This is a genomic window from Streptomyces sp. NPDC057963 (assembly GCF_042887155.1).
Taxonomy (GTDB): domain Bacteria; phylum Actinomycetota; class Actinomycetes; order Streptomycetales; family Streptomycetaceae; genus Streptomyces.
The window spans coordinates 583,001-640,671 of record NZ_JBHVPX010000001.1; the positions used below are offsets into that span (position 1 = coordinate 583,001).

The 57,671-nt window shown below is 71.2% G+C and carries 46 protein-coding genes and 1 riboswitch (2 of these 47 running past the window's edge); of the genes, 29 read left to right on the forward strand and 17 right to left on the reverse strand.

Annotated features, from left to right (window positions below; all coding sequences use genetic code 11):
• Positions 1-30: the 3' portion of a ferredoxin gene (locus ACFVT1_RS02750; RefSeq protein WP_389791871.1), read on the forward strand. 189 nt of this gene lie to the left of the window's left edge; only the last 30 of its 219 coding nucleotides appear in the window; its start codon lies beyond the left edge, outside the window; its stop codon occupies positions 28-30.
• Positions 31-108: 78 nt separating this feature from the next.
• Here the strand turns inward: ACFVT1_RS02750 and ACFVT1_RS02755 are convergent, their stop codons facing one another.
• On the reverse strand, positions 109-579 hold the full coding sequence (locus ACFVT1_RS02755) for a hypothetical protein (RefSeq protein WP_389791873.1): 471 nt from the start codon (positions 577-579) through the stop codon (positions 109-111).
• Between the two features lie 490 nt (positions 580-1,069).
• On the opposite strand from ACFVT1_RS02755, the gene ACFVT1_RS02760 reads away from it, so the two are divergent.
• On the forward strand, positions 1,070-1,912 hold the full coding sequence (locus ACFVT1_RS02760) for a hypothetical protein (RefSeq protein WP_389791875.1): 843 nt from the start codon (positions 1,070-1,072) through the stop codon (positions 1,910-1,912).
• A 123-nt stretch (positions 1,913-2,035) separates the two neighbouring features.
• Positions 2,036-3,277 carry an esterase/lipase family protein gene (locus ACFVT1_RS02765; protein ID WP_389791877.1) on the forward strand — a complete coding sequence of 414 codons (1,242 nt, stop codon included), beginning with the start codon at positions 2,036-2,038 and terminating at the stop codon, positions 3,275-3,277.
• 307 nt (positions 3,278-3,584) lie between these two features.
• On the opposite strand, the gene groL is transcribed toward ACFVT1_RS02765, so the two are convergent.
• From groL to thrC, 4 genes are all read right to left on the reverse strand, one after another.
• Entirely contained in the window at positions 3,585-5,207 is a 1,623-nt protein-coding gene (gene groL, locus ACFVT1_RS02770) for a chaperonin GroEL (RefSeq protein WP_072487928.1), read from the reverse strand.
• 321 nt (positions 5,208-5,528) lie between these two features.
• Positions 5,529-5,735 (reverse strand): cold-shock protein, encoded by a 207-nt coding sequence (locus ACFVT1_RS02775; protein ID WP_003967346.1) that lies wholly within the window; start codon positions 5,733-5,735, stop codon positions 5,529-5,531.
• A gap of 422 nt (positions 5,736-6,157) precedes the next feature.
• Complete coding sequence (locus tag ACFVT1_RS02780) at positions 6,158-6,436, reverse strand: MoaD/ThiS family protein (protein ID WP_389791880.1); 279 nt, start codon at positions 6,434-6,436, stop codon at positions 6,158-6,160.
• 29 nt (positions 6,437-6,465) lie between these two features.
• The gene (thrC, locus tag ACFVT1_RS02785; protein ID WP_389791882.1) at positions 6,466-7,785 is read right to left on the reverse strand and encodes a threonine synthase; all 1,320 of its coding nucleotides are present in this window, start codon (positions 7,783-7,785) and stop codon (positions 6,466-6,468) included.
• Positions 7,786-7,802: 17 nt separating this feature from the next.
• A riboswitch (SAM riboswitch) is annotated at positions 7,803-7,929 on the reverse strand.
• 153 nt (positions 7,930-8,082) lie between these two features.
• Between thrC and ACFVT1_RS02790 the strand changes: the two genes are divergently transcribed.
• Both ACFVT1_RS02790 and ACFVT1_RS02795 read left to right on the forward strand, forming a co-directional pair.
• Positions 8,083-9,027, forward strand: coding sequence for a glucosyl-3-phosphoglycerate synthase (locus ACFVT1_RS02790; RefSeq protein ID WP_389791883.1), 945 nt, complete (start codon positions 8,083-8,085; stop codon positions 9,025-9,027).
• Between the two features lie 54 nt (positions 9,028-9,081).
• Positions 9,082-10,473: a trehalose-6-phosphate synthase gene (locus ACFVT1_RS02795; RefSeq protein WP_389791884.1), complete on the forward strand. Its 1,392-nt coding sequence runs from the start codon at positions 9,082-9,084 to the stop codon at positions 10,471-10,473.
• 4 nt (positions 10,474-10,477) lie between these two features.
• Here ACFVT1_RS02795 and otsB read toward each other — a convergent pair whose 3' ends face one another.
• The 3 genes from otsB to ACFVT1_RS02810 form a co-directional block, all read right to left on the reverse strand.
• A complete protein-coding gene (otsB, locus tag ACFVT1_RS02800; RefSeq protein WP_389791886.1) occupies positions 10,478-11,356 on the reverse strand; it encodes a trehalose-phosphatase in 879 nt (292 codons plus the stop codon).
• A gap of 190 nt (positions 11,357-11,546) precedes the next feature.
• Positions 11,547-11,813 (reverse strand): DUF3263 domain-containing protein, encoded by a 267-nt coding sequence (locus tag ACFVT1_RS02805; RefSeq protein ID WP_389791888.1) that lies wholly within the window; start codon positions 11,811-11,813, stop codon positions 11,547-11,549.
• 104 nt (positions 11,814-11,917) lie between these two features.
• Positions 11,918-13,216 (reverse strand): ABC transporter substrate-binding protein, encoded by a 1,299-nt coding sequence (locus ACFVT1_RS02810; RefSeq protein WP_389791889.1) that lies wholly within the window; start codon positions 13,214-13,216, stop codon positions 11,918-11,920.
• Positions 13,217-13,489: 273 nt separating this feature from the next.
• Between ACFVT1_RS02810 and ACFVT1_RS02815 the strand changes: the two genes are divergently transcribed.
• From ACFVT1_RS02815 to ACFVT1_RS02835, 5 genes are all read left to right on the forward strand, one after another.
• Positions 13,490-14,398 carry an SIS domain-containing protein gene (locus ACFVT1_RS02815; protein ID WP_389791891.1) on the forward strand — a complete coding sequence of 303 codons (909 nt, stop codon included), beginning with the start codon at positions 13,490-13,492 and terminating at the stop codon, positions 14,396-14,398.
• 113 nt (positions 14,399-14,511) lie between these two features.
• On the forward strand, positions 14,512-15,444 hold the full coding sequence (locus ACFVT1_RS02820; protein WP_389791893.1) for an ROK family protein: 933 nt from the start codon (positions 14,512-14,514) through the stop codon (positions 15,442-15,444).
• Positions 15,444-16,598: an N-acetylglucosamine-6-phosphate deacetylase gene (gene nagA, locus ACFVT1_RS02825; RefSeq protein WP_389791894.1), complete on the forward strand. Its 1,155-nt coding sequence runs from the start codon at positions 15,444-15,446 to the stop codon at positions 16,596-16,598. Before ACFVT1_RS02820 ends, nagA begins: the two co-directional genes overlap by 1 nt.
• Positions 16,599-16,768: 170 nt before the next feature.
• Positions 16,769-17,749, forward strand: coding sequence for a 1-phosphofructokinase family hexose kinase (locus ACFVT1_RS02830; protein WP_362195102.1), 981 nt, complete (start codon positions 16,769-16,771; stop codon positions 17,747-17,749).
• 76 nt (positions 17,750-17,825) lie between these two features.
• Positions 17,826-18,677, forward strand: a complete 852-nt coding sequence (locus ACFVT1_RS02835) for a ketose-bisphosphate aldolase (protein ID WP_389791896.1) — start codon at positions 17,826-17,828, stop codon at positions 18,675-18,677.
• A 271-nt stretch (positions 18,678-18,948) separates the two neighbouring features.
• On the opposite strand, the gene ACFVT1_RS02840 is transcribed toward ACFVT1_RS02835, so the two are convergent.
• The gene (locus ACFVT1_RS02840) at positions 18,949-19,896 is read right to left on the reverse strand and encodes a CBM35 domain-containing protein (RefSeq protein ID WP_389791898.1); all 948 of its coding nucleotides are present in this window, start codon (positions 19,894-19,896) and stop codon (positions 18,949-18,951) included.
• Between the two features lie 152 nt (positions 19,897-20,048).
• On the reverse strand, positions 20,049-21,692 hold the full coding sequence (gene cdgB / locus ACFVT1_RS02845; protein ID WP_389791900.1) for a diguanylate cyclase CdgB: 1,644 nt from the start codon (positions 21,690-21,692) through the stop codon (positions 20,049-20,051).
• Positions 21,693-22,062: 370 nt separating this feature from the next.
• Between cdgB and ACFVT1_RS02850 the strand changes: the two genes are divergently transcribed.
• Complete coding sequence (locus ACFVT1_RS02850) at positions 22,063-22,569, forward strand: flavin reductase family protein (RefSeq protein ID WP_389791902.1); 507 nt, start codon at positions 22,063-22,065, stop codon at positions 22,567-22,569.
• Positions 22,570-22,727: 158 nt separating this feature from the next.
• Here ACFVT1_RS02850 and arfB read toward each other — a convergent pair whose 3' ends face one another.
• A complete protein-coding gene (gene arfB / locus ACFVT1_RS02855; protein ID WP_389791904.1) occupies positions 22,728-23,153 on the reverse strand; it encodes an alternative ribosome rescue aminoacyl-tRNA hydrolase ArfB in 426 nt (141 codons plus the stop codon).
• A gap of 278 nt (positions 23,154-23,431) precedes the next feature.
• Here arfB and ACFVT1_RS02860 point away from each other — a divergent pair, with 278 nt between their 5' ends.
• Both ACFVT1_RS02860 and ACFVT1_RS02865 read left to right on the forward strand, forming a co-directional pair.
• A complete protein-coding gene (locus tag ACFVT1_RS02860; protein ID WP_389791906.1) occupies positions 23,432-24,007 on the forward strand; it encodes a TerD family protein in 576 nt (191 codons plus the stop codon).
• 278 nt (positions 24,008-24,285) lie between these two features.
• Entirely contained in the window at positions 24,286-25,866 is a 1,581-nt protein-coding gene (locus tag ACFVT1_RS02865) for a M4 family metallopeptidase (RefSeq protein WP_389791908.1), read from the forward strand.
• 28 nt (positions 25,867-25,894) lie between these two features.
• Here the strand turns inward: ACFVT1_RS02865 and ACFVT1_RS02870 are convergent, their stop codons facing one another.
• A complete protein-coding gene (locus tag ACFVT1_RS02870; protein ID WP_389791910.1) occupies positions 25,895-27,304 on the reverse strand; it encodes a M1 family metallopeptidase in 1,410 nt (469 codons plus the stop codon).
• A gap of 67 nt (positions 27,305-27,371) precedes the next feature.
• Positions 27,372-27,929 (reverse strand): heme-binding protein, encoded by a 558-nt coding sequence (locus ACFVT1_RS02875; protein ID WP_389791912.1) that lies wholly within the window; start codon positions 27,927-27,929, stop codon positions 27,372-27,374.
• 211 nt (positions 27,930-28,140) lie between these two features.
• Between ACFVT1_RS02875 and ACFVT1_RS02880 the strand changes: the two genes are divergently transcribed.
• The 3 genes from ACFVT1_RS02880 (at position 28,141) to ACFVT1_RS02890 (ending at position 30,772) form a co-directional block, all read left to right on the forward strand.
• A complete protein-coding gene (locus ACFVT1_RS02880) occupies positions 28,141-29,520 on the forward strand; it encodes a sensor histidine kinase (RefSeq protein ID WP_389791914.1) in 1,380 nt (459 codons plus the stop codon).
• The gene (locus ACFVT1_RS02885) at positions 29,517-30,146 is read left to right on the forward strand and encodes a response regulator (RefSeq protein WP_389791916.1); all 630 of its coding nucleotides are present in this window, start codon (positions 29,517-29,519) and stop codon (positions 30,144-30,146) included. The genes ACFVT1_RS02880 and ACFVT1_RS02885 overlap by 4 nt, the downstream gene beginning before the upstream one ends.
• Positions 30,147-30,274: 128 nt before the next feature.
• Positions 30,275-30,772 (forward strand): hypothetical protein, encoded by a 498-nt coding sequence (locus tag ACFVT1_RS02890; RefSeq protein ID WP_362195068.1) that lies wholly within the window; start codon positions 30,275-30,277, stop codon positions 30,770-30,772.
• Positions 30,773-30,838: 66 nt separating this feature from the next.
• On the opposite strand, the gene ACFVT1_RS02895 is transcribed toward ACFVT1_RS02890, so the two are convergent.
• The gene (locus ACFVT1_RS02895; RefSeq protein WP_389791918.1) at positions 30,839-31,516 is read right to left on the reverse strand and encodes a pentapeptide repeat-containing protein; all 678 of its coding nucleotides are present in this window, start codon (positions 31,514-31,516) and stop codon (positions 30,839-30,841) included.
• A gap of 73 nt (positions 31,517-31,589) precedes the next feature.
• The gene (locus ACFVT1_RS02900; protein WP_389791920.1) at positions 31,590-32,066 is read right to left on the reverse strand and encodes a GNAT family N-acetyltransferase; all 477 of its coding nucleotides are present in this window, start codon (positions 32,064-32,066) and stop codon (positions 31,590-31,592) included.
• A 150-nt stretch (positions 32,067-32,216) separates the two neighbouring features.
• Here ACFVT1_RS02900 and ACFVT1_RS02905 point away from each other — a divergent pair, with 150 nt between their 5' ends.
• Positions 32,217-32,897 (forward strand): rhomboid-like protein, encoded by a 681-nt coding sequence (locus ACFVT1_RS02905; protein WP_389791922.1) that lies wholly within the window; start codon positions 32,217-32,219, stop codon positions 32,895-32,897.
• Positions 32,898-32,958: 61 nt separating this feature from the next.
• Entirely contained in the window at positions 32,959-34,359 is a 1,401-nt protein-coding gene (locus tag ACFVT1_RS02910; protein WP_389791924.1) for an NAD(P)/FAD-dependent oxidoreductase, read from the forward strand.
• Positions 34,360-34,443: 84 nt separating this feature from the next.
• Here ACFVT1_RS02910 and ACFVT1_RS02915 read toward each other — a convergent pair whose 3' ends face one another.
• Positions 34,444-35,352, reverse strand: a complete 909-nt coding sequence (locus ACFVT1_RS02915; RefSeq protein ID WP_389791926.1) for an aminoglycoside phosphotransferase family protein — start codon at positions 35,350-35,352, stop codon at positions 34,444-34,446.
• A 379-nt stretch (positions 35,353-35,731) separates the two neighbouring features.
• Here ACFVT1_RS02915 and ACFVT1_RS02920 point away from each other — a divergent pair, with 379 nt between their 5' ends.
• Both ACFVT1_RS02920 and ACFVT1_RS02925 read left to right on the forward strand, forming a co-directional pair.
• Positions 35,732-39,034: a right-handed parallel beta-helix repeat-containing protein gene (locus tag ACFVT1_RS02920; RefSeq protein WP_389791928.1), complete on the forward strand. Its 3,303-nt coding sequence runs from the start codon at positions 35,732-35,734 to the stop codon at positions 39,032-39,034.
• Between the two features lie 74 nt (positions 39,035-39,108).
• On the forward strand, positions 39,109-40,299 hold the full coding sequence (locus ACFVT1_RS02925) for a S8 family serine peptidase (RefSeq protein ID WP_389791930.1): 1,191 nt from the start codon (positions 39,109-39,111) through the stop codon (positions 40,297-40,299).
• 88 nt (positions 40,300-40,387) lie between these two features.
• Here ACFVT1_RS02925 and eccCa read toward each other — a convergent pair whose 3' ends face one another.
• On the reverse strand, positions 40,388-44,362 hold the full coding sequence (gene eccCa / locus ACFVT1_RS02930) for a type VII secretion protein EccCa (protein ID WP_389791931.1): 3,975 nt from the start codon (positions 44,360-44,362) through the stop codon (positions 40,388-40,390).
• A gap of 201 nt (positions 44,363-44,563) precedes the next feature.
• Between eccCa and eccD the strand changes: the two genes are divergently transcribed.
• From eccD to ACFVT1_RS02975, 9 genes are all read left to right on the forward strand, one after another.
• Positions 44,564-45,970, forward strand: coding sequence for a type VII secretion integral membrane protein EccD (gene eccD, locus ACFVT1_RS02935; RefSeq protein WP_389791933.1), 1,407 nt, complete (start codon positions 44,564-44,566; stop codon positions 45,968-45,970).
• 12 nt (positions 45,971-45,982) lie between these two features.
• On the forward strand, positions 45,983-47,464 hold the full coding sequence (gene eccB / locus ACFVT1_RS02940; RefSeq protein WP_389791935.1) for a type VII secretion protein EccB: 1,482 nt from the start codon (positions 45,983-45,985) through the stop codon (positions 47,462-47,464).
• 198 nt (positions 47,465-47,662) lie between these two features.
• The gene (locus ACFVT1_RS02945; protein WP_389791937.1) at positions 47,663-48,022 is read left to right on the forward strand and encodes a WXG100 family type VII secretion target; all 360 of its coding nucleotides are present in this window, start codon (positions 47,663-47,665) and stop codon (positions 48,020-48,022) included.
• Positions 48,023-48,199: 177 nt separating this feature from the next.
• Positions 48,200-48,526 (forward strand): WXG100 family type VII secretion target, encoded by a 327-nt coding sequence (locus ACFVT1_RS02950; protein WP_362195029.1) that lies wholly within the window; start codon positions 48,200-48,202, stop codon positions 48,524-48,526.
• A gap of 135 nt (positions 48,527-48,661) precedes the next feature.
• Positions 48,662-49,159, forward strand: a complete 498-nt coding sequence (locus tag ACFVT1_RS02955) for a type VII secretion system-associated protein (protein WP_389791939.1) — start codon at positions 48,662-48,664, stop codon at positions 49,157-49,159.
• Positions 49,160-49,204: 45 nt separating this feature from the next.
• The gene (locus ACFVT1_RS02960) at positions 49,205-52,135 is read left to right on the forward strand and encodes an AAWKG family protein (RefSeq protein ID WP_389791941.1); all 2,931 of its coding nucleotides are present in this window, start codon (positions 49,205-49,207) and stop codon (positions 52,133-52,135) included.
• Between the two features lie 148 nt (positions 52,136-52,283).
• The gene (locus ACFVT1_RS02965) at positions 52,284-52,781 is read left to right on the forward strand and encodes a YbaB/EbfC family nucleoid-associated protein (RefSeq protein WP_389791943.1); all 498 of its coding nucleotides are present in this window, start codon (positions 52,284-52,286) and stop codon (positions 52,779-52,781) included.
• A complete protein-coding gene (locus ACFVT1_RS02970) occupies positions 52,778-53,101 on the forward strand; it encodes a hypothetical protein (RefSeq protein WP_389791945.1) in 324 nt (107 codons plus the stop codon). The genes ACFVT1_RS02965 and ACFVT1_RS02970 overlap by 4 nt, the downstream gene beginning before the upstream one ends.
• Positions 53,102-53,107: 6 nt before the next feature.
• On the forward strand, positions 53,108-57,671 hold the 5' portion of the coding sequence (locus ACFVT1_RS02975) for a hypothetical protein (protein ID WP_389791947.1). 8,294 nt of this gene lie beyond the right edge of the window; the window shows 4,564 of its 12,858 coding nt (coding positions 1-4,564); the start codon lies at positions 53,108-53,110; its stop codon lies off the right edge, out of view.

Sequence of the window (57,671 nt, forward strand, 5' to 3'; positions counted from 1 at the left end):
ACGTCGGTCATCGGTCCCCGCCGCGATTGAGCCCCCCGCGGAGAGACCGCCCCGTGCCGGGAAGGACGATCTCGGCACGGGGCGGTCGGGGTGGAAGTGACGGGGGGTCTAGCCGAGCCGCTCCAGGATCCACTGGGGACGGCCCTCGGGGCTGAGGATCACGCGGCTGCCCTCCGTGGCCAGATGGCCCAGCTCACCGCGGCCGAGGGAGATGACGACCGGCGCCTCGCCGTCCCGGCCCTGGATCGTCCACTGGTCGGGCTGGCGGCCGCACTCGTCCACCCACACCGCGGGCGGGTAGATCCGGACCGGCGAGAGTGCCAGGCAGCGGTTCTCCCCGCGCGCCTCGCGGATCTGGGCCAGACCGTTGCCCTGGTTGCGGATCTCCCACACGGTGCCCGGGTTGCAGGGCTCGATGTGGCCGCCCAGCGGACCTTCACCGCCCGCCAGACACTCGTTGGTGCGCACATCGCGGATGAAGTACACCCCGTTGGCGGCGTCGGCGGCCTGGGCGGGGGTGGCCAGCGCCGTGGCGGCGACGGCGGACACGGCGAGAGAGAGGATCGAACGCATACGCATGGGGCTCCTCGTACGAGAGAGGGAAACGCCGGAAGACAGGCCGCGTCGGCGGCGGCCCGGAGTCCCCAAGATCACAAATGTGTGCGACCGTTCGCACGCTGCCACGGGCGTGCGGACCGATTTTCCACTCCAACAGCAGCGGCGCACGCGCATCACGCACGGCGCACGCCCACCGCTCCCGCGCCCCCTGTGACCAGGGGTGATCCCCCCGGGGCTCAAGCCGCGAAGTCCGAGCGCTCTTTCCGAGGAAAGGGAGGCGGGCCAGTTCCCACCCACCCTCCCTGCCCGGTGAGTTGACTTCCCGTGACCGGCTTGCCACGGATGGTGGCCAAGCCTTAGCGTTCCGAATAACGAACAACCCCCGCCGAGTGCACGAACACCTGACGGGGGTCTAACCACCTCGATCGTTAGGCCCGATCTCATGGCTGCCAGCCAGCATAGTCCCGCTCCGTGTGCCCCGCACGCACCCCCGTCCGCACTGCCGCACCCGATGGCCAATCCGGGCTACGGCAAGCGTTCCGCACCCTCGCAACTCCCCCGTAGCGAGCGCGATTTCGCGCATCTGCCACCTCGCGAGGCGTCCATCGCCGCATACCTCGACCACCTGCCCGACGGCGCCGACATCTCCGTGAAGACGCTGGCCAAGGTCCTGCCGTACGGGCAGTGCGCGCTGCGGACCGCCCTCAACCGGCTCCAGGGCGCCGGGCATCTGCGGCGCGGCAGCGAATGCGTGGCCAACGACGAGGTCCTGCTCTGGGTGACCCGTACGTTCTTCTCCCGCACGGCGCGGGACGACACCTGGTGGGCGGCGTTCACCCGGGGCGACGTGCCGCCGGAACAGCACCAACGCCCCACCCGCTCACGGGCGTTCGTCCTGCTGGCCGCACTGGGCCGCGCCGCACCCGCGCTCACCCTGTCGGCGGCGGACTGCGCGGCGCTGGAACCGCGGGTCGCCGACTGGTTCTCGCGCGGCGCCACGGAGGCGGAAGTGCTCCACGCCCTCACCGAGGGCCTGCCCACCCCCGTCCACCACGCGGCGGCCCTCGTCCGCAGGCGACTGGCCGACAAGATGCCACCCGAACGGGTCGCTCCGGCACAACGGCGGACGCTGTTGCGCACCCTCGAATGCGGCGAGTGCCACGCACCCGGCAGCCCGGAAGCCCTGATCGGCGGCCGCTGCGGACCGTGCCGGGGCACTCCCGTCGACGCTCCCGCAGGCCCGGCCGGAACCGTCCCGGCCACCGGCGTGCGCAGCCGCATGAGCGAGGTCCGGGCGGCGATGACCCCGCGCTCCGAGCGAACCGGCCGCCCGACCCGCTCCCGCCTCCCGTGATCGCCGGGTGTCCGAAACCGGCTCCCACCTGGGAGTGGTTTGATCCGCTTCCCCTCCCCGGTCGCTACTTTGCGTGTTCCTCTTGGGCGCCTCGTAACGAACCGACCCAAAGGGGAACGAACCATGTCCGAACCGACCCACGAGCAGATCGTCTCGGAGCTTCGCAGGAGGCCCGCCATCGCCCTGGCCCCCGGCCCCCGTCTGGACGCCGAGCCGCACAGCGCCCTGCCGCTGCCGCCCAGCTCCGTGTGGGACCTGCCGGGCGGCACCGCCTGGGTCTACTACGGCGAGGGGAACCGGGGCCTCGTGCGGCCCGTGATCTTCGCCGACGGGTTCAACACCGGGCCCAGCAGCCTGGACTTCTCCTGGGAGATCATGGAGTTCGGCGACTACGCGCTCATCAGCGAGCTGCGCCGCCGGGGACACGACGTCATCCTTCTCGGCTTCCATGAGCGCAGTGCGTCGATTCTGGACAACTCCAAGACCGCGCAGGCCGCGATCATGCAGGCCGTCGCGGAACGGCAGGGCGACACACCGCTGGCCGTCGGCGGGTTGAGCATGGGCGGGCTCGTCACCCGGCACGCGCTGGCCAAGATGGAGAGCCAGGACATCGACCACCAGACCGCTCTGTACTTCTCGTACGACAGCCCCCACCGCGGTGCCTGGATCCCGATCGCGCTCCAGGCGTTCGCGCACTACATCAAGGATCTCGACAGCCGGTTCTCGGACCAGATCAACAGCCCGGCCGCGCGCCAGCTGCTGTGGCGGCACATCGGGAAGTGGGACGGGACGCCGGACCGGAGCGACGAGCGCGCCGCGTTCCTCGCCGAGATGCGGAGCATCGGCGAATGGCCGCGCCGGCCGCGGCGGATCGCCGTCGCCAACGGCACGGGCGACGGCGTCGGCACCGACGTCCGTCCGGGCGAACTGGCCCTGGAGGGCAAGGGGCTCTCGGTCCTGGGCACCAAGCTCTACACCCAGGCGCCGGGCGACAGCGAACTCGTCGCGAAACTGCGGGTGGTGACGCTGAAGGCCAACGAGGTGCGCAGGTCCGGACTTCCGTCCATCGACGGCGCGCCCGGCGGCTCGCTGGAAGGCTTCGGCATCCTCGCCGACGCCTTCAACGCCCTCAGCCCCGTCCTCGGGTTCAAGACCGACGTACGGATCCGCTCGCACTGCTTCGTGCCGGCCGTCAGCGCGGTCGACATCCGCGATCTGGACACGGACGAGGAGCTGTACGCGAACATCTCCGCACTCCCGCAGGAGGACAGCGGGCTGGACGAGTTCAGGCTCGCGTCCCGCAACGAGGGGCACACCCTCGTGACGCAGGAGCTCTGCACCTGGCTCCTCGATCGGCTCCCGTAGGGCCTTCCGCACGGTGCCCGGCGCGCGGCGCCCCACCGGACCGGGGAGCCGGGAGATCGGGAAGCAGGAGAGCCGGGAAGCCGGGCGCGCGTACGAAGGCGGGCCGCGGTATCACGCGCCCACGGTGCTCCGGCGGGCACCGTGGGCGCGCCGTGCCGCGGCCCTCCGGGGAGCCCCGTCCGAGGACGCCGTCCGGGAGTGTCGGCCCGAAGCGCCGACCGGGACGGAAACGACATCGCCCCCCGGGACCTGATGGTCCCGGGGGGCGATGCGGCAAAGCTGTACAGGAACTACCGATCCGTCAGGATCAGAAGTCCATGTCACCGCCCGGCATGCCGCCCGGAGCGGCCGCGGCGGCCTTCTCCGGCTTGTCGGCGATGACGGCCTCGGTGGTGAGGAACAGCGCGGCGATGGACGCGGCGTTCTGCAGGGCGGAACGCGTGACCTTCGCCGGGTCGAGGATGCCCTCGGCGATCATGTCGACGTACTCGCCGGTCGCGGCGTTCAGACCGTGGCCGACGGCCAGGTTGCGCACCTTCTCGACGACGACGCCGCCTTCGAGACCACCGTTGACGGCGATCTGCTTGAGCGGGGCCTCCAGCGCCAGCTTGACGGCGTTGGCGCCGGTCGCCTCGTCACCCGAGAGCTCCAGCTTCTCGAAGACGGCCGAGGCCTGGAGCAGAGCCACGCCACCACCGGCGACGATGCCCTCCTCGACGGCGGCCTTGGCGTTGCGCACCGCGTCCTCGATGCGGTGCTTGCGCTCCTTGAGCTCGACCTCGGTCGCGGCACCGGCCTTGATGACGGCCACGCCGCCGGCCAGCTTCGCGAGGCGCTCCTGAAGCTTCTCGCGGTCGTAGTCCGAGTCGGAGTTCTCGATCTCGGCACGGATCTGGTTGACGCGACCCTGAACCTGGTCGCTGTCACCGGCACCGTCGACGATCGTGGTCTCGTCCTTGGTGATGACGACCTTGCGGGCGCGGCCGAGCAGGTCGAGACCGGCGTTCTCCAGCTTGAGGCCGACCTCCTCGGAGATGACGGTGCCACCGGTGAGGATGGCGATGTCGCCGAGCATGGCCTTGCGGCGGTCACCGAAGCCCGGGGCCTTGACGGCGACGGACTTGAAGGTGCCACGGATCTTGTTGACGACCAGGGTCGACAGGGCCTCGCCCTCGACGTCCTCGGCGATGATCAGCAGCGGCTTGCCGGACTGCATGACCTTCTCCAGCAGCGGAAGGAGGTCCTTCACGTTGCTGACCTTCGAGTTCACGATCAGGATGTACGGGTCGTCGAGGGACGACTCCATGCGCTCCATGTCCGTGGCGAAGTACGCCGAGATGTAGCCCTTGTCGAAGCGCATACCCTCGGTGAGCTCCAGCTCCAGACCGAAGGTCTGGGACTCCTCGACGGTGATGACGCCTTCCTTGCCGACCTTGTCCATGGCCTCGGCGATGAGCTCGCCGATCTGGGTGTCGGCGGCGGAGATGGAGGCGGTCGAAGCGATCTGCTCCTTGGTCTCCACGTCCTTGGCCTGCTCCAGGAGGGCGGCGGAGACGGCCTCGACGGCCTTCTCGATACCCCGCTTGAGGGCCATCGGGTTGGCACCCGCGGCGACGTTGCGAAGGCCCTCGCGGACGAGCGCCTGGGCGAGAACGGTGGCGGTGGTCGTACCGTCGCCGGCGACGTCGTCCGTCTTCTTGGCGACCTCCTTGACCAGCTCCGCACCGATCTTCTCGTACGGGTCCTCCAGCTCGATCTCCTTGGCGATGGACACACCATCGTTGGTGATCGTGGGGGCGCCCCACTTCTTCTCAAGGACGACGTTGCGACCCTTGGGGCCAAGGGTGACCTTGACGGCGTCGGCGAGCTGGTTCATGCCGCGCTCGAGACCGCGCCGGGCCTCCTCGTCGAACGCGATGATCTTGGCCATGTGAAGTGGTCCTCCCGGACAGGGGTGGATTTCTCCGGACCGAGTGGCGCCCGCGACGGACGGCCTGCGTGACCGGCGGTTCCTTGCCCCACCGGACCTGCGGGCCTCACCGGCCCGATCCAAGTTCTGTCACTCTCACCTGGAGAGTGCTAACGCCAATGATTAGCACTCGACCCCGGAGAGTGCAAGCGTCCCCCTCGGGATGTGGACAACCACGCCCCCTCCCGGGCGGCCCCGGACGCACGGACGCACGGAGGGCCCGTACCCCAGGGGTACGGGCCCTCCGTGCGTGAGTAGTGTCGTTGGCCGACCGCGTCGAGCTCAGCCGACGGCGAGCTTGACCATGTCCGCCTGCGGCCCCTTCTGGCCCTGCGAGATCTCGAATTCAACTCGCTGACCCTCTTCGAGGGTGCGGTACCCGTCCATCTGGATCGCGCTGTAGTGGACGAAAACATCCGCACCACCGTCGACCGCGATGAAGCCGTACCCCTTCTCCGCGTTGAACCACTTGACGGTGCCCTGAGCCATGCCTAACTCCCCTATTACTGGCCCTTGCACAGGACCGCACTTCGCGGACCCGGGTCAGAACTCACCCTCCGACAGGAGAGGGTGTGTGCGCCGGAACGCGTCGACCGCGGCCGAATGTATCTGCCCAACTGCCCTCTGCAACAGGTCAATCGGACGAGAATTCTGGGCAGCACCGAACGCCCGAATATGAGGGATTCATGAGATTCCAGGGCAAGTCGGGCCGGGCAAAGGCGACTTATGGCGCAAGGAGATCGAGCACTTTGGCTGCTTCTTGTCGCGACCGGGCGCATTCTCGTATGCGGGCGGCACGGGCAGCTGGGGGGACTTCCCACACTGTACCGCGCTCAACCATGCAGAATTGCCCCCTCCGCTTCTCTCGCAGAGGGGGCAATTCCGATAACGCCGTGAAACCGGACAGGGGATCAGCAGCCGCCCGCGACCGCCGGGATGATCGAGATGCCGGCGCCGTCCGGCGTCGCCGTCTCCAGGCCGCCCTCGAAGCGCACGTCGTCGTCGTTGACGTACACGTTCACGAAGCGGCGCAGCTTGCCCTGGTCGTCCAGGACGCGGGCGGCGATGCCCGGGTGGTTCTGCTCCAGGGACCCGATGACCTGCGAGAGGGTCGAGCCCTCCGCCGGGACCTCGGCCTGGCCGCCCGTGTAGGTGCGGAGGATGGTGGGGATGCGGACCTTGACGCTCATGGCGGGTGCCTCTCTTCGGTCTCGGGTGATCAGCTGGTGGCGAGGCCGGCGGCGCGGAACGCGTCCAGGCTCGGGCGGATCGTCGCGGTCGCCTGCGAGGTGGCGGCCACCGCGTCCAGGGTCTTGAGGCCGTCACCGGTGTTGAGGACGACGGTGGTCAGCGCCGGGTCGAGCAGACCGGCCTCGATGAGCTTCTTCGTCACGCCGACCGTCACCCCGCCGGCCGTCTCCGCGAAGATGCCCTCGGTGCGCGCCAGCAGCTTGATCGCATCGACGACCTGCTCGTCGTCGACGTCCTCGACCGCGCCGCCGGTGCGGCGGGCGATGTCCAGGACGTACGGGCCGTCGGCCGGGTTGCCGATCGCCAGGGACTTGGCGATGGTGTTCGGCTTCTGGGGCCGTACGACGTCGAGTCCGGCCTTGAAGGCGGTGGAGACCGGGGAGCAGCCCTCGGCCTGGGCACCGAAGATCTTGTACGGCTTGTCCTCGACCAGACCGAGCTTGATCAGCTCCTGGAGCCCCTTGTCGATCTTCGTGAGCTGCGAGCCGGACGCGATCGGGATGACGATCTGGTCGGGCAGCCGCCAGCCGAGCTGCTCGCAGATCTCGTACGCCAGGGTCTTGGAGCCCTCGCCGTAGTAGGGGCGCAGGTTGACGTTGACGAAGCCCCAGCCCTCGCCGAGCGGGTCGCCGATGAGCTCCGAGCAGAAGCGGTTGACGTCGTCGTAGTTGCCCTCGATGCCGACCAGCTCACCGCCGTACACCGCGGCCATGACGACCTTGCCCTGTTCCAGGTCGTGCGGGATGAACACGCAGGAGCGGAAACCGGCACGGGCGGCGGCGGCGCCCACCGCACCGGCGAGGTTGCCGGTGGAGGAGCAGGAGAGGGTGGTGAATCCGAAGGCGCGGGCGGCCTCGACGGCGATGGCGACGACCCGGTCCTTGAAGGAGTGCGTCGGGTTGCCGGAGTCGTCCTTGACGTACAGGCCGCCGGTGACGCCCAGCTCGCGGGCGAGGTTGTCGGCCTTGACCAGCTTGGTGAAGCCGGGGTTGATGTTGGGCTTGTCCGCGACATCGGCGGGGACCGGCAGCAGCGGCGCGTAACGCCAGATGTTGTTCGGTCCGGCCTCGATGCGCTTCTTCAGCTCGTCGGGGGAGCCGCTCGGCAGGTCGTACGCCACTTCGAGCGGCCCGAAACACGACGCGCAGGCGAAAATGGGGCCGAGCTCGAAACGCTCGCCGCACTCGCGGCAGGAAAGCGCCGCGGCGGGACCGAGGTCGACGGTGCCGGTCTCGGCGTCAGCGCCGGTGGAAGAATTGGTGCTTACTTCAACAGTCTGCGCAGCCATGGAGGCGAGGCCCTTTCTCCTCATCTTCCTCGCGGCGCATTTCGCCACGAGACGGAATTGGCACCTTCCCTACCTGACCTCGCGGTCGGCAGGAGGGTTGCCGGGACTTCAACGGGCCGTTCCCTCAGTCCCTCTGGATGAGCGCTGTGGCACCAGATCGACGATCCGGGCATTTATTGGCGGACTGACCCCGACATGCGACGGCCATCCGCGTTGTTCAAGACTGTAACCGAAGCAGCGGACAGTTGAGATAGTCGTCCGAACCGCGAGATGGATCACATACAGGGAGTATCGACCGTGCTGGAAGAGGTCGAACGCTGGCTGGCCAGGCGTTCCTGGTCGGTCGCCGACCGCCCGCTGGACCGGCTCCTCGCAGCCAAGGAACCGGGTCGCGGGAGCGTGAGCGTCGTGCTGCCCGCGCTGAACGAGGAGGCGACGGTCGGCGCGATCGTCGCGACGATCCGGCGCGAGCTGATGGAGAAGGTCCAGCTCGTCGACGAACTCGTGGTGATCGATTCCGGTTCCACGGACGCCACCGCGAAGGTGGCCCGGGAGGCCGGCGCCCGGGTGGTCCACCGGGACGACATACTGCCCCGGATACCCGCCGTGCCCGGCAAGGGCGAGGTGCTGTGGCGGTCGCTCCTGGTGACCGGCGGTGACATCGTCTGCTTCGTCGACGCCGACCTGAGGGACTTCTCGGCCGACTTCGTCTCCGGCATCGTGGGCCCGCTGCTGACCGATCCGGACGTGCGGTTCGTCAAGGCGATGTACGACCGGCCGCTCGGCGACACCGCCGGGCAGGGCGGCCGCGTCACCGAGCTGGTGGCCCGTCCGCTGCTCAATATGCACTGGCCGCAGCTGGCCGGTTTCGTCCAGCCGCTGGGCGGCGAGTACGCCGTACGCCGCTCCCTCCTCGAACAGCTGCCCTTCCCCGTCGGTTACGGGGTGGAACTGGGTCTCCTGGTCGACGCGCTGCACACGGTGGGCCTGGACGCGCTGGCCCAGGTCGACGTGGGGGTGCGCAAGCACCGCCACCAGGACGGTCAGGCGCTCGGCCGGATGGCGGCGGCGATCTACCGGACCGCCCAGCTCCGACTGTCCCGCGGGCACCTGGTGCGGCCTTCGCTCACCCAGTTCGAGCGCGGTGAGGACGGCTTCGTACCGCACACCCATGCGGTGGACACCGAGGAGCGGCCGCCCATGCGCGAGATCGAGGAGTACATTTCACGCCGCGCGGCCTGACGTGACCCGACTTCGCACGTTTGGGCGGTTCGTGATCGGGCTAGATTCCGCAACATGGTCTCCGAGCACGAAGCCCAGCCCGCCGCCCAGGTCCTCGTCGCGTCCAACCGCGGCCCGGTGTCGTACGCGCTGGGCACCGACGGATCGCTCGACGCGAAACGGGGCGGCGGCGGGCTCGTCTCCGGGCTGAGCGCCGTCAAGGACAAGCTGTGGGTGTGCGCCGCGCTCGGTGACGGGGACCGGGAGGCGGTCCGGCGCGGGGTCGGTGAGCCGGGCGTGCGGATGCTCGACATCGACGCGGCCGTGCACGCGGACGCGTACAACGGCATCGCAAACTCGGTGCTCTGGTTCATCCACCACCTGCTGTACCAGACCCCGCTGGAGCCGGTCTTCGACGCGGAGTTCCGGCGGCAGTGGGCGTCGTTCGAGACGTACAACCGGGCCTTCGCCGAGGCGCTCGCCGCGGAGGCGGGTCCCGGCGCGGCGGTGCTGGTGCAGGACTACCACCTGGCGCTGGTGCCCGGCATGCTCCGCGAGCTCCGCCCCGACCTGCGGATCGGCCACTTCACGCACACCCCGTGGGCGCCCGTCGACTACTTCCGCCTGCTTCCCGACGACATCGCCGAGCAGTTGCTGCACGGCATCCTGGGCGCGGACCGGGCGGCGTTCCTGACCCGGCGCTGGGCGGACGCCTTCGTCGGCTGCTGCACGGAGATCCTGGGCAGCACGGGGCGGACCAGGGTCGGGGTGCACGGGCTCGGCGCGGACGCGGACTTCCTGCGCCGGCGCGCGCACGAGGCGGACGTGGACGAGCGGATGGCGGCGCTCCGGGAGCAGGTCGGCCCCGGGCGGAGGACGATCGTACGAGTGGACCGGACGGAACTGTCCAAGAACATCGTGCGCGGGCTGCTCGCCTACCGCGCGCTCCTGGACGAGCGGCCCGAATGGCGCGAGCGCGTCGTCCACGTCGCCTTCGCCTACCCCTCGCGGCAGGACCTGACGGTGTACCGCGACTACACGGCCGAGGTCCGGCAGGTCGCCGACGACATCAACGCCGCGTACGGCACGGCGGGCTGGACGCCGGTCGTACTGCACGTCAAGGACGACTTCGCCCGCTCGCTCGCCGCGTACCGGCTGGCCGACGTGGCGCTCGTCAACCCGATCCGCGACGGCATGAACCTGGTCGCCAAGGAGATCCCGGTCGTCTCCGACCACGGCTGCGCGCTGGTGCTGTCGCGGGAGGCGGGGGCGTACGAGGAGCTGGGCAGCGACGCGGTCGTGGTGAACCCGTACGACGTGTCCGCGACCGCCGCGGCGCTGCACGAGGCGCTCACGATGGCGGACGACGAACGGGCCGCGCGCACCGAACGGCTGGCCGCGGCGGCGGTGGCGCTCCCGCCGCAGCAGTGGTTCCTCGACCAGCTGGACGCGTTGCGGCGGGAGTGAGCCGTCAGACGCGCTCGGCCAGCGCCGCCAGGAAGGCGATGACGGCCCCCGGGCCGTCGAGCAGCAGGTCCGCGCGTTCGGCCAGTTCGGGCACCTCCGCGCTGCCGCTGCACACCAGCAGGCCGGGGATGCCGTCGGGGCCCTCGGTGCGGAGCTTCTCCACGGCGGCGTACGCGGCGAGGTCGCCCAGGTCGTCGCCCGCGTAGAGGACGGACTCGGCGTCCATCTCCCGTACGTAGCGCGCGAGCGCCACGCCCTTGTCCGTGCCCGGCGGGCGCAACTCCAGGACCAGCCGGCCCGGTTCGACGATCAGTCCGTGGCGGGCGGCGAGCTCGCCGAGGGGTTCGCGCAGGGCCTCGAACGCGGCCTGCGGGTCGGCGGCGCGGCGGGTGTGGACGGCGAGCGCCTGGCCCTTCTCTTCGATCCAGGTGCCGCGCCATGAGCCGAACCGGTCGAGCACACCGGGGAGTTCGGCGCGGACCGCGGCCGTGCCGGGGTGCGGGGCGGGGGCGCGGACGGTGCCGGTCACGGCGTCCCAGCGTTCGGCGCCGTAGTGGCCGAGGACGACGAGGTGGTCCAGTCCCCGTACTCCGGCGAAGCCGCCGTGCCGGACCGCGACGCCGGCCGGGCGGCCGGTGATCACGGCGATGGAGGCCACTTTCGGGGCGAGCGCGACGAGCGCGTCGACGGCGCCGGGGTGGGCTCGGGCCTGCTCCGGGTCGGGGACGATGTCCGCGAGGGTGCCGTCGAAGTCGAGCGCGACGACGGCGCGGTCGGGGCGCGCGAGGATCGCGTCGAGGGCTTCTCGGCCGGGTGGGGTGGTGGGGGTGGGGAGCTCGGACGGGGTCTCGCTCGGCGCGGATGCGTGCGGGTTGCTGCCCATGGGGCGAGCCTATAGCGGCGACGCGGCGCCGGGGGCCTGTGGCGGGCTTTCCCCGGGGCGCCGCCCCCGGCCCCCCGCTCTTCGATCGCCGAGGGACCCGAGAGACCTGAGGAGCCCGAGGAGCGCGAGGAGCCCGAGGAGCCCGAGGCCGCCGGGCGAGAACCGCAGCGGCGCTCCGGACACGCTCGCCTCAGCGGCGGCCCCGCTTCGCGTCCCGTACGCGGCGCAGGCGGTTCACCGTCACGGGGTCGGCCTCCAGGGCCCGGCGGTCGTCGAGGAGGGCGTTGAGCAGTTGGTAGTAGCGCGTCGGCGAGATGCCGAGCCGTTCGCGGATCGCGCGGTCCTTCGCCCCGGGCCCGGCCCACGACTGCCGCTCGACGGCGAGCACGGCACGGTCCCGGTCGGAGAGGCCGCCGGGGCCGTCCGCGGTGCCGGGGCCGTTCGAGGGGGTGGTCACATCAGCCAACCTATCGCCCGGCCGGGGAGCCGACACCCGTTCCCCCGGCCGCTCCGCGGCCCGGTGCCCGGCGTCCTCCGTCCGCCCTCCGCTCGCGTCCTGCGCTACTCGGCGCCCTCCGCCGCCGTCGCGTCCCGTGCGATCCGTCCCAGCGTGCTCGCGGAGCTGCCGCCCGGTTCGACCGCCTTGCCGATGTTCCCCTTGATCGACTCGCTGGTGCGGGCCCAGGACGTCTTGCCGTACGGGTAGAACTCCGCGTTCGGCAGCGCGGCCAGGAACTTCCGCAGCGGCTTGTAGCGGGGGTCGGACTCCATCGCCGCGGAAGCGCTGTCGGTGACCGGCAGCAAGTCGTACTCGTCGGCGAAGTCGATGACGTTCTTGTCGGTGAACAGGTAGTTGAAGAATTTACCCATCTCCGCCCGGTGGCCGCGCTGCTTGAAGCCCATGATCCAGTCGGCGACGCCCAGCGAGCCCTTGGAGGGGCCGCCGGCACCGGGCAGCGGGACCATGCCGACCTGGACGCCCTTCTTCTCGGCCTCCTGCATCAGCGTCGGGTGGCCGTTCAGCATGCCGACCTCGCCGCGCGTGAACGCGGCGAACGCCTTGCCCCGGTCGAGCTTGCCGGGCGCGACCGGGCCCACGAGGCCCTTGTCGACCAGGTTCGTCCGCAGCCAGTCGAACGTCCTGACGTTCTCGGCCGAGTCGATCTGGTACGAACCGGCGTCGTCGACGTAGCCGCTGCCCCCGCCGAGCAGCCACATCATCGTCTCGCCCTGGGCCTCCTCCGGGCCGAACGGCAGCGCGATCGGGTAGGTCACGCCGCGCTGCTTGAGCACCCCCGCGTCCTCGCGTATGTCGTTCCAGGTCCGCGGGGCGTCGAGGCCGGCCTGAGCGAAGTACTTCTTGTTGTAGAAGAGCAGCCGGGTGCTGGCGACGAACGGCATTCCGTACTGGGTCCGGTCCACGCTGCCCGCCTCGGCGAGGTGCGGCAGGAAGTTGGCCTGGGCGGGGATGGTCAGCAACTGGTCGGCCCGGTAGAGCTTGCCGGCCTTGGCGTAGTCGGCGTACGAACCGATCTGGGCGATGTCGGGGGCCTGCCCCTTTTTCACCATCCCGGCGACCTCGCGGTCGATGTCCGTCCACGCGTAGACGCTGACATCGATTCTGATGCCGGGGTGGGACGCCTCGAAGCCCTTCACGAGCCGGGCCCAGTACTTCTCGGAGCTGTTGGCCGCGCCAGTGCCGTAGTCGGCCGCGACGAGCCTGAGGGTGACGTCCCCCGATCCCTTGCCGGTGCCCCCGCAGCCCGATGACGTTGCTGCCAGTCCCAGTGCGGCCACAGCCGCTATAAGTCCCGAGTAGCGCCGCTCCACAGCCCAGACCGTCCTTGTCCGTCGTGTCATCCGGGCCGGCCACGTCCTCGTGGGGCCTCCGGATGAGGTGCGATCCTCCCTCGGACGGTCGTCGGAGGTCTACACCAGCGCGGTATCGCTTTCGCAACGTCACCGGATCCGCGTCCGGTCGGCGCGCGAGGGCATTGCCCTTGATCGACGCCGACTGCTAAGCAGGTTGCGGCGCAAGGCACTTCAGGATCCCTGGTGGTCCGGGCCCTGTTCCGACGCTGTGCCGCACCGCCCGCATCGCCACCCGTTCCATGCCGCAAGGAGCCGTTCAGCATGTCCCGTACCGCATCAGAGATTGCCACCCAGCCCGACTGCTGGCGGCGTGCCGCGGAGGCGGGGGCGGTGTTCGACGGACTGCCGCGGCCCGGTGAGCGGGTCGCCGTCACCGGGTGCGGCACCTCCTGGTTCATGGCCATCGCGTACGCGGCGCTGCGCGAGGCGGCCGGGCAGGGCGAGACGGACGCCTACCCCGCCTCGGAGTTCCCCGCCGGGCGGTCGTACGACCGGGTGGTGGCGATCACCCGGTCCGGTACGACGACCGAGGTGCTGGAACTCCTCGGCGAGCTGCGCGGCAAGGCCACCACCGTCGCGCTGACCGCCGACCCGAGGACGCCGGTCATGGACGCCGCCGACGCGGTGGCCGTACTGGACTGGGCGGACGAGGAGTCGGTCGTCCAGACCCGGTTCGCCACCACCGCGCTGGCCTTCCTGCGGGCCGGCCTGGAGGCGTCGGGCCCGCTTCCGGCGGGGGTGAAGACGGTCGCCGCCGCGGCGGTCGACGCGGAGCTCGCGGTGACGGAGCCACTGGACGAGGCGGTGGTCTCGGCCGAGCAGTGGACGTTCCTGGGGCGCGGCTGGACGTACGGCCTGGCGCAGGAGGCGGGGCTGAAGATGCGCGAGGCGGCGGGCGCCTGGACGGAGTCGTACCCGGCCATGGAGTACCGCCACGGCCCGATCTCGATCACCGGGCCGCACCGGGTGGCCTGGGTGTTCGGCCCGCTGCCGGAGGGGCTCGCCGGTGACGTGGCGCGGGTGGGCGGCACTCTGGTCGCGCGCGCCGCCGCGGACCCGATGGCGGATCTGATCCGGGCGCAGCGGCTGGCGGTCGCGCTCGCGGAGTCGAAGGGGTACGACCCGGACCGCCCGCGCAACCTCTCGCGCAGTGTGATCCTCTCGCCTTGAACCCGCCTGCCCGGTCCACCGGGGTGGTGGGGCGGACGCGATTTTGTATGGATACGCAACAAACCCCCATAGTGGACTAGACCTTTTTGGCTCCTCGGGCGAAACTGTTTCCCGTGAAACACGTCATCGCCCTCGATGTGGGCGGCACCGGAATGAAGGCCGCACTGGTCGGGGCGGACGGCGCCCTGCTGTACGAGGCGCGGCGGGCGACCGGCAGGGAGCGCGGCCCCGACGCCGTGGTGGAGTCGATCCTCGCCTTCGCCGCGGACCTGCGGGCGTACGGCGAGGAGCACTTCGGCGAGAGCGCCGTCGCGGCCGGTGTCGCCGTGCCCGGCCTCGTCGACGCCGAGAACGGGATCGCGGTCTACGCCTCGAACCTGGGCTGGCGCGACGTACCCATGCGGCACCTGCTCGGCGAGCGGCTCGGCGGTGTCCCTGTCGCGCTCGGCCACGATGTGCGCACCGGCGGGCTCGCCGAGGGCCGGATCGGCGCGGGCAAGGGCGCCGACCGCTTCCTCTTCGTACCGCTGGGCACCGGAATAGCCGGGGCCATCGGCATCGCGGGCACCATCGAGGCCGGCGCGCACGGGTACGCGGGCGAGATCGGCCACATCGTGGTCCGGCCGGACGGCCCGGACTGCGGCTGCGGCCAGCGCGGCTGCCTGGAGACCCTGGCGTCCGCCTCCGCGGTGACCCAGGCCTGGGCCACCGCGTCCGGCGATCCGACGGCGGACGCCGCGGACTGCGCGAAGGCCGTCGAGTCGGGCGACCCGGCGGCCGTGGAGGTCTGGCGGAACGCCGTCGACGCGCTCGCCGCCGGGCTGGTCACCGCGCTGACCCTGCTCGATCCCCGCATGCTCATCATCGGTGGCGGGCTCGCCGAGGCCGGGGAAACCTTGTTCACACCACTCCGTGCGGCCGTCGAGGAGCGTGTCACGTTCCAGACGCTGCCCGACATCGCCCCGGCGGCCCTCGGGGACACCGCCGGATGCCTGGGCGCAGGGCTGCTCGCCTGGGATCTTCTCTCCACGGAGGTAACCGCCTGATGGCCGGACGCGCAGACAGCACAGTGCTCGCAGGCGCCCGCGTGGTGCTTCCCACCGGGACCGTCGAGGACGGCCGGGTGGTCGTCGAGGGCACCCGGATCGCCGGCTCGACGCCGGAGGGCGCCCGGACGGTCGATCTGAGCGGCCACTGGGTGGTCCCGGGCTTCGTCGACATGCACAACCACGGCGGCGGCGGCGCGTCCTTCACCTCCGGCACCGTGGACGAGGTCCTCACCGGCATCCGCACCCACCGCGAGCACGGCACCACCACACTGGTCGCCTCCACGGTCACCGGAGAGATGGACTTCCTCGCCCACCGGGCCGGTGTCCTGTCCGAGCTGGTCGAGCAGGGCGACCTGGCCGGCATCCACTTCGAGGGGCCGTTCATCTCGCCGTGCCGCAAGGGCGCGCACAGCGAGGACCTGCTGCGCCACCCGGACCCGGCCGAGGTCCGCAAGCTGATGGACGCGGCGCGCGGCACCGCGAAGATGTTCACCCTCGCCACCGAACTCCCGGGCGGCATCGAGTCGGTGCGGCTGCTCGCCGAGCACGGTGTCATCGCCGCGATCGGGCACACCGACGCCACGTACGAGCAGACCGTCGAGGCGATCGGCGCGGGCGCCACCGTCGCCACCCACCTGTTCAACGCGATGCCTCCGCTCGCCCACCGCGAGCCCGGCCCGATCGCCGCCCTCCTGGAGGACGAGCGGGTCACCGTCGAGCTGATCAACGACGGTACGCATCTGCACCCCGCCGCCCTGGAGCTGGCCTACCACCACGCGGGCGCCCACCGCGTCGCGCTGATCACCGACGCCATGGACGCGGCGGGCTTCGGCGACGGCCGGTACCAGCTCGGCCCGCTCGCCGTCGAGGTCAAGGACGGCGTCGCGCGGCTGGTGGAGGGCGACTCGATCGCGGGCTCCACGCTCACCCTGGACACCGCGTTCCACCGGGCCGTGACGGTCGACGGGATCCCGGTCGAGGACGTCGTGCAGTCCATCTCCGCCAACCCGGCCCGGCTGCTCGGCGTGTACGACAAGGTCGGCTCGCTGGAACCGGGCAAGGACGCGGACCTCGTGGTCCTGGACGCGGACTTCACGCTCCGGGGCGTCATGCGCAAGGGCGAATGGATCAAAGAGCCCCGGATCGGGTGATTTGCCCCCTTGCTGACGGCGAGTCGAATACGTAACGAAGAGACGGCGGTTGGTCCGGGGGTCTGGGCCGACCGCCACCTCTTTGGCATGATCGCCTGAGAAACAGGCAGAGAAAGCGCATTCCGTCCACGGATTCGCGCTCCAGAGCAGGGATCGAGGGAGCGGCCGCGGTGATCCTCACGGTCACACTGAATACGGCACTCGACCTGACGTACGGCGTCCCGGAACTCGTCCCGCACGCCAGCCACCGCGTCAGCGACATGTCCGAGCGGCCCGGCGGCAAGGGCCTCAACGTGGCCCGGGTGCTCTCCGCCCTCGGCCACGAAACGGTGGTCACCGGCTTCGCCGGAGGCTCCACCGGAGCCGTGCTGCGCGAGCTGCTGGCCGGCCTGTCGCCGCTGGAGGCCGGCACGAAGGCCGCAAACGGCGCCCTCCCCGCCGCCGCGCCGGTCACCGACGCCCTCGTCACCGTCGCCGGGAACACCCGCCGCACGATCGCCGTCGTCGACCGGGCCACCGGCGACACCACCCAGCTCAACGAACCCGGCCCGCTCATCACCGCCGACGAATGGGCCGCCCTCCTCGGCCGGTACGAGGAACTCCTCACCGGGGCCGACGCCGTCGCCCTCTGCGGCAGCCTGCCGCCGGGCATCCACGTCGGCGCCTACGGCGAACTGGTCCGCCTGGCCCGCACCGCCGGTGTCCCCGTACTCCTGGACACCAGCGGCGAACCGCTGCGCCGCGGCATAGCCGCCCGCCCCGACCTGATCAAGCCCAACGCCGACGAGCTCGCCCAGCTCACCGGCTCCCGCGAACCGCTGCGCGCCACCCGCGACGCCCGCCGCCGCGGCGCGCACGGCGTCATCGCGTCACTGGGCCCGGACGGCATGCTGGCGGTCACCCCCGACGGCATCTGGCAGGCATCGCCGCCCGCCAAGGTCCTGGGCAATCCGACCGGTGCGGGCGACTCCGCGGTGGCCGGGCTGCTGTCCGGCCTCGTCGAGGGGCTGAGCTGGCCGGACCGGCTGCGGCGGGCGGTGGCACTGTCGACGGCGACCGTGCTCTCCCCCACGGCCGGCGACTTCGACCGCGCGGCGTACGAGGAGCTACTGCCGCGCGTCGGCATCGAGGAACACACCGCGGCGGCCTGAGCCGCCACCCGTATCGGCCCGCCCGGCCCCTCCGGCCGGCCGGGCCGTTCAGCACAGAGAAGCAACAGAGGTCAGCATGCCGCTCGTCAGCACCGGTGAACTCGTCTCCGCCGCACAGGCCGAGGGACGCGGAATCGCCGCCTTCAATGTCATCACGCTGGAGCACGCGGAGGCCATCGCGGCCGGCGCCGAGCGCGCCGGAGCGCCCGCCATCCTGCAGATCTCCGAGAACGCCGTGAAGTTCCACGGGGGGCGGCTCTCCGCGATCGCCGCCGCGGCCGCCGCCGTCGCCCGCACCTCCGGCGCCCCCCTCGCACTCCACCTCGACCACGTCGAGTCCGTGGAGCTGCTGCACCAGGCGCACACCGAAGGCTTCGGCTCGGTGATGTTCGACGCCTCCAGGCTCCCGTACGAGGAGAACGTGCGGGCCACGGCCGAGGCGGTGGCCTGGGGGCACGAGCGCGGCATCTGGATCGAGGCCGAGCTCGGCAAGGTGGGCGGCAAGGAGGGCGAGGCCCTGCTCGACGCCCACGCCCCCGGCGTCCGCACCGACCCGGCCGAGGCCGCGGCCTACGTCCGCGACACCGGCGTGGACGCGCTGGCCGTGGCGGTCGGCTCCTCCCACGCCATGACCGAGCGCACCGCCGCCCTGGACCACGCCCTGATCGGCCGGCTGCGCGACGCGGTCCCCGTCCCGCTGGTGCTGCACGGCTCCAGCGGCGTCCCCGACGAGGAGATCCGGCAGGCGGTCGCCTCCTCCGGCATGGTCAAGATCAACGTCGGCACGGCGCTGAACACGGCGTTCACCGGCGCGGTACGGGCCTACCTGGCCGAGAACACCACGGGCGTGGACCCGCGGAAGTACCTCGCGCCGGGGCGCGAGGCGATGGCCGCGACGGTGGCCGGGTTCCTGGCCCTGATGGGCTGACCGCGGCACACAGCGCGTGGCGCGCGCCGGACCATGGCGTTTTCTCGCCATGGTCCGTCGCGAGGCCGGACGGTCTTGAACAGGTGAGTGGCTTCCGGGTTCGGTGTCCCGATCCCGGACCGAGGACCGGGTGCCCTCACCAAGGGCACTGCTGATGCAAGAGACGGCATGCGCGCAACGGACGCCGCATCACTCAGCGCAGGACATATAAATGCGGCCCCTCCCGGGTTCGGACACCAGGAGAGGCCGCACAGCGTTCGCCCTCAATGGGCTAACCGTTCGCAGGGGTGACTTTCAGCCAGTCCAGGATCACGTCGCACTGATTCCCGTCCTGGCACGAGATGCTGACCTCGTTCTCACCCTTGATCAGCTCGACCGGCGCCCAGGTGGTCTGCCAGTTCTTTACCCAGTTCGAGTCGGACGAGTTGATGAAGTTCTTGAGGCCGATGGGCTGCGCATTCGGCTTCCCGTTCACCGTCAGCGTCGCATTGGCGTCCTTGGCAGGAATCGCATAGCGCACCGTCAAGCGGTACTTGCCTTCCTCCTCTATCGCCGCCTTCCACGTCACGGATGACCCGACCGCGTTGAAGCCCGTGACGTATGAGCCGTTCGGGCCTTCCGCGCCCTCGACCGACTGGCTGACTACCGCCGTACCGCCGAGCTTCAGCGTCGCCGCGTCCTGCTTGGGGAGCTCGGCCGGGGCCTTGGGGCTCGCGGACTCCTCGGGCTTCGAGGACTCCTCGACCTGGTCGCCGGGGCCGGCGGAGGAGGTGGCCTCGTCCTTCTTCCGGTCCTTCTTGTCATTGCCCGTGAGCAGCGCGGCGCCGATGCCGATGAGCACGACCAGGACCACCGCGACCGCGGCGATCAGCAGACCCTTGGTGTTCGGGCCGCCCTTGCCGGGGCCGCCGCGGCCGCCCTGCTCCGGGGCATACCCGGGGGAGGCGCCGCCGGGGTACGTCTCCGGGGCGGCGTACTGCGCGTTCGGCTGGCCGTACGGCTGCTGCGGCGGCACCTGCTGCCCGTACTGGCGCTCGCCCACCGTCCGCACCTGGTTGTACGAGGTCCGGGGCACACCGGGCTGCTGGGCCGCCGGACCCGGGTAGCCGTAGCCGCCCGCTCGCGGCGGCTGGGCGCCCGCTGCCTGTCCGTCCTCGTACAGGTAGCCGAACGGATCGTCGTCCTCGGGCTTGTTTGCGCCGTTGTTCCCGGCCGTCATCCCTGGGTCACTCCTCACCATGTCGCCAGCCGTCGCCGAATATCGCCAGCCGTGGCCGACCGGCCGAGCCTACCCCGAACGGACCACACCAAGAATTGCCGTCGCATGTCCTGGAACCGCCCGGGGCGGGGAAACAAGCACCGCCGTGAACATCAGCCGGCCCTGCGGTGAACCTTCGCCCTGGACCGCTTCTCCACGTACATCCGCTGGTCGGCGGAGCGCAGCACCTCTTCGGCGGTCATGCCGCAGGCGGCCCAGCCGATGCCGAAGCTCGCCCCGACGCGCACCGCCCGGCCGTCGACCCTGATGGGCGGAATGATGGCATTGCGCAGGCGTACGGCCAGGTCCGCGGCGTCCGCCGCGCCGAGCCCGTCCGCCAGGACGACGAATTCGTCGCCCCCGAGCCGGGCGACGGTGTCGCCGTCGCGGACACAGGTGGTGAGGCGGCGGGCGACCTCGATCAGGACGACGTCTCCGGTGTGGTGGCCGAAGCGGTCGTTGATGGACTTGAAGCCGTCGAGGTCGCAGAAGAGGACCGCGAGGCCCTTCGCGCCGTCGTCGTGCTCGGTTTCGGGTGCGACGGAGTGCACATGGTGGTCGTACGGGCCGCCGGGCGCCGAGTCCACGTCGTAGCCGTGCGTCCGCCCGTCCGGGTCGTCGGCGTCGCCGTACGCCGCGTCCAGCGCCTCGACCGGGGAGGTGGCCACCGAGTGCGGGCGCTCGCAGAGCCGGGAGCTGAGCCGGGAACGCAGCTCGGCGCTGTTGGGCAGGCCGGTGAGCGCGTCGTGCGAGGCGCGGTGCGCGAGGTTCAGCTCGTGGCGCTTGCGCTCCTCTATGTCCTCGACATGGGTGAGCAGGAAGCGGGGGCCGTCCGTGGTGTCGGCGACGACGGAGTTGCGCAGCGAGACCCAGAGGTAGGTGCCGTCCCGCCGCCCCAGCCGCAGCTCGGCACGACCGCCCTCGGCGGAGGTGCGCAGCAGGGTGCCGATGTCCTCCGGGTGGACGAGGTCGGCGAAGGAGTAGCGGCGCAGGACGGACGCCGGGCGGCCCAGGAGCCGGCACAGGGCGTCGTTGGTGCGCAGCAGCCGGCCGTGCTGGTCGCCGCCCATCTCGGCGATGGCCATGCCGCTGGGGGCGTACTCGAAGGCCTGGCGGAAGGACTCCTCGCTGGCCCGCAGCGCCTGCTGTTCACGCTCCAGACGGACCAGGGCGCGCTGCATGTTTGCTCTCAGCCGGGCGTTGCTGATCGCAATGGCCGCCTGCGACGCGTACATCTGGAGGGCCTCACGGCCCCAGGCGCCGGGGCGGCGGCCGTTGCGCGGGCGGTCGACGGAGATGACGCCCAGGAGGTCGTCGCCCCCGCCGGACGCGTACATCGGGGCATAGAGCCGGTCCTCGGGGTGCCACTCGTCCTCGAAGCGGGGCTCGGGGCCCTCGGTGTGCCACTGCGGTACGTCGTCGTCGAGGAGGACCCAGCCGTCGGTATGGGGTATGAAACGGAGCTCGTCCCAGACCTCGCCCATCGACAGCCTGCGCTCCCAGGAACTGCGCGAGCCGACGCGGCCGGTGATCAGGGCTTCCGCGGCGCTGTTGCCGGCGAAGGCGGCGACGACGAGGTCTCCGTCGGGACGGACCAGGTTCACGCAGGCCAGCTCGTAGCCGAGACCGGCGACGATTCCGTCGGCCACGGTCTGCAGTGTGTCGGCCAGGCTCCGCGCCGTGTTGAGATCGGCCACGGCCTGGTGCAGCTGCCGCATCGTCGCAAGACGGACGTACGGCTCCGACTCGGCCTCCATTGCTCGCACTCCCCGAGACCTCGACAGCACTCCAGGTTTCATATCGACGTACTTACTGCAGTGTCACGGCCACTGAATCACAGTGAGCTGTGCAGCCGGTACACAGGGTCAGCAAATATTGCACTCTGTGACTCAAGTCACAACAGATGGTGAAGGGGTTACGGTGCGGCGTCCCCGCGGCCCGTCCTTTTCTTGAACGCAAATCCGGGCGTTGCAGCGCCGCTCCCCCGGCGCTCCCGGCCGGGGGTCCTAGGACCAGGCTGGTCCCCTGGCCCGATGCGAGGGCGCGCCGCCCGCCGCTAGCGTGCCGGATGTGTTGCAGACGAAGCCTCCCGCCCCGCGTTCCGAGCCCGTCCCCCATGCTGAGGGGGTGAGCAACGATGAGTTCCGGGCCGCCCTCGCCCGGCTGGCCGCCGGTGTCGTGCTGATCACCGCCGAGGAGCCGCCGCTCGACGAGAACGGGCACGGCGAGGACGTCGGGATGACGGCGACCGCCTTCATGTCGGTGTCGCTGGACCCGCCCCTCGTCATGGTCAGCCTGCGCAACGACTCACGGATGGACGACCTGCTGTCGGAGCAGCCGCTGTGGGCGGTCTCCGTGCTCACCGAGAGTCAGCGGCACATCGCCGGACGGTTCTCGATGAAGGGCCGGATCAGCGACCGGCTGCTGTTCGAGGACATCCCCTACCGGAGGGGAGAGATCACCGGCGCGCCCCTGGTCGGCGGCGCACTGGCCACGCTGGAGTGCCGCACCGAGCAGCGGGTCCTGGCGGGCGACCACACCCTGGTGATCGGCCGGGTCCTGAGCGCGGACCTGCCGAGCGGGGACGGCTCACCGCTGACGTACTTCCGGGGGCGGTACCGGCAGCTGGGCTGAGGGGGCGGTACCGGAACGCGCGGCCGTCGGCGAAGGGGCGTCACCGGAAGCCGCGGCCGGGGTGCGGGGGCGCCGGCGGAACGCGGCCGGACCGAAGGGGCGTCAGCGAGAGTCGCGCGGCCGGGGCGAGGGGCGCCGGAATCGCGAGGAGGGCGCGGTCACCAGTCACGGCCGGAGCGGCCGCGCTTCGTATCGCCGCGCTGCTTCTTCTCGCGCAGGCGGCGTTCGTTGATGCCGCGCGGAATCCTGGTCTTGCGACGCGGCCTGGGGGGCGGTGCCGTGGCCTCGGCCAGCAGGGAGGCGAGCCGTACGAGAGCCGTCTCGCGGTTGCGCCACTGGGAGCGGTGCTCGGACGCCCGTACCGCGATCACCCCGCCCACGAGCCTGCCCTCCAGACGCTGGAGCGCCCGCTCCTTCCACACCGGGGGGAGCGACTCGGTCGCCGCGAGGTCGAAGCGGAGCTCCACCTGGGAGTCACTGGTGTTGACGTGCTGCCCGCCGGGCCCGGAGGACCGCGAGAAACGCCACATGAGCTCGGCCTCCGGCAGGGAGACCGAACCGCGGATGACACAGGGCCCGGACATGGCACCCATGTTCCCCGGCCCACCGGGCGTTCGTCACCTTTTTTTGCCGGACCCGTGCCGAACTTGTGCCGCACGCGTGCCGTACGAGGGCCGTACGAGGGCTTTGCGAGCGCCGCACGCGTGCCGTACGGACCCGGCCGGCCGCCGGGCCGACCGGGGGACTTCGGTAAAGAAAGTAAAGGGAGCAGGAACCTCCCGGTCCCTTCTCCGCGTTATGACCTGTGACGGTAGCTTCGTGATGGCATGAAGCCCGCACTCGACGATGAAAGGGACTTCCCATGGCTGTAAGCCTGTCCAAGGGCGGCAACGTCTCGCTCACCAAGGAGGCCCCGGGCCTGACCGCCGTCACGGTCGGCCTCGGCTGGGACGTCCGCACCACCACCGGCACCGACTTCGACCTCGACGCCTCGGCGATCGCGGTCGACCCGGCCGGCAAGGTCGTCTCCGACGGCCACTTCGTCTTCTTCAACAACAAGTCGACGCCGGACCAGACCATCGTCCACACCGGTGACAACGTCACGGGCCAGGGCGAGGGCGACGACGAGCAGATCAACGTCAACCTGGCGGGCCTGCCGGCCGAAGTCGACAAGATCGTCTTCCCGGTCTCGATCTACGACGCCGAGACCCGCAGCCAGAACTTCGGCCAGGTGCGCAACGCGTTCATCCGCATCATCAACCAGGCAGGCGGCACCGAGATCGCCCGCTACGACCTGAGCGAGGACGCCGCCACCGAGACCGCCATGGTCTTCGGCGAGCTCTACCGCAACGGCGCGGAGTGGAAGTTCCGTGCCGTCGGCCAGGGTTACGCCTCCGGCCTGCGCGGTATCGCCCAGGACTTCGGCGTCAACCTCTGACATACGGCGCCGCTCTTCGACCCGAGAGCCCATTGCACCGAAGCCCCCGGCCGCGGCCGGGGGCTTCGGTGTGCGCCGACCGGGTCCGGTCCCCAGCCGTTCCACACAAATACCCTGCGAACATTCACAGTTGACCGAATAGCGAACGTAAGCGAACCCCATTCGGACAAGAAGTAGTCAAAAAAATGTGAGGCATTTGTTAGTGCTCCGTCAATCTTGCTCATTCGGTGGCACGCTCTCGGCTCGTAACCCCCCACGGAACGAGCAACGGAGAGCACATGACCCCCCACATGAACACCCGTCGCGCCGCAGCCCTGGCCGCCGTGGCCGCGATGGTCGTCGTCGGTGTCCAGAGCGGTGCGGCAAGCGCCGCTCCCGACAACGGCACTGACGGTTCCTCCGCCTCTCGCAGCGTCGTCCCCTTCGGCGCGAACAGTGCCTCGCAGCGCACCGCCGCCATCAAGTCGGCCCAGACCGACGTCTCCTCGACCGCCGAGTCCCTCGGTCTCGGCAGCCAGGAGAAGCTGATCGTCCGTGACGTGATCAAGGACGCGGACGGCACCGTCCACACCCGTTACGAGCGCACCTACGCCGGGCTCCCGGTGCTCGGCGGCGACCTCGTGACCCACACCGCCCGCAGTGGAAAGCTCAAGGGCGTCACCAAGGCGACCAAGGCCCGGATAGCCGTGCCGTCGACGACGGCGAAGATCAAGACGGCGGCCGCCGCCCGCAAGGTGATCTGGGCGGCCGGCTCCAAGCCCGTCCTCGCCTTCGAGACGGTGAAGACCGGGGTGCAGAAGGACGGCACGCCCAGCAGGCTGCACACCATCACCGACGCGACCACTGGCAAGAAGCTCCAGAGCTACGAGGCGGTCGAGACCGGCATCGGCAACAGCCAGTACAGCGGCCAGGTCGACCTGTCGACCACCGCGGCCGGTTCCGGTTTCGAACTGGTCGACGGCGACCGCGGCGGCCACAAGACGTACGACCTCAACCAGGGCGAGAGCGGCACCGGTGCCCTCGTCACGGACGACGACGACACCTGGGGCGACGGCACCGGCAACGACCGTCAGACCGCCGCCGTCGACGCCGCCTACGGCGCCGCGAAGACCTGGGACTTCTACAAGTCGGCGTTCGGCCGCGACGGCATCGCCGGTGACGGCAAGGCCGCGTACTCGCGGGTCCACTACGGCGACGCGTACGTCAACGCCTTCTGGGACGACAGCTGCTTCTGCATGACGTACGGCGACGGCGCCGACAACAAGAGCGCCCTCACCGCGCTCGACGTCGCGGGCCACGAGATGAGCCACGGCCTGACCGCGTCCACCGCCAACCTCGACTACTACGGCGAGTCCGGCGGCCTGAACGAGGCGACCAGCGACATCTTCGGCACCGCGGTGGAGTTCGCCGCCGACAACAGCACCGACGTCGGCGACTACCTCATCGGCGAGAAGATCGACATCAACGGCGACGGCACCCCGCTGCGCTACATGGACAAGCCGAGCAAGGACGGCGGCTCCGCGGACTACTGGGACAGCAGCGTCGGCGACCTCGACGTGCACTACTCCTCCGGCGTCGCCAACCACTTCTTCTACCTGCTGTCCGAGGGCAGCGGCGCGAAGACGATCAACGGCGTCGACTACGACTCCCCGACCAGCGACGGCTCCACGGTCACCGGCATCGGCCGGGACAAGGCCGTCCAGATCTGGTACAAGGCCCTCGCCGAGTACATGACCTCCAGCACCGACTACGCGGCCGCCCGCACGGCGACCGAGAAGGCGGCGACCGACCTGTACGGGGCCGACAGCACCGAGCTCAAGGCCGTCGACGCCGCCTGGAGCGGTGTCAACGTGAAGTAGTTCCGACCAGCGGTACGGCGGGAGCCGGTCAGCCCTTCGAGGCGGGCCGGCTCCTGCCGTACAGCCAGGTGTTCCACAGCTCCGTCAGATCCTTGCCGGTCGTCCTCTCCACGTAGGCGGTGAAGTCCGCGGTCGACGCGTTGCCGTGCCGGTGGGCCTTCGTCCAGCCCCTGACGAGCGCGAAGAAGCGCTTGTCGTCGCCCACGACCTGCCGGATCCTGTGGATGACCATGGCCCCGCGCCCGTACACCGGCGCCTGCGAGATGTCCGCTGCCGTCGGCGGATCGGCGGGCGGAAAGGCCCAGTTGTCGTCGTCGTCGAAGGCGGCGTCGAACCGCTTCTGGACCGGGTTGCCCTCCTGGTCGTCCTCCCACAGCCACTCCGCGTAGGTCGCGAAGCCCTCGTTGAGCCACATGTCCCGCCAGCTCTTGGGCGTGACGGAGTTCCCGAACCACTGGTGCGCCATCTCGTGGACGAGGAGCCCGGCGCCCGGCGGCCCGGGGAAGAAGGGCCGGTTCTGGGTCTCCAGGGCGTATCCGGCGGCCCCGGAGCGATCGACGATCGCCCCGGTGGCGGAGAAGGGGTACGGGCCGAAACGTTCCGCCTCCCATCTCACGACCTCGGGAACCCGGGCGAGAATCCGCGCGCTCTGCGCCGCCACCGTCCGCTCCGCGGCGGTGAACACCTTGATGCCGTCCGGGGTGGTCGACGTCTTCGTGTCGAAGCGGCCGATGGCGACCGTCGCGAGGTAACTCGCCATCGGTTCGGCCACGTGCCAGTGGTACGTGGCGGTGTCGCCCAAGGCCCTGCGCGACGTCAGCTCGCCGTTGGAGACGGCCGTCAGCCCCTTGGGGACGGTGACGGTGATGTCGTACGTCGCCTTGTCGCTCGGGTGGTTGTTGCCGGGGAACCAGGCCATGGCGCCCACCGGTTCACCGAGCGCCACCGATCCGTCCGCGGTCCTCAGCCAGCCCTCCTTCGACCCGTCGGGGTCGGTCAGGGTCTGCGGGGAGCCGGAGTAGTGGACGACCGTACGGAACGTCCTGCCCTTGCGGAGCCGGCTCTCGACCTCGGCGTCGGGGCGCAGCGTCAGCTCGTGGCCCGCGCGGTTGACGGCGGCCGGGCGGCCCTCGACGGTCGCGGACCCCACGGTGAGCCCGGCGAGGTCGAGATTGAAGGCGCTGAGGTCCTGGGTGGCCCGCGCGGTGATCGTGGCAGTGCCGCGCAGCCGGCCGGCGGCCGGGTCGGCGTCGAGGGCGAGGTCGTAGTGCGTGACGTCGTAGCCGCCGTTGCCGGCCCTCGGGAAGTACGGGTCGCGCAGACCGGCGGCGCCGGGGGTGCCCTCGACGCCGCCGGTGCAGCCCGTGGTGGTCATCAGAACCAGCAGGGCGAGGGTGGCGGCGCGGGCCGTGCGGCGTACTGGTGTTCGCTGATTCACGCCTGCGATCCTAGGGCGCCCGCCGACGCGCCGCCTGTGGACGCCGGTGCGCCGGCACGGCGGGAACCTACTTCGCGAGGGCGGCGACGCCGGCGTTCGCGAACTTCTCGTCGAGGTCGCCGCTGGGGGCTCCGGCCACGCCGATGCCCGCCACCGGGGCACCCTTGACCTGCACCGGGGCGCCGCCCGCGAGGAACAGGGTGCCGGGGACGTCCTTGAGGTTCGGGGCCTGCTCCAGGCGCTTGGCCAGCTCGGAGGTGGGCGCGTTCCAGGAGACGGCGGTGTACGCCTTCTTCACGGCCGACTCGTACGCCTGCGGGCCCGCGCCGTCGCCGCGCAGCGTCACGACGGTGTTGCCGTTGCGGTCGACGACGGCGACGGAGACGCGCTGGTTCTCCTTCCGCGCGGCTTCGAGGGTGGCCTGCGCGGCCCTGGTGGCGGCGGCCGCGGTCAGGTGGGTGGTCTGCTGGAGGTTCCGGTTCGCGGTGTCGGCCTCGACCGCGGCGGCGGGTGCGGCGGCCGGGGTGGAGGCGTTGGCGGACAGGGCGCCGAACGTTCCGGCGCCGAGGGCGGCGGCGACGGCGGCACCGGTCAGGACGCGGGTGCGCAGCGACGGCTTCTTCATGGTGGGCTCCTTCGGCGGCGGTGCGGTGGACGAGCGGGACGAGCCTGTTCGGCTCTGCCATCGATCCTCCGGCCGCGTCCCGCGCCGTACGGTCGACGAACCGGCTCGACGCCACGTGCGGGACGGCCGACGGCCCCATCGGCCGATCGGTTGATGCGCGGGGGGCCGTCCGGGGTGACCATGGAGGTATCCGTGCAGGTCAGGAGCGTCGATGACGGTGAGGAGCGAGGGGTACGAGGTGGAGCACCGAACCCGGTCGGCACGCGGCGCCGCCCCAGGGCCGACCGGCACCTCCGGCGCACACGGACACGGGGGCAGGGGCGGGTACGGGTACGGCGAGGGCGGGTACGGCGACGGCTCCGGGGACGGCGACCCGGATGCGCGCCGGCTCACGCTCCTGATGCACGCCGCGTTCTTCCTGCTGCTCGGCGCCTCGCTCGCCCGCTTCCTGCTGCGGCACCCCGGCGAGGCCCGCACCCCGTGGGTCATCGCGCTGTCGGTCGCCCTGGCCGTGCTGTACGTGCTCGGGCCCGTGCTCGGTTCGCGTCCGACGCCGCGCAATGTGGTGTGGCTGGGGGTGCTGGTCGCCGTATGGATGGTGCTGGTCGTCCTCGCGCCGAGCTTCGCGTGGTGCGCGGTCCCGCTCTTCTACACCGGGCTGCGGATCCTTCCGCCCCGCGCGGCGCTCGCGCTCGTCGCCCTGCTCACCGTGTTCGTCGTCGCCGCGCAACTGCGGCTGGCCCACGGTTTCGACCCGAACCTGGTGCTGGCCCCGCCCGCGGTGGCGGCCGTCGCGACAGCGGTCTTCGTCCACATGCAACGGCAGGCCGCGCGCCAGCGCGCGCTGTCCGAGCGGCAGGGCGAACTGATCGGCGACCTGCTGCGCACCCGCCGCGAACTGGCCGCCACCGAACGCCGCGAGGGAACCCTCGCCGAGCGCCAGCGGCTCTCGATGGAGATCCACGACACCCTCGCGCAGGGCCTGTCCAGCCAGCAGATGCTGCTCCAGGCCGCCGACCGCACCTGGGACGCCGACCCGGCGACCGCCCGCCGCCATGTCCGTACGGCAACCGGCATCGCGGAACGCAATCTCGCCGAGGCCCGCCGCTTCGTCCACGACCTGGCCCCGGCCGATCTCGCCGAGGGCGGCGGCCTGGAGGCGGCCCTGCACGCGCTGGCCGCCCGCGAGACGGCCCAGGCGCAGGGACGGCTCACCGTCCGCTGCCACGTGGAGGGAGAGCGGCACACCGCGCTGCCCGACCGTGTGCAGTCCGCCCTGCTGCGCATCGCACAGGGGGCGCTGGCCAATGTGAGGGAACACGCGCACGCGACGGAGGCCGCGCTGACGCTGACCCATCTCGACGACCGGATCGTCCTGGACATCGCCGACAACGGGCGGGGCTTCACCCCGGCCGGGCGCACCGGGGCCACCGGCGGCGTGCGCGGCCACGGACTGCCCGCGATGCGCGCCAGGCTGCACCAGCTCGGCGGCACGCTGACGATCGAGTCGGCACCGGGCGAGGGCACGGTCCTGTCCGCCGCCGTCCCCCTCACCCCTGCCCCTGCCCCTGCCCCGGAGGACCCCGCGTGAACGCGACGCCGCCCGTACGCATCCTGCTCTGCGACGACCACGCCGTCGTACGCGCCGGGCTGCTCGCCCTCCTCGGCAGCGAACCCGACATCGAGGTCGCCGGGGAGGCCGGCAGCGGCGAGGAGGCCGTCGCCCTGGCCGCCCGGCTCGCCCCGGACGTCGTGCTGATGGACCTCCAGCTCGGCGAGGGCATCGACGGCGTCGAGGCCACCCGCCGCATCTCCGCCACCGGCGTCCACGTGCTGGTCCTCACCACGTACGACACGGACGCCGACATCACCCGCGCCATCGAGGCGGGCGCCACCGGGTACCTGCTGAAGGCCGAGCGCCCGGAGGAACTGTTCGCCGCGATCCGCGCGGCCTCGCAGGGCCGCACGACGCTCTCCCCTCCCGTGGCCAGCCGCGTCATGGCCCACATGCGCAGGCCCCGGCCCACCCTGACCGACCGCGAACGCGACATCCTGGCCCAGCTCTCCCAGGGCCTGGGCAACCGGGACATCGCCCGCGCGCTGTTCATCAGCGAGGCCACGGTCAAGACGCACCTGGGCCGCATCTACGACAAACTCGGCGTCGACACCCGCGCGGGCGCCGTCGCCGTGGCGAAGGAGCAGCGGCTGCTGCCGTAGACCGCGCCGCCCCGCCCGCCCCACGGCGGTCCGGCGCCCGCAACGCGTCCGGCGCCCGCAGCACGCCCGGGGCCCTTCGGCCGGACGCCCCGGCACCGGTGCGCCTGCGGGCGTGACACCATCGAACCGTGCTCGACATCGGCTACTCCCTCTCCCGACGCTTCCCCGACCCCCCGCAGACCGACTACCGCCGCGCGGACGTCCACGCCCTGCGGCACGACCTGTTCTCCGGGGACGTCTACCTCGCGGACACCAAGGCGGACCGCGAGGTGTCCACAGCCTGGGGATGGGTGCCGGTGCTCGACTTCGCGTGGGCGCTGTGCGACATCGTCGAGCAGATCGACCAGGACCCGCGTGGCAACCGCTCGCACCGGCAGCAGTTCGCCGAGCTGGACTTCACCGAGTCCTCCGACCGGATGCTCTTCGAGCGCCGCTTCGGCTGGGTCGACGTCGAGGCCGACTGGATGCCCGGCGACGAGCCCCCGCTCACCTTCAGCCACGCGCTGCTGCGCCGCGAGGCCCGCGACTTCCTGCACGATCTGATCGCCGACCTCGCGGACATGCACGAAGGTCTCGCCGACAACCCCGTGATCTGGGACCTCCAGGCCCGCTTCCCCCGTATCTGACCCCGCCCCCCGGCCCGGACGGGAAGCCCTACGCCTCCACCCGCCCCCCGGTCCGGACGGGAAGCCCTACGCCTCCACCCGCACCCCGATCTGCGCCGCGAACGCCGGAGCCAGCTCCATCAGCTGCGCCGGGCTGATCACCGCGCCCGCCAGCCGCTCCACCCCGCGCGCGATGTCCAGCTCCGCGACCGTCCGCAGGTCCACCGACTCCATCCGCACGGAACTGAAGTCGGCCCGCTTCAGCACACAGTCGCGGAACTCCACCCGCACCAGCTGCGCATCCCCGAAATCGGGCTCGGACAGCACACAGCCCTCGAACACCACGTCCTTCAGCCGCGCCTTGCGCAGATTCAGGTAGTCGATCTTCCCGCCGCGCACCACCACCCGTTCCAGCACCGCACCGTGCAGCTGCACCCCTCCCAGCCGTGCGTCCACCACCTCCACGTCGCGCAGCGACGCCCCCGCGAGATCGGTGCCGACCCCCCGCACGCCCGTCAGCACGGAGTCGATGAAGCGGGCTCTGACCAGCTCCGTACGGTCCAGGGCGCAGCCGTCCAGCGCGCAGTCCATGAAGCGGGCCCCCGGACCCGACTCGTCCGCGAGGTCCGTCCCCTCGAAACGCACACTGTCGTAGTCCCCGTCGGGCTCCAGTCCCGCCCCGTCGTACGGAACGAGCGGCGGCAGCCGCACCTCCGGCCGCCGTGCCGCTGTGACGGTGTCCTTCTTCCCGCTGCTGCGTGCCATGCCCCCATCGTGAACCACCCCACTGACAACGCCCCCACCGGCCGCGCCGCCGTCGGCCGGTCCCGGCGGGGGCTCACTCGCCGCCGAGCTCCGCCAGCGCCCCGTCCGTCAGCCGGTACACCGTCCACTCGTCCTGCGGCCGTGCGCCCAGCGACTCGTAGAACGCGATGGACGGGGTGTTCCAGTTCAGCACCGACCACTCCAGACGCCCGTAGCCGCGCTCCACACAGATCCGCGCCAGCTCCCTCAGCAGCGCCTTCCCGTGCCCGCCGCCACGCCGCTCCGGGCGTACGTACAGGTCCTCCAGGTAGATGCCGTGCACCCCGCGCCAGGTGGAGAAGTTCAGGAACCACAGCGCGAAGCCGACCACCTCGCCGTCCTCGTCCGACTCGGCGATGTGCGCGTACGCGGCGGGCCGTTCACCGAAGAGCGCCTCGCGCAACTGCTCCTCGGTGGCCTGCACCTCGTGCAGGGCCTTCTCGTAGTCGGCCAGCTCACGGACCATGGCGTGGATGACGGAAACGTCGTCAGGGGTAGCGGTACGAATCATGAGGGCAGCGTAAGCACGGGCGTCGACACCGCCGACCCCGCCCCGGCAGGCGCCGGGCGGTCCCGCCCCGCCGTACCCGGACCGGGTCTCGATCGGCCCGGCCGGAATGTCGATCACGCCGACGATCGCGGGGCCGTGCGTCAATCGGTTATGACTCCGAGCAGCCCCGCCCCGCCCACCCGGCGCCGCACCGCGGCCGGTTCGTGGATCCGCAGCGCCGGCTCATGGATCCGCAGCGCACCGGGCACGTACACCTGGCTGACCGCGCTCTTCGTCACCACCGTCATCGTCCGCCAGATGTCACCGGGCTTCGAAGAGCACTTCCTGCTCCAGCGCTCGACCAACATCCACGAACTCTCCCGGGACCCCCTACGCGTACTGATCGCCAGCGCCTTCTGGATCGACAGCGGCCGATGGGTCCCCTACGCCGTCCTCTACACCGTCTTCCACGCCACCGCCGAGCGCTGGCTCGGCACCCTGCGCTGGTTCGCCGTCGCCATCGCCGCCCATGTCCTCGCCACCCTCGTCAGCGAAGGCGTCCTGGCCTGGGCCATCCGGCACGGACACGTACCGCAGTCCGCCGCCAACACGCTCGACGTCGGGGTCAGTTACGCGCTCGCGGGGGTCGTCGCCGTCCTCACGTACCGTGTCCCGCAGCCCTGGCGGTACGTGTACCTCTTCGCCGTCGCCGTCTTCTACGGCATCCCGCTCCTCACCGGCCGCACCTTCACCGACCTCGGCCACTTCGCCTCCGTACTCATCGGCCTGGCCTGCTATCCACTGACCCGGGCCCGGTCCCGGACGCAGACGAAAACCCCTCCGGCGCAGTAACGTCCCGCCCCATGGAGAGCGGCCGCAACCAGGGCTTCGCACCGGACAGAGCAGGGGCAGCATGAGCACCGTCAGCATCGCCAACGGCGGCATATCGTTCTGGTACGCGGACCAGGGCACCCCCGTCCCCCGGGAGCCCCTGCCCGGCGACACCACCGCCGACGTCTGCATCGTCGGCGGCGGATACACCGGACTGTGGACCGCCTACTACCTCAAGAAGGCCGTCCCCTTCCTCAACATCACCGTCCTCGAAGCCAAGTTCTGCGGATACGGCGCCTCCGGGCGCAACGGCGGCTGGCTCTACAACGGCATCGCGGGCCGCGACCGCTACGCGAAACTCCACGGAAACGAGGCCGCCGTCCGCCTCCAGCAGGCGATGAACGACACCGTCGACGAAGTCGTCCGCGTGGCCGCCGAGGAAGGCATCGACGCCGACATCCACCGGGGCGGCGTCCTCGAAGTCGCCTACACCCCCGCCCAGCTGGCCCGGCTCAAGGACTTCCACTCCGTGGAGATCGCCTTCGGCGAGAAGGACCGCGTCCTGCGCGGCGCCCGCGAGACCGGCGAGCGCATCAATGTCACCGGAGCCGTCGGCTCCAGCTGGACCCCGCACGGCGCCCGCCTGCACCCGGTCAAACTCGTCAAGGGCCTCGCCGCCGCCGTCGAGGCGCTCGGCGTCACCGTCCACGAGTCGACGCCCGTCACCGAGATCAGGCCCAAGCACGCCCACACCCCGTACGGCACCGTCCGCGCCCCGTACATCCTGCGCTGCACCGAGGGCTTCACCGCGAACCTCAAGGGCCAGAAGCGCACCTGGCTCCCCATGAACTCCTCGATGATCGCGACCGAACCGCTTCCCCGGTCCGTCTGGGACACCATCGGCTGGGACGGCCGCGAAACCCTCGGCGACATGGCCCACGCCTACATGTACGCCCAGCGCACCGCCGACGACCGCATCGCGCTCGGCGGCCGCGGCGTCCCGTACCGCTACGGGTCGGCCACCGACAACGACGGACGCACCCGCCCCGCCACCGTCGAGGCACTCCGCGACATCCTCGTCCGCCTCTTCCCCACCACCGCGGGAGCCCGCATCGACCACGCCTGGTCCGGTGTCCTCGGCGTCCCCCGCGACTGGTGCGCCACCGTCACCCTCGACCGCTCCACCGGCCTCGGCTGGGCCGGCGGCTACGTCGGCTCCGGCGTCGCCACCACCAACCTCGCCGCCCGCACCCTGCGCGACCTGATCCAGCAGGACTCCGGCCAGTCCGGCCCCACCGAACTGACCGCCCTCCCCTGGGTGGGCCACCGCGTCCGCCGCTGGGAGCCGGAACCCTTCCGCTGGCTCGGCGTCCACGGCATGTACGCCGCCTACCGCGCCGCCGACCGCCGCGAACTCACCTCTCCCCGCCCCGGCACGGACCCCCTCGCGCAAGCCGCGGACCGGCTGGCGGGACGGCACTGAGCAGACGGACGGGCACCCGGCACCGGGTGGTGGCGGCTGCCCGTGCGGCGAACGGCGCTCCGGGAACGGCGTCCTGAGTGCACGTCACCTGCCGGACCGGTGGTCGGCCAGGACCTCCGCGATCACGTGCCGCGAGCGGGCGGCGAGCGGCGGATTCGTGTGCCGGTAGTAGGGCAGCTGGATCAACGCGACGGAGAGTGCCCAGCCGCGGCCCCGCTGCCAGGTCGCGGCGTCGACCGACAGCGCGTCCCGGAAACCTTCCCGGTGCTCGGCGGAGAAGATCTCCCACGCGGGGATCAGGTCGCAGGCGGGGTCACCGACGCCCAGGCCCCCGAAGTCGATGACCGCGCTCAGCCTGTCCTGCTGGAACAGCAGGTTTCCCGAGGACAGATCGCCGTGGATCCAGACGGCCGCCCCGCTCAGGGCCGGGGCCCGGAGCGCCGCCTCCCAGGCCGCGGTCACCTCGTCGGTGCCGACGTCCGCCGCCGACTCCGCGATCGCCCCGCGGGTGGCGGCGTCGCGGGCGGCCAACGGCACACCGCGGAAGAAGTTGTGCCCGCCCGGGGGCGGCCCGCCGTCGGTGCCGATCGCGTGCAGGGCGGTGACGAACCCGGCCAGGTCCACGGCGGTGCGGCCCGGATCGGCGATGCGCTCCGCGTTCGCGCCCTTGAGCCAGGGATACACCGACCAGTTCCAGGGATAGCCCTCACCGGGCGTCCCCTTCCCGAGCGGCTCGGGAACGGGCAGCGGCAGCAGCGGCGCGAGCCTCGGCAGCCACCGCTGCTCCTTGGCGACCTGATCGGCCGCTCCCGGGATCCGGGGCAGCCGTACCGCCATGTCCTCGCCGAGCCGGTACATGGCGTTGTCCGTCCCCGAGGAGGCGACCGGGGCGAGCGGGAGATCCGCCCACTGCGGAAACTGCGCGCCGACCAGCCTCCGCACGAGCGGGACATCGATCTCCGCCTCGTCGGCGTGCATCTTCCCAGCGGCCACGGACACTCCATTCGTCGGCCCGGCGGGCCCGTTGACGTCGGGGCCACCGTTCCGGAAGATCCGGCCCGCCACAAACGAATAACCGCCCGGCGGGCGGCCGCGGCCCGTCCGCCCGGAGCGCCGGTCGGCCCGAGGGCGTCGATCGCGGCCGGCCACGGCCGGCCGGCCGCCGTCCACTCCGCCCCCCACGGCCCCGCACCGACGCGCCGCGAGCCTGACCAGTCGCTTCCCGTTCGCCTTGCTGCTCCGGATTCCTTGACGACGGCGGTGGCGGGCCGTCCGCCCCGACAGGCATGATGGGCACATCAGTTCCACACGCCCCGGGTGCAAGCGGACGCTGTACAGCGGAACGACGCCGGGGCGCCCGGGAGGTCACAACGTGTCACGCCAGCTGCTCACCGTCGCGCAGGACGGGACGGGCGACTGCCGCACCATCTCCGAGGCTCTCCGCATGGCCCGTACCGGAGCCGTGATCAGTATCGCCCCCGGGCGCTACGAGGAAACCCTCACGCTCGCCACCTCCCTGACGCTGACCAGCACGGAGGGCCGCGGCACCGTGGAGCTGGCCCCCCGCCGGGGCTCGGCACTGACCCTGGCCTGCGACTCGGCCATGGTGAACTCCCTCGTGCTGCGGGGCCACGACGAGGAGTTGCCGGTGGTGGACGTCCCGCGCGGGCAGCTCCTGCTCGACCGGTGCGATGTGTACGGCGCCTCCTGGGCGGCGCTGTTCGCCCGCGGCGCCGGCTCGCTGGCGGTCCGCCAGTGCCGGATCGAGAACCCCAAGGGCGCCGGGGTGGTGTCCACTTCGGCAATGGAGAGCCTCCTGGAGGAGTGCGTCGTCGAGCACCTGGGCACCTCCGCCGTGGTCGCCGGCGAGCAGGGCAGGGTCTCGGTGCGCGCGGGCAGGCTCCGCGACGCGCGCGGCAACGGCGTCCTCGCCAACGGCCGCGCCCAGGTGCTGGTGGAGGAGTGCGAGATCTCCGCCGCCGACAAGCCCGGGATCGCAGCCGAGGAGGAGAGCACCGTCACCGTGACACGGTCCGCCGTGACGGACTCGGTGGTGGGCGTGTTCATGAGCACCACCGGGGCGACCGTCCTGGAGGACGTGACCGTACGGAACACCACCGGGCACGGATACGTGGTCAGCGCCGGTTCCTCGCCCACCCTGCGCCGCTGCCGCACGGACCGGACCGCGGGGCACGGGCTGCTGGTGACGGAGCGCAGCCGCGGAGTGTTCGAGGAGTGCGTGTTCGTCGCCGCCCGGGACTCCGCGATCCGGGTCACCGACTTCTCGTCCCCGGTGCTCACCGGGGCCGTGGTCCGTGAACCGGAGGGGACCGGGGTCCTGCTGGAGGAGAACTCCGCCGCGGAGATCGACCGGCTGGAGGTGGTCGGCAGCGGCGGCAGCGGGATAGTCATCCGCGCGAGCGCCAACCCGCTGCTGCGGCGCACCACCGTGACACGCTCCGCGCAGCACGGGGTGGAGGTCCTGGGGGACGGCCGCGGCCGGCTGGAGGACTGCCTGATCGAGGAGTGCGAGGGCGCGGGGCTGCATGTGTCCGGGCACGGCAACCTGTACGTCGGACAGGCCAGGCTGCGGACCGCTAAGGGCGCCGGTGTGCAGGTGGGCGCCCTCGGCGCGGTGACCCTGCGCGACACCGAGGTGAGTGACTGCCTCGCCGTGGGGATCCGGGTCGATGAGCAGGCCGAACTGACGGCGGCCCGGTCCCGGGTGCGGGACGCGGGCGAGCACGGGGTGCTGATCGCGGCGGGCGCGAGGGCGTCTCTCAACTCCTGCGAGGTGACCGGATCGGCCGCCGACGGCGTCCGGGTGGAGGGTTCGGATCCGGTCTCGGTGATCGGCTGTACCCTGCGGGACAACCGGGGCAGCGGACTGCGCCAGTCCGTGCCCGGCGACCGGCTCGCGGTGGAGCAGCTGACGAGCGCCGACAACGGCGCTCCGGACGCCTGGGGCAGCGCCGCCGACGCGGTGGCGGCCGGCGACGGCCGGCTGCCCGGCGGGGCGGCCGTCGTGAGCGCCGAGGTGGACGCGGAGAGCGGCGCGGTGGCGGAGCTGCGGTCCCTGATCGGCCTCGACGACGTCAAGGACCAGGTACTGACGCTGATCAACCTGAACCGGATGGCACAGCGCCGGGCCGGTCTCGGCATGCCGGCGCCGCCGATGAGCCGCCATCTGATCTTCGCGGGCCCCCCGGGCACGGGCAAGACCACGGTGGCCCGCCTCTACGGTTCGATCCTCGCCTCGCTCGGGGTGCTGCGCTCGGGCCATCTGGTGGAGGTGTCACGGGCCGACCTCGTCGCGCAGATCGTCGGCGGGACGGCGATCAAGACGACGGAGACCTTCAACAAGGCGCTCGGCGGCGTGCTGTTCATCGACGAGGCGTACACGCTCCTGTCGGACTCCGCCGGTTCGGGGGCGGACTTCGGCCGGGAGGCGATCGACACCCTGGTGAAGCTGATGGAGGACCACCGCGAGGACGTCGTGGTGGTGGCGGCCGGCTACCCGAAGGAGATGACGGACTTCCTCGCCTCCAACCCGGGCCTGGCCTCGCGGTTCACCCGCAGCGTCGAGTTCGCCGACTACACGTCGGAGGAACTGGTCACCATCGTGGAGCGGATGTGCTCCGCCCACCGCTACGAGCTGGACCCGGAGGCCCGTTCGGCGCTGCACACGCACTTCGAGCGGATGCCCCGCGACGCCGGCTTCGGCAACGGGCGCACCGCCCGGAAGGTCTTCGAGGAGACAGTGGACCGGCAGGCGTCCCGGCTCGCCGCGCGCGGCGATGTCGGGGAGCGCGATCTGACCCTGCTGACCACCGAGGACGTGGGGCTCCCGCCCGCCGCCGCCGCGGACGACCAGGACCCGCTGCTGCGGCTGGACGCGCTGACCGGTCTGGGCGCGGTCAAGCGCGAGGTGAGCGACCTCGTCAACCTGCTGGCGACGGCGCGGCGCCGGGCCGCGGCGGGGCTGCCGGCGCCCCGGATCAGCAACCACCTCGTCTTCGCCGGCCCGCCCGGTACCGGAAAGACCACGGTGGCGCGCCTGTACGGCGAGCTGCTGGCCTCTCTGGGCGTGCTCCCGCGCGGTCAGCTGGTGGAGGTGGCCCGCGCGGACCTGGTGGGCCGGTACGTCGGGCACACGGCGCAGTTGACCAAGGAGGTCTTCCAACGCGCCCTCGGCGGTGTCCTCTTCGTCGACGAGGCGTACACGCTGACCCCCGGGTCCGCCGGTTCCTCCTCCGACTTCGGTCAGGAGGCGGTGGACACGCTGCTGAAGCTGATGGAGGACCACCGCGACGAGGTGGTGGTGATCGTGGCCGGCTACACGGAGGAGATGGACCGCTTCCTCAACTCCAATCCGGGCCTGGCCTCACGGTTCACCCGGCACATCGAGTTCCCGGACTACTCCTCGGACGAGCTGGTCACCATCGTGCGCCGGCAAGCGGTGGACAACGGCTACGAGTGCGCCCCGGGGGCGGCCTCGGCGCTGCGGACGTACTTCGACGCGATCCCGCGCGGCCGTACCTTCGGCAACGCCCGTCTGGCGCGCCAGACGCTGGAGAGCATGATGACCCGGCAGGCGCGCCGGCTCAGTGCCGTGGCCGCGCCGAGCCTGGACGATCTGCGGCTGCTGCTCCCCGAGGACCTCCAGGGGCGCTGAACCGGCCGGCCCGGCCCGTACCCGATCGAGAAGAGCTCCCGCCCCCGCCGGGCGGCCCGAACCGAGGATGCCCCATGCGTCGCCGTACCCGTCTGCTGCTGTGTGTCACCGCCGTCGCGGCACTGGCCGGACCGGCCCCCCTCGCGGTGGCGGGAGTCGCGGAGGACGGCGGCACCGCGCTGCCGGGCATACCGGACCGGCTTTCCCAGGACCAGGGCTGCACGACCGTGAAGGGCAAGAACACGGCGGCGGCCCCGTGGACCCGGGGCGCCCTGGGGCTGGACCAGGTCTGGCATCTGTCGCGGGGACGCGGGGTGACGGTGGCGGTCGTCGGGACCGGGGTGAGTGACGACCCGGCCGTGCTCGCGGGCCGGGTGCGGGTACGGGGCTCGGCCGGCAAGGACTGCGTGGGCCGGGGCACCTTCCAGGCGGGTCTGGTCGCCGGGGCGGCGTTGCCCGGCCAGGGCTTCTCCGGGGTGGCGCCCGAGGCGCGGATCCTGGCCGTGCGCGGCACCGGTGAGCGGGGCGAGCCGGACACGGACCGGCTGGCGGCCGGAGTGCGGGAGGCGGCCGAGGCCGGTGCGGACGTCATCACGGTGGCCTCCCCCCTGGACGGCTCCGACAAGCGGGTGCGCGAGGCGATGGCCGCGGCCCGCGCGAAGGACGCCCTGGTGATCGTGCCGGCGGCGGCGGACAGCGTGCCGCCGGGGGTCTCCGAGGCACCCCCGGCCCCGGTGGCCCCGGCCCAGGCGCTGGCGGTGCTCGACACCGGGCCGCAGGGGACGAGGCCGGAGTCCGCACCGCCCTTCCGGCACGCCGACCTGACCGCCCCGGGCGGTGCCCTGGTGGGCCCCGGCCCGGTGGGCGACGGCAAGTGGACCGCCTCGGGTTCCTCCTTGGCCGCGGCGATCACCGCGGGCACCGCGGCGCTGGTGCGCTCCTACCACCCCGGGCTGAGCGCCGCCGAGGTGCGCGAGCGGCTGCTGGCGGGTGCGTATCCGGGGGATCTGCCCGCGCTCGACCCGTACGGGGCGGTCTCCGGGGCCGCCGGTGGCAAGGCTCCGGAGACCGTCGCGCACGCGGACCCGGTCCGTCTGCCGGGGCAGCCGCAGACGGCGGGCGCCCGGTCCACCGCCTTCCTGGTGACGGCCGCCGCGGCGGGGACGGTCCTGCTGGTGGCCTTCCTCGCCGTGGTCCTGCCACGCGGCCGCGGCCGCCGTTGGCAGCCGGGCCGGCTGGACTCCGAGGGCCGGCCGCTCGGCTGACCGCGCGACGGCCTCCGGAGACGGAGACGGAGGAGACGGAGACGGCGGAGACGGCGGAGGCCCGCGAGGGCTCCCGCCGTCTCCGGGCTCACTCCTCCTCGGCGGTCTCCTCCCCGGGCTCGGGCAGGGCGAGGTGGACCAGCCGGGTCTTGCGGCGGACGACGCTCTGGGCCCGGCCGGGCGGCAGGATGCGCGGTTTGACGTTGTCGAGGAGGTAGCCCTCCGACGGCGGGCAGGACATCAGCAGGGCGGACGAGTTGACCTCGTTCATCTTGCGGACGAGGGGGTCCGGCCGGCCCGCGCCGGTGGAGGCACGGGCGACGATCATGTGCAGGCCGATCTCGAAGCCGAGCGGCAGATGGTTGAGCAGCGGTTCGAAGGGACCGTCGAAGGGCGAGCCGACCATCTCGTAGTCGTCGACGACGACGAAGAGGCGCGGCCCGTTCCACCAGTCGGCACGGCGCATCCGGGCCGGGGAGATGTCCTCCCCGGGAAGCCGCTCGGTCATCGCGCGGGCCACACCGTCGACGTACTCGCGCAGCGGGTCCGCGGAGACGGCGTGCCCGAGCCGGTACTCCTCGGGGATGGCCTCGATCAGTTCCCGGCGGTAGTCGACCACCAGGAAGTTCGCCCGGTCGGGGCCGTGGGTCGCCATGATCCGCTGGGCCAGCAGCTTGAGCGCACTGGTCTTGCCGCTCTCGGTGTCACCGACCAGGTAGAGGTGCGGGCTCTGGCCGAAGTCGTGCCAGACGGGCGCGAGTTCCACCTCGTCGATGCCGATCGCCACGCGCAGCGGCCGGTCGGAGGCGGGAAGCGCGGCGGCGGGCAGGTGGGTGGGGAGCATCCGCACCGCAGGTGCCGGCGGTGCGTCCCAGCTCTCCGCGACGGCCTCGACGAGGTCGGCGAGCGCCTCCGGGAGGTCCTCCGCCTGCTCCTGGCCGTCGATCCGGGGCAGGGCCGCGAGGAAGTGCATCTTGTCGGGGCTCAGGCCCCGGCCGGGCGACGTGGGGATGGTGCCGGCCTTGCGGATGTCGATGGCGGAGTCCATGGGGTCGCCCATGCGCAGTTCGAGCCGGGTGCCGATCTGGTCGCGCAGGGCGGCGGAGAGCTCCACCCAGCGCGAGGTGGCGATCACGAGGTGGACACCGTAGTTCAGGCCGCGGGAGGCCAGTTCACCGAAGACGCCGAGGTCGTCCATGAGGTCGTTGCGCACCGTGGACCAGCCGTCCACGACGAGGAAGACGTCCCCGAACGGCTGGTCGGCGAATTCGCCCGCCGCGCGCCGCTTGCGGTAGGAGGGCATCGAGTCGATGCCCTCCTCCTGGAAGAACAGCTCGCGCCGGTTCAGCAACGAGGTGACCTCCGCGAGGGTGCGAGATATCCGCTCCCGGTCCAGCCGCCCGGCGACGCCGCCGACGTGCGGAAGGCCCCCGAGCGGGGCCAGGGCGCCACCGCCGAAGTCCAGGCAGTAGAACTGCACTTCGCGGGGGGAGTGGGTGAGGGCGAGGGAGCAGATCAACGTACGCAGCAGGGTGCTCTTGCCACTCTGCGGTCCGCCCGCGACGGCGACGTGGCCGCCGGCTCCGGAGAGGTCGACGGTGAGCAGATCCCGCACCTGCTCGAAGGGGCGGTCCACGAGGCCGACCGGAACGCGGAGCCGCCCGCGGTCCACCGAACCGGCGGCGGTGAGCCCGAAGTCGGGGTCCGGAGTCAGCGGCGGGAGCAGGGCGTCGAGGCTCGGCGGGGTGTCCAGCGGGGGCAGCCACACCTGGTGGGCGGGCGGTCCGCTGTCCCGCAGCCGGTCCAGGGCGAGGCCGAGCAGGCTCTCCTCGGTCTCCGGTTCGGTCTCCGGCTCCGGGTCGGGGGCGGCCGGCAGGGTGTGGGGCACCACCCACTCGGTCCCCCAGGGGACCACCTGCCGGGCGATCTGCTCCCGGCGGGCACCCCGGCGGGGCGCCTTGTACGTACCGGACACATAGGCGGCGCGGAAGCGGGTCAGCGCCTCGACCCCGCTCTTGAGGTAGCCGCTGCCGGGCTGCGAGGGCAGGTGGTAGGCATCGGGGACGCCGAGGACGCCGCGGCTCTCGATGGCGGAGAAGGTGCGCAGACCGATGCGGTACGAGAGATGGCCCTCCAGCTGGTTCATCCGGCCCTCCTCCAGCCGCTGGGAGGCGAGCAGCAGGTGCACCCCCAGCGACCGGCCGAGCCGGCCGATCATGATGAACAGCTCCATGAAGTCGCGGTGCGCGGCGAGCAGTTCGCTGAACTCGTCGACGACGACGAACAGGCTGGGCAGCGGCGCGAGGGGTGTCCCGGCGGCGCGGGCCCGTTCGTACTCCAGGAGGGAGGCGTAGTTGCCGGCCTTGCGCAGCAGTTCCTGACGGCGGATCAGTTCACCGTGCAGGGCGTCCTGCATGCGGCCGACGAGGGCGACCTCGTCGGCGAGGTTGGTGATGACGGCGGACGTGTGCGGCAGCCTGTCCATGCCGAGGAAGGTGGCGCCGCCCTTGAAGTCGACGAGGACGAAGTTGAGCGTCTCGGAGGAGTGGGTGAGCGCCAGACCGAGGACGAGGGTGCGCAGCAGCTCGCTCTTGCCGGAGCCGGTGGCACCGATGAGCATGCCGTGCGGGCCCATGCCGCCCTGGGCGGACTCCTTGATGTCGAGTTCGACGGGCGTGCCGTCCTCGCCGACGGCGATGGGCACCCGCAGCCGTCCGCGCCCCTCCACGGGATGGCGCCAGAGCCGGGCGGGCTCGTGCCGCCGCAGGTCGGGAATGCCGAGCAGCGCCGTCAGTTCGGTGTCGGTCACGAAGGGCTCCGAGGCCGTGGCACCGCCGCCGAGCCGGTACGGGGAGAGCCGCGCGGCCAGGGCGCGGGCGGCGGCCGGTCCGAACCGGTCCGGCTGCCCCAGCAGAGTGGCCTGCTCTTTGCGCTCGCGATCGGTCCGGACGAGGGACAGCCCGTCCTGGTCGAGGCGCAGTCGCAGCGTGCCCCGGGCGGCCTTCCAGGCGAGGGCCCCGCTGAGGTCCACCAGCACGGTGTTGCGGTAGCCGGGCCCGGTCACCCGGTGCCCGGCGGGCACGGCCCCGCCGTCGACCACGACGACGGTGAACGGCTCGTCGCGCCCCGGCGGCGTCTCCGGGTCGAAGGGCGGCCGCTGGGTGAAGTCGGCGCCCAGCAGCTCCTCCAGGGCCTGGAAGTCCGCCGCGGCGAGCCGGGCCTGACCGGCACCGTCCCGCTGGTAGCCGTGCTGGGCGTGGGGCAGCCACTTGAGCCACTCCCATCCGGCGCGCCGCTCGTCGCTCACGCAGAGCGCGATGTTCAGCTCCTCCGGCGCGTGGAAGGTGACCAGTTGGGCGATCAGGGACCGCAGCAGGGCCCGGGACCGCTGCTCGCCCTCGCCCTCCTCCCGGATCACCACCCGCGACCAGGCCCGCAGATACAGGGCGATGGGCTGGTCGGGAACGGTGCCGTAGGCGCGGATGAAACTGCGCAGGGCGTGTGCGGCCAGCGGTTCGAGGTCCTCGACCGGCTTGGTGGCGAGGGGCGCCAGCCGCATGGCGAGCTTCTGGTCGCCGACCGCCACCCGCACCTCGGCGAAGTCGTCGTCGGAGGGCCGGCGCTCCCACTGCCGGCTGGTGCCGGTCAGCGCCCACAGTGCGGCGGGGGCCGGATGGCGCCAGGCCAGGGCCTTCTGCTGGGCGCCCACCGTGACACGGATCTTGCGGCGCATCTGCGTCAGATAGCGCAGGTAGTCGCGCCGCTCTCCCTTGAGTTTGCGTTTGCGTTCACCGGCGGTGCGGATCAGCTGCGCCAGGATCATGGCCACGGAGGAGAGCAGCATCAACCCGATGGCGATATAGCTGAAGGCGGTCGCCTGGCCGGGACGCAGGAACATCATGAGCATCGCCAGCGACGTGAGGCCCATCGGCAGGTACGTCCACATGGCGGAGGTGTTGGGTTCCGCCTCCGGCAGCGTCGGCGGCTCCTGAAGACCGAGTTCCCCGTCAGGCATGTCGGGACCCCGCCGACGGGCGGGCCGGCGGAACTGAACGGTGCTCACGCTGGGTGTCTCCTCGGGCTTGTCGCGTCCAGTCCTCGGCCGCGCGCGGGGTTCCGTCGGTGCGGGCCGCTCCCCGCCGGGCGCCGCGCGCGGGGGCAGGCCAAGGGGCCTGGGGGGCCTGGGACCTGGCGTGTTGACCAAGGTAATGTGCGCCTCCCCACTTCGGTACCCCGGCCCCTCGGAGAGGTGCGGCCACCCGCCATGACTGAAACTTCGGGCATATCGAGCCCCGGTCTGTGCCGACTCACAGTGAAGACCCCCAAGCGTCTGCTCGACCTCGCCGTGCCGGTCGACGTGCCGCTGGCCGACCTTCTGCCGACCCTGCTCGACCACGCCGGTGAGGAACTCGCGGAGCAGGGGATCGAACACGGTGGCTGGGTGCTGCAACGGCTCGGCGAGGAGCCGCTGGACGAGGAGAGCACCCCCGAGGTGCTGTCCCTGCGCGACGGGGAGACGCTCCACCTGCGGCCCCGCGTCGAGGCACTGCCCGCGATCCACTTCGACGACCTCGTCGACGGGGTCGCCAGCACCATGCGCGAACGCCCGCACGGCTGGGACAGCCGCACCGGCCGCTGGCTGCTGCGCACCTCGGCCGTGCTGCTGCTCGCCGCCGGCTGGGTGGTCTGCGCCCTGCCCGGCGGCGAGGGACCGACCCGGGCCGCTGTCGCCGGCGTCGCGGGACTGCTGGTCCTCTTCGGCGCCGCCGCGGCCTCCCGCGCGGTCGGGGACTCGGCCGCCGGAGCCGCCCTCGGGGTCTTCGTACCGCCCTACCTGGCCCTGGCCGGCGCCCTGCTGCCGGTCGGCGAGGCGGACGGCGGCGGGCAGTTGACCGGCGCCCGCCTGCTGGCCGCGTCCGCCGCCGCCGTGGGCGGTGCGGTCCTGGCCGTGGCCGCGGTGGCGGCCTTCGTCCCGCTGCTGCTGTCGGTGGCGGTGATCGCCCTGGCCGGGGCGGTGTGGGGGACGCTGATGATGACCCTGGACGTCGGCCTCGGGCATGCCGCGAGCGTGGTGGCCGTGCTCGCCGTCGCCGTCGGCGGCCTGGTCCCCGGACTCTCCTTCCGGCTGTCGGGACTGCGGCTGCCCGTCCTGCCCTCCAACGCCGAGGAGTTGCAGGAAGGCATCGACCCGCACCCGCACGGGCACGTCGTCGGCCGCACCGCGCTCGCCGAGGAGTGGATGACCGCCCTGTACGCGGCAGTCGGCCTGGTCTGCGCCGCCGTGCTCACCGCGCTGCTCCTGGACGACCCGGACACCCCGGCCCGGGTCACCGCCGGGGTTCTGTGCCTGCTCCTGCTGCTGCACTCCCGCGCCATCGGCAACGTCTGGCAGCGCCCGGCGGTCTTCCTGCCCGGCCTGTACGGGCTGGTCCTCGCGGCCCTCACCGAGGGGGCCGGACTCTCCCCCGAAGACCGTCCGGTCCTGCTCGCCGCCCTGTTCGCCCTCGCGGGCATCACGGCCATCACCTCCTGGACGGTGCCCGGCCGCCGGGTCCTGCCCCACTGGGGACGGGCCGGCGACATCCTGCACACCTGCGCGGCGGTGGCCCTGATCCCGCTGGCGCTGTGGGTATTCGGCGTCTACGGCGACCTGCGCGCCATTTCCGGCTGACGGGAGCACCGCATGCAGTCCAGGAAAGACCAGGTACAGGCCCACATGTTCGTCATGGGCCGGCTCACCAGCGGCATGCTGCGCCACGATCCGGACGCCGCGGAGAGCCCCGTCGGCCGCACCAACCGCGGCCTGGCCTGGGGCATCGGGCTCGGCGCCGTGCTCGTCGTCGGCTTCCTGCTGTTCGGCCTCATCTCCCCGGCCGGCACCAAGACCTGGCGCACGGCCAACGCCCTGATCGTGCAGAAGGAGACCGGCACGCGCTACCTGTACCTCGACGGCCGGCTCCGCCCCGTACGCAACTACGCCTCGGCACGCCTCGTCTCGGAGAAGGAGCTGAGCACGGTCACCGTCTCCGCCGCCTCGCTGCGCGGCGAGGCGCACGGCACCCCCGTCGGCATCCCCGGCGCCCCGGACGCGCTGCCCGCCCCCGGTGACCTGGAGAAGGGTGCCTGGCAGGTCTGCGCCGACGAGCCGCAGCGCACCGGCCCGGACGGCGCCGACCGGAAGGCCCGCACCTCCCTGCGCCTCGGCTTCGCGACCGGCGGTGAATTCCCCGGGAAACAGGGGGGCGTGCTGGTCGAAGGCCCGGACGGCAGCAAGCACCTGCTGTGGGGCGACCACCGGCTGCGGATCGGCGGACACGGAGCCATGCAGGCGCTCGGCTACTCCGGCACCGTCCCCACCCCCGTCTCGGCCGCCTTCCTGGACAGCCTGCCCGCCGGCGCCGACCTGCTGGCCCCCGAAATCGACGGCCGCGGTACCGCGACGGGCAAGGTCGCCGGCGCGACGGCCCGGGTGGGCCAGGTCTTCGCGCTCTCCTCCCCCGGCACCGCAAAGCAGTACTTCCTGCTGGAGAAGGCCGGGCTGCGCCCGCTCACTCCGCTGGCGGCGGCCCTCGTGCTCGGCGACGACCGCACCGCGGGCCTGGCCTACCAGGGCAGGGCCCCGGAGCCGCTGGCCCTGACCGCCGACGAGCTGACCCGTCGCCAGTCCGGCGCCGGGAAGACCGCGACGGACCCGGCGGACTGGCCCGGCAGCGCCCCGTCCGTGCGGACCGTCGCCACCGGCTCGGCGCTCTGCTCCCAGATCCAGCCCGAGGGGACCGCCCCCCGGGTGCGTCTCGCCCTGGTGCCCGAGAACGGAGGCGTCCCGGAGCCGGCCGCCGGCCCCGAGATCGCGCGGGCCTGCCTGCCGGTGGACGGGATCGCGGTCCGCCCGGGAGGCGGCGCCCTGGTGCAGGCGCTCGGCGCTGGCGGCGGGGTACGCGGCACCACGACGTACCTGGTCACCGACGTCGGTGTGAAGTACCGGCTGCCGGACGCCACCGCGGTGGAGCGGCTGGGCCTGAAGGGCGGTCACGCCCAGGCCGTGCCGTCCAGGCTGTTGGACATGCTGCCCACGGGGCCGCGGCTGGATGTGGCCGCGGCGACGGGCAGTCAGGTGACGGCTGCGGCCGATGCGTTGACGGCGGCACAGTCGAACTGTGGGTGAATCCCCGCCGACTTGGCGGCATCTTCTCCCATGTCTTCGGCCCCACGTCCGGGTTCGAAGATCAGAAGAACCTCAAATGACTCACAGAACGTTGCATGGGTCACACAAGTCTCTTTAGCATCAGGCTTTATCTGGACGAGTGTTCGACTCCCCTCTCTCGTCAGTTCTCATCGCCGCGCGTCAGACAAGGACCCCACCATGGTGAATCCGCCGCCTTCCGGTAACACCCAGACTTCGGACCAGAGTGAGAACCAGCGCGGCTACAACGCCCTCTCGCAGGCCAAGGAGGGGGTGACGAGGGCCCAGAACGACGTGAAGACCGTGATGGACGGCCTCATCAGGGCCTACGGCGGCGCGGACGGCACGGCGTTCCAGAGCCTGCTCAACGAGTGGAGCGGCCAGGTGGACGTGATCACCCGGAGCATGGGCGAGATGATGCAGACGCTGACCGAGACCGGGCAGGCGCAGTCGCGCACCCAGGCCGAGATCAACGACTTCATCCAGGCGGCCAAGCGCTCCAGCATCTCCCAGGGCACCGAGAACAAGCTCAACCCCTGAGCCGGTTCCGCTTCCAGGGCCGGGGCCACTTCCAGGGCGGGGTCCGCTTCCTGAGCCGGTTCCGCTTCCAGGACGGGGTCCGCTTCCTGAGCCGGTTCCGCTTCCTTGGCTGGGTCCGCTTCCTGAGCCGGCCGCTTTCGTCACTTCTCCCATCCGTCTGACGTCCGAGGAGCTTTCATGCCCGACTTCTACGCCAACAAGACCGACGGTGTCATTCACGTCGAGTACCAGCACGTCGACCGCGCCGCAGAGGACATGCGGATGCAGACGAAGGCGATCCAGAACACCGTCACCGCGCTCAACGAGGAACTGGCCGGCCTCCGCGGAGCCTGGCAGGGCGCCGACGCCTCCGTGTACGGGCAGAAGCAGAACGAATGGAACCGGGCCTCGGAGGGTCTCGGCACCATTCTCCAGAGCCACAGCGCCCTGCTGAACCAGATCAGCGAGATCTACCGGAAGCACGAGAACCGCAGCGCCGACCAGTGGTCCAACGTGCGCATCTGACCCTGCCGCCGACAGCGCCACCGGCGACGACGACCGGTGGCGCCGGTACGTCACCCCGGGCCGCCGCCTTCGGCATGCCGGCCTGGGGCACCGGCTCCTCCCCACCGCTCCGCCCCGCCGTTCGAGAGAGAGACCATGGCCGAAGGTATCGATCTTTCCCATCTCGACGAGGACCATCTGGAAAAATTCAGAACAGATGGCGTCCACGGAATTGCCGCGTTCATCACGCAGCTGGGAACTCTGACGAGCACAGCGCCGCAGGCGGGTTCGAACATCACCATGATTCTGCTCTCCAGAGCACTGGAGAAGCCCTCGGACCCCTTCGCCTCCAATCCTCCGCAGTTCGGCAGGCTGGCCCTGAACGACGACAAGGAGGAGACACCGGTAAATGGCACGCCGTTCATCAAATACATGACTTCGTGTTCCACTTCACTCGCCGGGATCCTGGCCAAGCAGAAAACCCTTTTCGGCGAGATCGACGGCGAGCTGGTAAAAACCATCAAGGATCTGAAGGAAGCCCAGAACGAAAGCCTCGACGACATAACGGGGCAAGATTTCCTCGACGACTGGAACGACGTCAACCAGGTTTTCGCACCGCCGGCCACGACCACCCCGCCTCCGGCGACCGCCTGACCCCCTCGCCACCCGCCGCACTCCTCGGAAGGGCCCCCTCCTCCCATGGCAACACCCTCCTCGCCGCAGACCCGGTGGGAATACGTCGTCGGGCAGATCACGGGCTTCGCCGGCGGCAAGCGCGAGGACGTGGGCAAGGTGGGAAGCACGGGCGACCAGCCCGTCCCGGGAACCGGTTGGCTGAGAGCGAAGCCCGAAGTCCTTTCGCTGTCCACCTCCACCGACGGCGACACCAGCACCGTGGGGGAAAACGCCGAGAAGGGGCCCGAAAGGGTCATCAAGTTCTATGACATAACAAGCAAGACCCAGGGCATCAAAAAATATTGGAAAGTGACCCTGTCGGTACCGTGGAACGAAGGCGGGAACGACTTCAGCAACACCGGAAAGGCGAGTGCCTACGACTGGGGCTACGGCATGGCCCTCAAGAAGTTCATCGACGACTGCACCACCGCAGGACTCGATCTGGGCTACACCGGCGTACCCGCGGTGGAGAAGAAGGACAGCATACAACTGGCCACGATCACGGACACTGCCAAGTCGTTCGATGACGTGCGCACGTTCTTCCTTGACTACCAGAAAGAAATCGAGATCTGGCACAAGAGCCTGGGCGAGGAGGACGCGGCCTGGAAGGGATCGGCCGCGGACGTGTTTCGCACCCTGATCGACGGGCTCAATCTGGGATACAAGGACATCGGCGAGGATCTCAGTTCGAACCAGGGCTTGAGCAGTATCACTCTGGGAAATCTGAACGCAACCGCCGACTCGTCGGTCGGCAAAGAGATTCTCCGTTGCGTAAAAGCCATCCATGATGCCGCGGGCAAGCTCCATACGGCCTGGACCGAGTGGACGAGCTCAACCGCGGAGCACCCCACTTCCTTCATGCCGACCAATTATCTTGATAAATTGATCGACAAGGTCGCCGCCTACCTCAACGAGAACAACATCAAAAAGGTGTCGGTCTCCTCGAACGGCGTGATCATCAGTCAGCTCGACGGCTTTTCCATTTACTACGAACCGTTCGGTGACCTGACACAGAAGCCCGCGTGGGAGAAGCTCGCGCAGCAGGCCTACCTGGACTGGGTGGCGAACCTGGCGACGCTGGACACGGCCGCCACCGACCAGGCCATCGCGCTCAACAACGCCTTCGCGGACCTCGAAGCCGTCACCAGCAGCTTCGCCTTCAATCCCGGCTTCACCGACCTGAAGGCCAAGTACACCGAGAACCAGACGAAGCAGCAGCAGGAAGACCTGAAGAACGAGCAGAAGGACCTGGAGAACAAGAAGGACGAGCTGGAGAAGAAGCTCGGCGGCGACGGCGACCAAAAGCCGCCGCCGACACTCGGCCAGAACGACACCGACGGCGGCCTGGACGACAACAAGACGCCCCCGGGTCTGAACGACGGCAAGGCGCCCCCCGGCCTGGAGGACAAGACCCCGCCGCCCACCCTGGGGCTCAACGGCCCCGGCACGGGCACCGGCCCCAACGACGTCGTCCACAACCCGGACGGTTCCACCAGTGTGCGCAACCCCGACGGTTCGTACACCACGACCTTCCCGGACGGGCACCAGGAGAAGACGCCCCCTGGGGCGCCCCCGCCCCTGCTCGGGCCGAACGCGCCCGGCTTCGGCACCGGCACCGGCCCGAACACCCCCACCGCGCTCAAGACCACCAAGGGCCCGGACGGCAGCACCACCACGTACAACCAGGACGGCTCCCGCACCATCACGCACAAGGACGGGACCACCACCACCGTCGGCCGCGACGGCACGACGACCACGGTCAACCCGGACGGTTCCACCAGTGTGCTGCACAAGGACGGCAGCGAATCGGTCACCTACCCGGACGGCACCAAGACCACGATCCGCCCGGACGGCAGCACCGTCACGCAGTACAAGGACGGTTCCACCCAGAGCCGCGCGGCCGACGGCACGCTGACCACGACCGACGCCGACGGCCACAAGACCGTCTCCCATCCGCAGCCGGGCCAGACCATCCACAACCCGGACGGCTCGACCACGACCTTCAACAAGGACGGCTCGGCCACGACGGTGCACCCCAACGGCACCAGGACCACGGTGAGTTCCAACGGTTCCGTCACCACGATCGACCCGGACGGCACCAAGACGGTCTCGCACCTGGGCAAGAACACCTCGACCATCGAGTACGCCGACGGTTCGGTCGCCAAGGTGGACAAGGACGGCACGGTCGTCACCACGTACAAGGACGGCACGTCCACCAAGCTCGGGCCGGACGGCACCTACACCACCACCGACCCGGACGGGCACAAGAAGACCGAGCACCTGAACCCCCTCGGCGGGAACGCGGGCGCGGACACCAAGCACAACGCGGACGGCTCCACGACCACGAAGTATCCGGACGGCACGGTGGACCAGAAGTTCAAGGACGGCGGCCACAAGATCAGCTACCCGGACGGGCGGACGGTCACCACGGACGCCGACGGCCGCACGGTCTCGGTCACGGGCGGCCCGTCCGGTCTCGGCGGCAACAAGTCCGCCAACCATTTCGGCAACTACGACTACTACGACTACCCGGACGACTACAAGAAACTGAACACGTCCCTGACCGGCGGCGGTTACGGCGGCTACGGCTCGGGCGGTTCCTCCGCGCCGCCCCCGCTGTCCGCCAACCCCCTGGGACAGAGCCTCGCCCCGCCCGGCGGCGCGAGTGCCGGCGGCGCCCTCCCCGGAGAGCGCACCCGGATGTCCGCGGTCAACGAGTCGGCGGCCGCCCGCAGTCGCGCCGCCCAGCTCGCCGCCGAGGAGACGGCCGCGATGCGCCGCCCGGCGACCACCTCCGGCGGGACGCCGATGATGCCTCCGATGGGCGGCGGCATGGGCGGCGCCGGCGGCCAGGGCACCCAGAGCGACGAGCGCGAGCGCGCCACCTGGATCAGCGAGGACGAAGAGGTCTGGGGCACCGACGAGGGCGGGGTCGCCGGCGTGATCGGCCGGTGAGCCCGGTGTACGGGGGCACGGGTGCCGGGCACAGCCGACGGAGTCCGGTCTCCCGCCGGGCGTACGGGGGCACGGGTGCCGGGCACAGTCGGCGGGGTCCGGTCTCCCGCCGATGTCAGGATGCGCACGAACAAGGAGGAGCGGGGCGATGAGCAATCCCCTGGAGGAGCGGCTGGCGGAGGCGCTGGCCGAGTTCGAGGAGACGCGGACCCGGCTGGACACGGCCGCGGCGGAGGCGTCCCGGATATCCGCGACGGTCACGGCCAAGGACCGTTCGGTGGAGGCGACCGTCGGGGCCCAGGGCGAGGTGACCCACCTGCGCTTCCCCACGTCGCGGTATCGCACGATGGCCCCCGCCGAGCTGGCGAGCGCGGTGCTGAGCACCATCACCGCCGCACGCTCCCAGGCAGCTGCCCAGCTCCTGGACATCTACCGGCCCTTCGGCCCCGTACCCGGACTGTCCCCGGACGCCGAGGGCGGCTTCGCGCCCGTCGAGTGGGACGAGCTGTTCGCCCCGCTGCGGGAGGACACGGACCTGGTGGTGCCGGACTCCCGCTCCGGTGCCACCTCCGGCGGGGCCCTGCTGGACGAGCTGGTGGACGACGAGGAGAGCGGGACCGGCACCGGGAGGGGAACGCAACGATGAGCGAACTCGACGTCGACAGCGAGGGCCTCGACCGCAGCGGTGAGGCCGTGAAGGACGTGGGCAGCGTACTCAAGGTCGCCCGCGACGAGTACCTGGACAAGATCACCAGCTATCGCGGCTGCTGGGGCACCGGGGAGTTCGGCGAGACCTTCGCCAAGAAGTACTACCAGGGCCTCGGCCTTGTCGTGGACGGGACCGAGGCGCTGGTCAAGGCGCTTGAGTCCAGCGGGCAGAGCCTCAACGACACCTCCAAGAAGTTCAAGAAGTCACAGCAGGACGTGATCGAGCACGTCAACACCAGTACGACGAAGAAGCACTGAGCAGCCATGTCCCTGCAGTTTCCCCCCGAGTGCGCCTGGCTGTTCGCGGCCCTGACCGGTGAGGTCCCGCCGGACGGCGACGAGGACAAGATGTTCGCCCTCGCCGAGGCGCACAAAGGGCTGCACGGGAAACTGAACGGCGACATCCAGAAACAGGTGGCCGACGCCCTCGGCTACACCAGGAAGAACTTCGACGGCACCGCCGCCGAGATGTACCAGGAGGCGATGAAGGCCTTCCTCGGCGGTCAGGAGGGACTCGACTACTTCAACTCCGTCACCGAGCAGGCGGAGCTGATCGCCGACTTCACCCGCAAGAGCGCCACCCAGCTCCAGTACACCAAGTACATGATCATCGCCCAGCTGGTGGAGCTGCTGGTCGAAGCCGCGGTGGCGATGGCGCTGTCCTTCTTCTTCGGCGCCTCCATCGCGGCCTATCTGCAGAAGCAGGCCATCGTCCGGCTGATCATCCGCACGCGGCTGGGGCGGATGCTCCTCACCCTGCTCATGCACGAGATCATCAACGTGGGCATGGGCGTGGCCATGGACGCTCTGGTCCAGTGGACGCAGCTGAACCAGGGCACCCGCGACGAGTGGGACGGCGACCTCACCAAGAACGCGGCTCTCTCCGGAGCGATCCAGGGCCTGCTGGCGGGCCCCTTCCACGCCCTGGGTGAGAAGTTCGGCAAGCTCCTTTCCAAGATGTTCGGCGACGACGCCGGCAAGCAGCTCGGCAAGAAGCTCGACGACGTACTGCCGCCGCCCAAGAAGCTCGGCGACGGCGCCGGAAAGAACCTGGGGAAGCACGGCGGTGATCTGCCCCCGCCGAAGAACAAGGCGGGCGACGACATCGTCCCGCCCAAGAACAAGGCCGGCGACGACATCGCGCCGCCGCCCCCGTCCAAGAACAAAGGGGGCGACGACCTCACGCCTCCGCCCAAGAACAAGGCGGGTGACGACGTCACGCCCCCGCCCGCGAAGACGCCGTCCGGCGACACCCCGAAGCCGAACGCCAACAAGGACCTCCCTCCCCCGCCGCAGTCCTTCGGTCAGGACATGACCGACATCTTCCGCAAGCACCTGCCGAACACGGCTGGCCCCAACCCGGAGAAGGCGGCACGCAACTTCGTCAAAGACGTCGGGGACGCCTTCGAGCGGCGCTTCGGTGGCGCCGAGGCCCGCGACGCGGGCCGGCAGTGGGCGTCGACCCTGCTCATGGCGACCGGGCGGAAGGAACTGCCCGACGCGCTGGGGGAGGCGCTGGCACCGATCGCCAAGCAGCTCGACGACCGGGTGACGAAGGTCCTGACCGAGGGCACCGCGGACGCGATGGGCAAGAGCATCCTGCAGTCGATACGGGGCACGACCGTCACGGGCCTGTTCGAGGGCGCCCACGCGGCGGTCTCGGAGGGCACGTACAACCTGATCTTCTCGGACGAGCACACCTTCTCGACCTCCGGGCTCACCTTCGGGTCCGGCATCGTCGAGGGGCGCGTCGGCCACCTGCTGGAGACCGGCGGCGAGAAGCTCGGGGCGGGGCTGCGCGGCTCCCTCGGCATGGACACCCCGAACCTCGGCCACGGCGCACCGTCGGGACTCACCGACGACATGCCGGACCTGGGCCTGGACACGTTCTTCGCGGAGCCGGAGACCGGCAGCCTCACCGACGACATGCCCGATCTCACCCTCAACGAGTTCTTCGCCGACGCGGACGACGATCTCCAGTACCTGGATGTCGACGAGGATCCGGAGTACCTCGCGGGCGGGGGCGGAGATTCCGGTGCCGGCAAGGGCGACGCCCAGGGGCCCCCTACTCCGATCGCCACCAGCTCCGCCCAGCCCACCGGCGTCACGGGCGGCGGTCAGGGCGCGACCGGCGGCTCCACCCCGGTCACGACGTCGAACACGGCGAACACCGCGAACACGTCGGGCAACCCGGCCAACTCCAGCAACTCGGCCTCGTCGAACGCCTCCCAGCAGAAGACGCAGGACGACCGGACGGCCACCGCCGCCTCCGGAAACGACGGCGACAACAGCACCCCGAATCAGCCGGCCGGCCTCACCACCGAGAGCCACGGCACCCCGGTCGAGGACCCCTCCCAGGCGAACGAGAACGCCGACGAGGAGAACCGCGGGACCAGCGAGGAGAACCGCCGGACCGGCGAGGAGAACGCGGACCACCAGCGCCCGCCCACCGCGAGCGGTACCAACTCCTGGGAATCCGACGGCCAGGGGGGCGACAACAACACGGCCGAAACGAAGACGTCCGAGCAGACCAACTCCTCCACCTCGGAAGAGAAATCCGGCTCCCCCGTCGCGACCACGTCCACCTCCACATCCACTTCCACGTCTACGTCTACGTCTACGTACGAGAACACGCAGACCCAGGGGAAGCTGGCTGACGACCCGGAATCCCTGAACTGGGGCACCAGTCAGGCCCCGCACCCCGCCACCCCCGTACAGCAGAACACGGGCGTGGACCAGCAGAAGATCTCCCAGGACCAGCGGAACGCCTCCGAGGAGCAGCGGAAGACCACCGCGGAACAGCAGCAGACCGCCGCGGAACAGCAGAACGCCTCCGAGGAGCAGGGGAGCACCTCCGAGGAGCAGCACAACACCACCGAGGAACAAGGAAGCACCTCCGAGGAGCAGCACAACACCACCGAGGAACAAGGAAGCACCTCCGAGGAGCAGGAGAATCCGCTAGCAGCCGCTCCCGTCACGGCTCCCACGCCCGGGGCCCCGGTCTCCCCCACCGCCCTCGTCTCCCAGGACCAGTCCACCACCCCCACGGACCTCACGGAGACCGACTCCACGGATGCGGTCCCACCGGGCCAGACCCCTCCGCCCCCGCCGCCCCCGGTCCCCCATGCCCAGCCGGTCTCCTCCCCGGCCGCCCCTCGGCAGACGCCCGCCCCGCTCTCGGCGGCGGTGCAGAACCTCGGCACCGACAGCCGCGGATTGCCGGGCGGAGTGCAGTTCTCGCCGCTCGCTCCCGAGCTCGTCAACACCCTGCACGAGCAGGTGCGGAACTCCCTGGAGATCCCCGAGGAACACCGGGCCGAGGCCGACGGCCAACTGGCCACCCTGCTGAGCGCCCAGGCCCTGCACGACAACCGGGTCATGCTGCTGAGCCCGGACGGGCACCGCATCCACCTGGTCTACGGCGGCGCCACCCACCCGGTCGATGTCCGGCTGCGGCTGTCCGACCCGGCTCCCTCCCTCATGTACGGGCAGGGGCGGCGGATACCGCCGCGCAACAACGAGGAGCGGTACTCCGCCGGTTACGACAGCAATTCCCAAGTCAGCACGACCGCCGTGCGTACGCTCACGGCGCCCTCCTGGGTCGGCACCTTCGCCAACAACGCCAAGACGTCCATTCCGCTCCTGTCCGCGCTCTGGAACCGCATCACCGGCTTCCCCGTGTCGGTCTCGCCCACCGGGACACTGGGCCGCAACACCCTGTCCACCACGGTCAGCCAGTCCGTCGTCCTGACCAGTCTGCTGCGCAGCAACGAACCGGCGACCCCGTACGACTACAAGGCTTCGTGGAACGTCAGCACCCCGACCGTGAGCGTCAGCGCGCCGACCGGGCCGACCGTGAGCACGGGCGGAAACCTCACGTCCGCCTCGCTTCCGAACCCGGAGCACCAGGGCGAGCGGCCCGACGACCTCCCCTTGCAGACGTTCAGCGAGGACAACGCGCACACGGCCATCACCATCCCGGGCGACGAGAACGCGCGGACCACGGAGGAACCCGAGAACCAGCAGGACTCCGGCGACGAGCAGAACGCGACGGACCATCTCGTCACCGCCTGGTTTCCCGAGCACCTCACCCAGCCGCCCGCGGCCGACGACACGGACCCCACTCCCCTCTACGGCCACAGCGCCGACGACTTCCGCAAGCACCTGGACAAGCTGCCGCTGTGGGCACTGGACTCGATGTCCGACCCGGGTGTCCTGCTGCGGGACGTCAGACAGCGGTTCGGCTCCGAACTCGACCAACTCTCCCCGGAATCGCTGGCCGCGGTGGAGCGGTTCTTCAGCGCCCAGCAACTGCTCGGCGCGCTCCCCCTGCAACTTCCGCAGCTCGGCCAGAACGCCGAGGACGCCTCGGGCATGCTCTCGCCGCTGCTGTTGGACGCGGACGGCAAGGCGCTCGGCATGTTCAAGGTCGTCGCGGACGTGGACACGCGTCAGGGCGACGGCCTCCACGACATCAAGGTCGACAAGCGGTTCAACTTCGAACGCTCCCTGGATCGCCAGATCAAGGTGGACGCCCTTTCCAAGTCCTCTCTCACCCTGGGTGGCGAGATCTCGGCGGGTGCGAACTGGAACGCGCTGGACCCCGACTCGGATTCCGGACTGCGGGACTTCAACGTCGGTCTCAACAGCGCGGCGAAGGGGGGCGGCAGCTGGCAGAAGGATCGCGGGTTCGGCGCCGGCTCCACCCACAACGCCCTGTACAACCTGCGGGCGAACAACGGGCACGTGCTGACCCCGGCGCGGGTCGCGTACCGGGTGAGCTTCATCGCCGCGGACGGGAGCGTCCGGCCGGATCCGACGGCCCAGG

Excerpts from the sequence above, each read along its gene's own strand:
- ACFVT1_RS02795 (WP_389791884.1), top strand. The coding sequence starts at position 9,082 with ATGGTCTCCGAGCACGAAGCCCAGCCCGCCGCCCAGGTCCTCGTCGCG.
- eccB (WP_389791935.1), top strand. The coding sequence starts at position 45,983 with ATGCAGTCCAGGAAAGACCAGGTACAGGCCCACATGTTCGTCATGGGC.
- ACFVT1_RS02760 (WP_389791875.1), top strand. The coding sequence starts at position 1,070 with ATGGCCAATCCGGGCTACGGCAAGCGTTCCGCACCCTCGCAACTCCCC.
- ACFVT1_RS02910 (WP_389791924.1), top strand. The coding sequence starts at position 32,959 with ATGAGCACCGTCAGCATCGCCAACGGCGGCATATCGTTCTGGTACGCG.
- ACFVT1_RS02780 (WP_389791880.1), bottom strand. The coding sequence starts at position 6,436 with ATGAGCGTCAAGGTCCGCATCCCCACCATCCTCCGCACCTACACGGGC.
- ACFVT1_RS02775 (WP_003967346.1), bottom strand. The coding sequence starts at position 5,735 with ATGGCTCAGGGCACCGTCAAGTGGTTCAACGCGGAGAAGGGGTACGGC.
- ACFVT1_RS02965 (WP_389791943.1), top strand. The coding sequence starts at position 52,284 with ATGAGCAATCCCCTGGAGGAGCGGCTGGCGGAGGCGCTGGCCGAGTTC.
- nagA (WP_389791894.1), top strand. The coding sequence starts at position 15,444 with ATGGCCGGACGCGCAGACAGCACAGTGCTCGCAGGCGCCCGCGTGGTG.
- ACFVT1_RS02945 (WP_389791937.1), top strand. The coding sequence starts at position 47,663 with ATGGTGAATCCGCCGCCTTCCGGTAACACCCAGACTTCGGACCAGAGT.
- ACFVT1_RS02765 (WP_389791877.1), top strand. The coding sequence starts at position 2,036 with ATGTCCGAACCGACCCACGAGCAGATCGTCTCGGAGCTTCGCAGGAGG.
- ACFVT1_RS02875 (WP_389791912.1), bottom strand. The coding sequence starts at position 27,929 with ATGAAGAAGCCGTCGCTGCGCACCCGCGTCCTGACCGGTGCCGCCGTC.
- groL (WP_072487928.1), bottom strand. The coding sequence starts at position 5,207 with ATGGCCAAGATCATCGCGTTCGACGAGGAGGCCCGGCGCGGTCTCGAG.
- eccD (WP_389791933.1), top strand. The coding sequence starts at position 44,564 with ATGACTGAAACTTCGGGCATATCGAGCCCCGGTCTGTGCCGACTCACA.
- ACFVT1_RS02900 (WP_389791920.1), bottom strand. The coding sequence starts at position 32,066 with ATGATTCGTACCGCTACCCCTGACGACGTTTCCGTCATCCACGCCATG.
- ACFVT1_RS02905 (WP_389791922.1), top strand. The coding sequence starts at position 32,217 with ATGACTCCGAGCAGCCCCGCCCCGCCCACCCGGCGCCGCACCGCGGCC.
- ACFVT1_RS02865 (WP_389791908.1), top strand. The coding sequence starts at position 24,286 with ATGACCCCCCACATGAACACCCGTCGCGCCGCAGCCCTGGCCGCCGTG.
- ACFVT1_RS02950 (WP_362195029.1), top strand. The coding sequence starts at position 48,200 with ATGCCCGACTTCTACGCCAACAAGACCGACGGTGTCATTCACGTCGAG.
- ACFVT1_RS02860 (WP_389791906.1), top strand. The coding sequence starts at position 23,432 with ATGGCTGTAAGCCTGTCCAAGGGCGGCAACGTCTCGCTCACCAAGGAG.
- ACFVT1_RS02925 (WP_389791930.1), top strand. The coding sequence starts at position 39,109 with ATGCGTCGCCGTACCCGTCTGCTGCTGTGTGTCACCGCCGTCGCGGCA.
- ACFVT1_RS02880 (WP_389791914.1), top strand. The coding sequence starts at position 28,141 with ATGACGGTGAGGAGCGAGGGGTACGAGGTGGAGCACCGAACCCGGTCG.
- ACFVT1_RS02810 (WP_389791889.1), bottom strand. The coding sequence starts at position 13,216 with ATGACACGACGGACAAGGACGGTCTGGGCTGTGGAGCGGCGCTACTCG.
- ACFVT1_RS02955 (WP_389791939.1), top strand. The coding sequence starts at position 48,662 with ATGGCCGAAGGTATCGATCTTTCCCATCTCGACGAGGACCATCTGGAA.
- ACFVT1_RS02895 (WP_389791918.1), bottom strand. The coding sequence starts at position 31,516 with ATGGCACGCAGCAGCGGGAAGAAGGACACCGTCACAGCGGCACGGCGG.
- ACFVT1_RS02815 (WP_389791891.1), top strand. The coding sequence starts at position 13,490 with ATGTCCCGTACCGCATCAGAGATTGCCACCCAGCCCGACTGCTGGCGG.
- ACFVT1_RS02840 (WP_389791898.1), bottom strand. The coding sequence starts at position 19,896 with ATGACGGCCGGGAACAACGGCGCAAACAAGCCCGAGGACGACGATCCG.
- arfB (WP_389791904.1), bottom strand. The coding sequence starts at position 23,153 with ATGTCCGGGCCCTGTGTCATCCGCGGTTCGGTCTCCCTGCCGGAGGCC.
- thrC (WP_389791882.1), bottom strand. The coding sequence starts at position 7,785 with ATGGCTGCGCAGACTGTTGAAGTAAGCACCAATTCTTCCACCGGCGCT.
- ACFVT1_RS02835 (WP_389791896.1), top strand. The coding sequence starts at position 17,826 with ATGCCGCTCGTCAGCACCGGTGAACTCGTCTCCGCCGCACAGGCCGAG.
- ACFVT1_RS02755 (WP_389791873.1), bottom strand. The coding sequence starts at position 579 with ATGCGTATGCGTTCGATCCTCTCTCTCGCCGTGTCCGCCGTCGCCGCC.
- cdgB (WP_389791900.1), bottom strand. The coding sequence starts at position 21,692 with ATGGAGGCCGAGTCGGAGCCGTACGTCCGTCTTGCGACGATGCGGCAG.
- ACFVT1_RS02970 (WP_389791945.1), top strand. The coding sequence starts at position 52,778 with ATGAGCGAACTCGACGTCGACAGCGAGGGCCTCGACCGCAGCGGTGAG.
- otsB (WP_389791886.1), bottom strand. The coding sequence starts at position 11,356 with ATGGGCAGCAACCCGCACGCATCCGCGCCGAGCGAGACCCCGTCCGAG.
- ACFVT1_RS02960 (WP_389791941.1), top strand. The coding sequence starts at position 49,205 with ATGGCAACACCCTCCTCGCCGCAGACCCGGTGGGAATACGTCGTCGGG.